This is a genomic window from Lachnospiraceae bacterium, from assembly GCA_025758065.1.
Taxonomy (GTDB): Bacteria; Bacillota; Clostridia; order Lachnospirales; family Lachnospiraceae; genus Enterocloster.
In genome coordinates this window covers 3,168,600-3,226,270 of record CP107199.1, presented here as the reverse complement: position 1 = coordinate 3,226,270, position 57,671 = coordinate 3,168,600, and the positions used below count along the sequence as shown (strand labels likewise).

General features: G+C 43.4%; 54 protein-coding genes (2 of these 54 cut by a window edge). 1 reads left to right on the top strand and 53 read right to left on the bottom strand.

Going from position 1 to position 57,671, the window contains the following annotated elements; genetic code table 11:
• A protein-coding gene (locus OGM16_15000) for an LCP family protein (protein UYJ46092.1) crosses the window boundary here: on the bottom strand, positions 1–1,471 show its 5' portion. The gene continues 356 nt to the left of window position 1, outside the view; only the first 1,471 of its 1,827 coding nucleotides appear in the window; its start codon is at positions 1,469–1,471; its stop codon lies beyond the left edge, outside the window.
• A gap of 737 nt (positions 1,472–2,208) precedes the next feature.
• On the opposite strand from OGM16_15000, the gene glmS reads away from it, so the two are divergent.
• Positions 2,209–4,038 carry a glutamine--fructose-6-phosphate transaminase (isomerizing) gene (glmS, locus tag OGM16_14995; protein ID UYJ46091.1) on the top strand — a complete coding sequence of 610 codons (1,830 nt, stop codon included), beginning with the start codon at positions 2,209–2,211 and terminating at the stop codon, positions 4,036–4,038.
• A 135-nt stretch (positions 4,039–4,173) separates the two neighbouring features.
• On the opposite strand, the gene OGM16_14990 is transcribed toward glmS, so the two are convergent.
• From OGM16_14990 to OGM16_14735, 52 genes are all read right to left on the bottom strand, one after another.
• Positions 4,174–4,812: a cytidylate kinase-like family protein gene (locus OGM16_14990; GenBank protein UYJ46090.1), complete on the bottom strand. Its 639-nt coding sequence runs from the start codon at positions 4,810–4,812 to the stop codon at positions 4,174–4,176.
• Between the two features lie 199 nt (positions 4,813–5,011).
• Positions 5,012–5,926, bottom strand: a complete 915-nt coding sequence (locus OGM16_14985) for an RluA family pseudouridine synthase (GenBank protein UYJ46089.1) — start codon at positions 5,924–5,926, stop codon at positions 5,012–5,014.
• Positions 5,923–6,444, bottom strand: a complete 522-nt coding sequence (gene lspA, locus OGM16_14980; protein ID UYJ46088.1) for a signal peptidase II — start codon at positions 6,442–6,444, stop codon at positions 5,923–5,925. The genes OGM16_14985 and lspA overlap by 4 nt, the downstream gene beginning before the upstream one ends.
• Positions 6,441–7,550: a 3-dehydroquinate synthase gene (gene aroB, locus OGM16_14975; GenBank protein ID UYJ46087.1), complete on the bottom strand. Its 1,110-nt coding sequence runs from the start codon at positions 7,548–7,550 to the stop codon at positions 6,441–6,443. The genes lspA and aroB overlap by 4 nt, the downstream gene beginning before the upstream one ends.
• Before the next feature lie 70 nt (positions 7,551–7,620).
• A complete protein-coding gene (locus OGM16_14970) occupies positions 7,621–8,136 on the bottom strand; it encodes a cell division protein SepF (GenBank protein UYJ46086.1) in 516 nt (171 codons plus the stop codon).
• 33 nt (positions 8,137–8,169) lie between these two features.
• Complete coding sequence (locus OGM16_14965; GenBank protein ID UYJ46085.1) at positions 8,170–8,868, bottom strand: YggS family pyridoxal phosphate-dependent enzyme; 699 nt, start codon at positions 8,866–8,868, stop codon at positions 8,170–8,172.
• Positions 8,869–9,156: 288 nt separating this feature from the next.
• Complete coding sequence (locus tag OGM16_14960; protein ID UYJ46084.1) at positions 9,157–10,557, bottom strand: hypothetical protein; 1,401 nt, start codon at positions 10,555–10,557, stop codon at positions 9,157–9,159.
• 155 nt (positions 10,558–10,712) lie between these two features.
• A complete protein-coding gene (locus OGM16_14955; GenBank protein UYJ46083.1) occupies positions 10,713–11,132 on the bottom strand; it encodes a twitching motility protein PilT in 420 nt (139 codons plus the stop codon).
• An 89-nt stretch (positions 11,133–11,221) separates the two neighbouring features.
• A complete protein-coding gene (locus OGM16_14950) occupies positions 11,222–12,199 on the bottom strand; it encodes a serine hydrolase (GenBank protein UYJ46082.1) in 978 nt (325 codons plus the stop codon).
• Positions 12,199–12,594, bottom strand: a complete 396-nt coding sequence (gene mgsA, locus OGM16_14945) for a methylglyoxal synthase (GenBank protein ID UYJ46081.1) — start codon at positions 12,592–12,594, stop codon at positions 12,199–12,201. Before mgsA ends, OGM16_14950 begins: the two co-directional genes overlap by 1 nt.
• Positions 12,595–12,613: 19 nt before the next feature.
• Complete coding sequence (locus tag OGM16_14940) at positions 12,614–13,735, bottom strand: rod shape-determining protein RodA (GenBank protein ID UYJ46080.1); 1,122 nt, start codon at positions 13,733–13,735, stop codon at positions 12,614–12,616.
• 1 nt (position 13,736) lies between these two features.
• The gene (locus OGM16_14935; protein UYJ46079.1) at positions 13,737–14,000 is read right to left on the bottom strand and encodes a cell division topological specificity factor MinE; all 264 of its coding nucleotides are present in this window, start codon (positions 13,998–14,000) and stop codon (positions 13,737–13,739) included.
• Positions 14,001–14,013: 13 nt separating this feature from the next.
• Entirely contained in the window at positions 14,014–14,805 is a 792-nt protein-coding gene (gene minD / locus OGM16_14930; GenBank protein UYJ46078.1) for a septum site-determining protein MinD, read from the bottom strand.
• Between the two features lie 107 nt (positions 14,806–14,912).
• Positions 14,913–15,578: a septum site-determining protein MinC gene (locus tag OGM16_14925; protein ID UYJ46077.1), complete on the bottom strand. Its 666-nt coding sequence runs from the start codon at positions 15,576–15,578 to the stop codon at positions 14,913–14,915.
• Positions 15,579–15,607: 29 nt separating this feature from the next.
• Positions 15,608–18,541: a penicillin-binding transpeptidase domain-containing protein gene (locus tag OGM16_14920; GenBank protein UYJ46076.1), complete on the bottom strand. Its 2,934-nt coding sequence runs from the start codon at positions 18,539–18,541 to the stop codon at positions 15,608–15,610.
• Positions 18,534–19,067, bottom strand: a complete 534-nt coding sequence (mreD, locus tag OGM16_14915) for a rod shape-determining protein MreD (GenBank protein ID UYJ46075.1) — start codon at positions 19,065–19,067, stop codon at positions 18,534–18,536. The genes OGM16_14920 and mreD overlap by 8 nt, the downstream gene beginning before the upstream one ends.
• Positions 19,064–19,912 carry a rod shape-determining protein MreC gene (mreC, locus tag OGM16_14910; GenBank protein UYJ46074.1) on the bottom strand — a complete coding sequence of 283 codons (849 nt, stop codon included), beginning with the start codon at positions 19,910–19,912 and terminating at the stop codon, positions 19,064–19,066. Before mreC ends, mreD begins: the two co-directional genes overlap by 4 nt.
• Before the next feature lie 60 nt (positions 19,913–19,972).
• Positions 19,973–20,701, bottom strand: coding sequence for a DNA repair protein RadC (gene radC / locus OGM16_14905; GenBank protein UYJ46073.1), 729 nt, complete (start codon positions 20,699–20,701; stop codon positions 19,973–19,975).
• Between the two features lie 241 nt (positions 20,702–20,942).
• Positions 20,943–21,194 carry a DUF4321 domain-containing protein gene (locus OGM16_14900; GenBank protein UYJ46072.1) on the bottom strand — a complete coding sequence of 84 codons (252 nt, stop codon included), beginning with the start codon at positions 21,192–21,194 and terminating at the stop codon, positions 20,943–20,945.
• A gap of 45 nt (positions 21,195–21,239) precedes the next feature.
• Entirely contained in the window at positions 21,240–22,535 is a 1,296-nt protein-coding gene (locus tag OGM16_14895; GenBank protein UYJ46071.1) for a methionine gamma-lyase family protein, read from the bottom strand.
• A 43-nt stretch (positions 22,536–22,578) separates the two neighbouring features.
• On the bottom strand, positions 22,579–23,547 hold the full coding sequence (gene miaA, locus OGM16_14890) for a tRNA (adenosine(37)-N6)-dimethylallyltransferase MiaA (GenBank protein UYJ46070.1): 969 nt from the start codon (positions 23,545–23,547) through the stop codon (positions 22,579–22,581).
• 10 nt (positions 23,548–23,557) lie between these two features.
• Entirely contained in the window at positions 23,558–25,618 is a 2,061-nt protein-coding gene (mutL, locus tag OGM16_14885; GenBank protein ID UYJ46069.1) for a DNA mismatch repair endonuclease MutL, read from the bottom strand.
• Positions 25,619–25,634: 16 nt separating this feature from the next.
• Positions 25,635–26,147, bottom strand: a complete 513-nt coding sequence (rimM, locus tag OGM16_14880; GenBank protein ID UYJ46068.1) for a ribosome maturation factor RimM — start codon at positions 26,145–26,147, stop codon at positions 25,635–25,637.
• 256 nt (positions 26,148–26,403) lie between these two features.
• Complete coding sequence (locus OGM16_14875; GenBank protein ID UYJ46067.1) at positions 26,404–26,631, bottom strand: KH domain-containing protein; 228 nt, start codon at positions 26,629–26,631, stop codon at positions 26,404–26,406.
• 24 nt (positions 26,632–26,655) lie between these two features.
• Positions 26,656–26,898: a 30S ribosomal protein S16 gene (gene rpsP, locus OGM16_14870; protein ID UYJ46066.1), complete on the bottom strand. Its 243-nt coding sequence runs from the start codon at positions 26,896–26,898 to the stop codon at positions 26,656–26,658.
• Positions 26,899–26,998: 100 nt separating this feature from the next.
• A complete protein-coding gene (gene ffh / locus OGM16_14865) occupies positions 26,999–28,381 on the bottom strand; it encodes a signal recognition particle protein (protein UYJ46065.1) in 1,383 nt (460 codons plus the stop codon).
• Positions 28,382–28,391: 10 nt separating this feature from the next.
• On the bottom strand, positions 28,392–28,736 hold the full coding sequence (locus tag OGM16_14860; protein UYJ46064.1) for a DNA-binding protein: 345 nt from the start codon (positions 28,734–28,736) through the stop codon (positions 28,392–28,394).
• A gap of 51 nt (positions 28,737–28,787) precedes the next feature.
• Positions 28,788–30,290 carry an SseB family protein gene (locus tag OGM16_14855; GenBank protein ID UYJ46063.1) on the bottom strand — a complete coding sequence of 501 codons (1,503 nt, stop codon included), beginning with the start codon at positions 30,288–30,290 and terminating at the stop codon, positions 28,788–28,790.
• Between the two features lie 66 nt (positions 30,291–30,356).
• The gene (locus tag OGM16_14850; protein UYJ46062.1) at positions 30,357–31,970 is read right to left on the bottom strand and encodes a nitrite/sulfite reductase; all 1,614 of its coding nucleotides are present in this window, start codon (positions 31,968–31,970) and stop codon (positions 30,357–30,359) included.
• A 51-nt stretch (positions 31,971–32,021) separates the two neighbouring features.
• On the bottom strand, positions 32,022–35,396 hold the full coding sequence (locus OGM16_14845) for a chromosome segregation protein SMC (GenBank protein ID UYJ46061.1): 3,375 nt from the start codon (positions 35,394–35,396) through the stop codon (positions 32,022–32,024).
• Complete coding sequence (locus OGM16_14840; protein ID UYJ46060.1) at positions 35,377–36,048, bottom strand: DUF4194 domain-containing protein; 672 nt, start codon at positions 36,046–36,048, stop codon at positions 35,377–35,379. The genes OGM16_14845 and OGM16_14840 overlap by 20 nt, the downstream gene beginning before the upstream one ends.
• Positions 36,041–37,384 carry a DUF5716 family protein gene (locus OGM16_14835; protein ID UYJ48478.1) on the bottom strand — a complete coding sequence of 448 codons (1,344 nt, stop codon included), beginning with the start codon at positions 37,382–37,384 and terminating at the stop codon, positions 36,041–36,043. Before OGM16_14835 ends, OGM16_14840 begins: the two co-directional genes overlap by 8 nt.
• Before the next feature lie 21 nt (positions 37,385–37,405).
• A complete protein-coding gene (locus OGM16_14830) occupies positions 37,406–38,113 on the bottom strand; it encodes an NUDIX hydrolase (protein ID UYJ46059.1) in 708 nt (235 codons plus the stop codon).
• Positions 38,114–38,148: 35 nt separating this feature from the next.
• A complete protein-coding gene (cobA, locus tag OGM16_14825; protein ID UYJ46058.1) occupies positions 38,149–39,663 on the bottom strand; it encodes a uroporphyrinogen-III C-methyltransferase in 1,515 nt (504 codons plus the stop codon).
• Positions 39,660–40,610 carry a hydroxymethylbilane synthase gene (hemC, locus tag OGM16_14820; GenBank protein ID UYJ46057.1) on the bottom strand — a complete coding sequence of 317 codons (951 nt, stop codon included), beginning with the start codon at positions 40,608–40,610 and terminating at the stop codon, positions 39,660–39,662. Before hemC ends, cobA begins: the two co-directional genes overlap by 4 nt.
• Positions 40,611–40,662: 52 nt before the next feature.
• The gene (locus OGM16_14815) at positions 40,663–41,310 is read right to left on the bottom strand and encodes a bifunctional precorrin-2 dehydrogenase/sirohydrochlorin ferrochelatase (GenBank protein ID UYJ46056.1); all 648 of its coding nucleotides are present in this window, start codon (positions 41,308–41,310) and stop codon (positions 40,663–40,665) included.
• Positions 41,310–42,941, bottom strand: coding sequence for a D-alanyl-D-alanine carboxypeptidase (locus tag OGM16_14810; GenBank protein ID UYJ48477.1), 1,632 nt, complete (start codon positions 42,939–42,941; stop codon positions 41,310–41,312). The genes OGM16_14815 and OGM16_14810 overlap by 1 nt, the downstream gene beginning before the upstream one ends.
• A 20-nt stretch (positions 42,942–42,961) precedes the next feature.
• Positions 42,962–43,825 carry a DUF368 domain-containing protein gene (locus OGM16_14805; GenBank protein UYJ48476.1) on the bottom strand — a complete coding sequence of 288 codons (864 nt, stop codon included), beginning with the start codon at positions 43,823–43,825 and terminating at the stop codon, positions 42,962–42,964.
• A 154-nt stretch (positions 43,826–43,979) separates the two neighbouring features.
• Entirely contained in the window at positions 43,980–44,315 is a 336-nt protein-coding gene (locus OGM16_14800; protein ID UYJ46055.1) for a P-II family nitrogen regulator, read from the bottom strand.
• 7 nt (positions 44,316–44,322) lie between these two features.
• Positions 44,323–44,982, bottom strand: a complete 660-nt coding sequence (locus OGM16_14795; GenBank protein UYJ46054.1) for a hypothetical protein — start codon at positions 44,980–44,982, stop codon at positions 44,323–44,325.
• 310 nt (positions 44,983–45,292) lie between these two features.
• Complete coding sequence (locus OGM16_14790; protein UYJ46053.1) at positions 45,293–45,586, bottom strand: hypothetical protein; 294 nt, start codon at positions 45,584–45,586, stop codon at positions 45,293–45,295.
• Positions 45,587–45,619: 33 nt separating this feature from the next.
• Positions 45,620–46,180: a DUF4297 domain-containing protein gene (locus OGM16_14785; GenBank protein ID UYJ46052.1), complete on the bottom strand. Its 561-nt coding sequence runs from the start codon at positions 46,178–46,180 to the stop codon at positions 45,620–45,622.
• Between the two features lie 37 nt (positions 46,181–46,217).
• Complete coding sequence (locus OGM16_14780; protein ID UYJ46051.1) at positions 46,218–47,480, bottom strand: chloride channel protein; 1,263 nt, start codon at positions 47,478–47,480, stop codon at positions 46,218–46,220.
• A 95-nt stretch (positions 47,481–47,575) separates the two neighbouring features.
• Positions 47,576–48,808 carry a threonine ammonia-lyase gene (gene ilvA, locus OGM16_14775; GenBank protein ID UYJ46050.1) on the bottom strand — a complete coding sequence of 411 codons (1,233 nt, stop codon included), beginning with the start codon at positions 48,806–48,808 and terminating at the stop codon, positions 47,576–47,578.
• Positions 48,809–48,867: 59 nt separating this feature from the next.
• Positions 48,868–49,800: a signal recognition particle-docking protein FtsY gene (gene ftsY, locus OGM16_14770; GenBank protein UYJ46049.1), complete on the bottom strand. Its 933-nt coding sequence runs from the start codon at positions 49,798–49,800 to the stop codon at positions 48,868–48,870.
• A gap of 41 nt (positions 49,801–49,841) precedes the next feature.
• A complete protein-coding gene (gene smc, locus OGM16_14765) occupies positions 49,842–53,405 on the bottom strand; it encodes a chromosome segregation protein SMC (protein UYJ46048.1) in 3,564 nt (1,187 codons plus the stop codon).
• A complete protein-coding gene (gene rnc / locus OGM16_14760; GenBank protein ID UYJ46047.1) occupies positions 53,396–54,094 on the bottom strand; it encodes a ribonuclease III in 699 nt (232 codons plus the stop codon). The genes smc and rnc overlap by 10 nt, the downstream gene beginning before the upstream one ends.
• Positions 54,095–54,205: 111 nt before the next feature.
• Complete coding sequence (gene acpP / locus OGM16_14755; protein ID UYJ46046.1) at positions 54,206–54,436, bottom strand: acyl carrier protein; 231 nt, start codon at positions 54,434–54,436, stop codon at positions 54,206–54,208.
• A gap of 25 nt (positions 54,437–54,461) precedes the next feature.
• On the bottom strand, positions 54,462–55,487 hold the full coding sequence (gene plsX / locus OGM16_14750; protein ID UYJ46045.1) for a phosphate acyltransferase PlsX: 1,026 nt from the start codon (positions 55,485–55,487) through the stop codon (positions 54,462–54,464).
• A 183-nt stretch (positions 55,488–55,670) separates the two neighbouring features.
• Complete coding sequence (gene rpmF / locus OGM16_14745) at positions 55,671–55,853, bottom strand: 50S ribosomal protein L32 (GenBank protein UYJ46044.1); 183 nt, start codon at positions 55,851–55,853, stop codon at positions 55,671–55,673.
• A 3-nt stretch (positions 55,854–55,856) separates the two neighbouring features.
• Complete coding sequence (locus OGM16_14740) at positions 55,857–56,384, bottom strand: DUF177 domain-containing protein (GenBank protein ID UYJ46043.1); 528 nt, start codon at positions 56,382–56,384, stop codon at positions 55,857–55,859.
• Between the two features lie 163 nt (positions 56,385–56,547).
• Positions 56,548–57,671, bottom strand: partial view of an acetate kinase gene (locus OGM16_14735; GenBank protein UYJ46042.1) — the 3' portion only. 73 nt of this gene lie beyond the right edge of the window; only the last 1,124 of its 1,197 coding nucleotides appear in the window; its start codon lies off the right edge, out of view; the stop codon is at positions 56,548–56,550.

Here is a 57,671-nt window from a genome sequence, read left to right as displayed (position 1 = left end):
TTCCCGATGACTGTCCCTTGCTGTCTGATTTTCCTGAGCCAGAGGAGGTCGGAGCTGCCTTGCCGCCTTTATAAAAGCCAGATTCCTCTGCAATATGATCACTGATCTTCTTTACAGTGGAAGAAGGACTATATAAAGCGTCTTCTCCATAAAGAAACTGATGCAGCGTAACTACATTGCTTTCCAGTGTAACAGGGATAACGCAGTCCATTTTCCCCATTTTTTTTGTTTTTTGTGTAAATGGGAATCCTGCAGTTTCACCGATATGGTACTTGCTTACATTCTTTGCCAGTGGCAAAACATCATCAATTCCCACGCTGGTAGAGATCTGCGGAAGGATCGCCTTTACCAGATTGGTACGGGTAGCCAGGTCTGCCTGCTTGGCCTTTTCAAGAGCCAGGGAAATAACTTTTCGCTGACGTTCTGTACGCTGGAAATCAGTATCCATCAGACGCAGTCTGCAGTAAGCAACTGCCTGTACACCGTCTAAATGATTTAGCCCTGCACTTGCTAACTGGGTAGAACCAATACCTGTAGAATTAACGGTTTCTGTAATAAATGCATTGATATACTTAAATTCCGGCTGGGTGATATCAATATCCACACCGCCTAAAACATTGATAGCCTGTGCTACTGCTTTCCAGTTAAATGTTGCATAATCATCAATCTTAAGATCCAGATTTTCTTCCAGGGCTGATACGGCCTGTTTGTGTCCTCCTTTAAAATAAGCCTCATTGATCTTATGGTAGCTTCCTTTGGAATCAATCTTTAAATAGGTATCGCGGTAAACACTTACCAGCTTTATATCGCCGTTTTTCTGATTGATGCTGCAGAGTACCTGGACGTCAGCCAATGCATTTTTTGTATTTCCGTCACGACTGTCTACGCCAAATACTGCTATATTCCAGTAGCCAGTGGATCTGTGAAGGAAAGTCCATCCACCGTATACACAGATCACAGCAAGCAGGCATAAAAGAATTGCAGGCCATTTTGCTTTTTTACGTTTTCTGGAAGTTTTTTTGTAAGTGCCGGAACCATTGGAGGTGTTGGAATTGTAAGCACCGGAATGATTCTCCCGCCGGCTTGCTGCAGTCTGGGCAGTCTGGCGCTTCGCTATAGTGTCTCTTGAACTTTTGTTTTTAAACGCAGTCTGTTGTCCTGCAGTATATGAACCGGCAGAGGTCATCCTGGGGCGTCTGTGGTTTTCATTTTGAAAAGGAACTTTTAGACCATCAGATCCAGAGTTTTCTGTATAGTCCTCATCATAGTCGTAATCTTCTTCCTCATAATAGTCTTCATCATATGTAGGATTTACAGTTCTTGTCTGTCTGTCGGTTGTCCCATATTCTGTTCTGGATGATGCAGATTTTGAAGCTCTGGATACAGGACGTCTGCTTCGGTCCGTTCCCTGTCTGCGGGCCCGCAGACGCTGCAGTTCGTCTTCTTCGTTATTATTTTCGTGTAAACGCATGTTCTTACCTCATTTTTATATTTATGTACTCTCGGAGTCTTTCATGCACTTGCCTTTGCGGCCGATTTTCCGCCAGTCGCACCCGGATTTTAGAGGCGGACGCAACGCCAACGCCTCTAAAATCTGGGCACAACTGACAAAAAATCTTCTCGCAAAATCAAGTACAAAAAGATTCCGAGAGTACATTATTTTTAAGGATTGCGAAGGTGAATATCACGCAGCAATTCCTATCGTAGGTGTCAAAAAAATTAAACACCTGTATTATTTTACAAGCCAACCATGATTATAGCATACCATTTTGACAAAATACAGTGTGAAAGTCTTACAGAAACATTAAATAGAAGCCATAAAATGGCAGCAAAATTAAGAGTTGACGCATATTATAGATATGGGATATAATAATCTGGATTTGTTTTAGGAGGAAACAGATAAAAAATAGCAAAGCTATAGCGCCATGCACCTGGGCCGGGTCGTGAACAGTAATGACTTACTGCTGGAACAGGTTAACGAGGTGGAGAGAGAATCGAACATATTCGGCGGGTGCTCTCCCATGCAGTCCGGGCGTGTTTTATACCGGAAAATATGCGGGCAACTGCAAAACAAAGCTGGTATAACCGGACAAAACGAAATTAATTAATATGGAAACAGCTGATCAATATACAAGGGGATGCCATCCCTTTTCTTTGTGTACCCGCTTGCCGGGTGTATTGACCGGTCTGGGAAAGGATTTATATTTTATGTGCGGAATTATTGGATATACAGGACCTCTGGAGGCAGGAAACATACTTTTAAACGGACTGGCAGGTCTGGAATACAGAGGCTATGACAGTGCAGGTATTGCTTATTTTGGAAATGATTCAAAGATCCATCTGATCAAGACTGTAGGAAAGGTAGCAGCATTAAAAGAACTTGTAAAACAGGAAAGCGACTGCTCTTCCCACTGCGGCATCGGCCATACCCGCTGGGCAACCCATGGCGGTGTTACAACAGAAAACGCCCATCCCCATCGTCAGGGACTGGTAACTCTGATCCATAATGGTATTATTGAAAATTATCATCAGCTTACAGAAGAATATGATCTGGAAGGCCATCTGCTCTCACAGACTGACAGTGAGGTGGCTGCAGGTGTCTTAAATGCCCTTTATGAGCGCATGGATCATGATCCTCTTCTGTCTATCCGTCATTTTGTAAAGGAACTTAAAGGTTCCTATGGCTTTTGTATCATGTTTGAGGACCGCCCGGGTGAGATTTATGCAGTACGCAACGTAAGTCCTCTTGTAGCGGCTTATACACACTCAGGAGCCATGATCGCATCTGATCTTACTGCCCTGATCGCCTATACAAAAGAATATTTTGTAGTGCCTGAGGGAAATATCGTACGTCTTACCCCATACAAGGTACGCGTTTACGATATGGAATTAAACCGCGTGGAACCGGATATGATGGAGGTAAACTGGAATGTGGATGCTGCTATGAAAAATGGATTTCCTCACTTTATGTTAAAAGAGATCCATGAGCAGCCAGATGCATTAAAAAATACAATCCTTCCCCGTTTAAGCAAAGGCCAGCCGGATCTGGCCGATGACGGCATTCCGGATTCTATTTTAAAAGACTGCCGTCGTATCCATGTGATCGCCTGCGGAACTGCTATGCATGCGGGAATGGTCGCAAGAGCATTGATCGAGCCAGGTATCCGTATTCCGGTCACTGTTTCTATTGCTTCTGAATTCCGGTATGAAACACCTCTCATTGATGAAAAGACACTGGTGATCGTGATCTCCCAGTCCGGTGAGACCATTGATACTCTGGCGGCTATGCGCCTGGCACAGTCTTACTATGCACCGGTACTGGCAATCGTTAATGTTAAAGGCTCAACTATTGCAAGGGAAAGTAACTATGTTCTTTACACCCACGCAGGCCCTGAGATCGCCGTAGCCAGCACCAAGGCCTACTCAGTACAATTAGCTGCCCTGTACCTGATCTACTGTCGTATGGCCCTTGTAAGAGGCGTATACAGCCCTGTACAGGCAGAGAACTTTATGAAAGAGCTGTTAGACGCTATTCCTGCCATGGAGACGATGATCAGCCGCAAGGATGAGGTTAAAAATATTGTAAACCATATCATTTCTAAGAGTGATGCCTTTTTTATAGGAAGAGGCCTGGACTATGCTTTTTCTTTAGAGGGAGCTTTAAAGTTAAAGGAGATATCTTATATTCATGCAGAAGCCTATGCAGCCGGTGAATTAAAGCATGGAACCATTGCCCTTATCTCAGAGCAGGTGCCGGTGATCGCTATTGCCACTCAGGAGCATATTTTTGCGAAGACTATCTCCAATGTGCGTGAAGTAAAAGCCAGAGGCGCTTTTGTGATCCTTCTTGTAAAGGAGTCTGCAGTGATCGAAGATGATATTGCTGATGTACAGATCCGTATTCCGGATATTGCAGACAGCTTTACTGTATTCCCAATTGCAGCTATCTTACAGCTGATCGCATATTATGCATCTGTTGGAAAGAACCTGGATGTAGACCAGCCAAGAAACCTGGCAAAATCTGTTACTGTAGAGTAAATAAATAAGAAATAGTTCATTTCCCGGCAGAACCGGGATGAACATCTGCTAAAAAGCCCAAAACTCCCCGCTGCCTGGATATCCGGACGCAGCGGGGAGTTTTCATGATTTCAGATCACGATACATTTGCAATCTTTATTTCTTCTTATTCCATTCCTGTTTTTTCTTTGCCAGTTCCATGATGAGGTCTACAGCACCTTCTGGTCCTACAGCACTGCTGTTGATACACATGTCATAGCTTTTTGGATCGCCCCATTTCTTGTTGGAGTAATAATTATAGTAGCTGGCTCTTCTCTTGTCGGTTTTGACCATAAGGTCTTTTGCCTTTGCTTCGTCTACATCATAAAGTTCACTGATACGTTTGATCTTGTCTTCTTCATCACCGGTGATAAATACGCTGACAACATTTGGATAATCTTCCAGTGCATAGTCTGCACAGCGTCCGATGAAAACGCATGACCCCTCATCTGCCAGTTTCTTGATGGTATCGAACTGGGCAAGGAAGATCTTGTGGTTAATAGGCATATCGGAATAGCCTGTTGACGTGTAGCCCATGGAATAGGAATCCATTACCAGAGAGTAAAGAAAACTACTGGTAGGACGCTCATCATGTTTCTCAAATAATTCTTCACAAAGTCCGCTGTGTTTTGCAGCCTGAGCAAGAAGTTCTTTGTCATAACATTTTACACCCAGTTTTTCTGCAAGCATTTCCCCAATTTTTTTACCGCCGCTTCCACTCTGTCTTCCGATGGTAATAATAAGATTTCCTGACATAAAACCTACCCCTTTCCGTTCTGCATCTGATGCCGTCTGGTCCGTTTTTTCAAGGATTGCGAAAGTGCAAAGCACGTAGCAACCTGGTATCATGGGTATCAAAAACTTTTGGCACCTATATCGTACTTGTATTATAACTCAAAAATTCTAAAAAGTATATAGAAATATAAAAATGTCCGACATTTGTCGGACAAATAAGTTATTCTGGCAATGTATTCAAAAGCTTTGCGAAATATTCAGGAAGAGGTGCTGTGAATTCCATGTACTCTCCTGTTCTTGGGTGGATAAAACCTAAAACACCTGCGTGAAGAGTCTGTCCTTGCAGGCCGGGAATGGGACATTTTCCAGGTCCATAAACCAGATCACCCAGTAAAGGATGTTCGATACTGGCCATATGCACACGGATCTGGTGGGTTCGTCCTGTTTCAAGCCTGCATTCCACATGGGTATACTGGCGGAAACGCTTTAAGACTTTATAATGGGTTACAGCGCTTTTTCCGTTATTATAATTGATGCTCATTTTTTTGCGGTCTGTAGGATGACGGCCGATAGGACCTTCAACGGTGCCGGCATCATCCTTTAATACGCCATGAACAATGGCCTGATACCGCCTGGTAATGGAATGCTCTTTTAACTGGGCTGCAATGGAATTATGGGCCATGTCATTTTTGCAGGCAATAATAACACCTGTTGTATCCATATCAATACGATGGACGATGCCTGGACGCATTACACCATTGATCCCGGAAAGCTGGTCTTTGCAGTGATGCATCAGACCATTTACTAATGTGTGGGAATAATGACCGGCAGCGGGATGTACTACCATTCCCTTTGGCTTGTTTACCAGGATCACATCCTGGTCTTCATAAAGGATGTCCAAATCCATATCTTCTGGTTCGATCTCCGGCTCTACTGCCTCTGGAATATCTAAGGAGATCACATCCCCTTCATCTACCTGATAGCTGGCTTTTACCGGCTTACCGTCTACTAATACCAGTCCGCTTTTTAACAGCTTCTGGATATAGGAACGGCTTAACTGTTCATTGACTGAGGAAAGGTATTTATCGATCCGCAGGCCACTGTCTGCTATTTCAGGGAAAAGTTCCTGTTTCACTGCTTTCCGCCTTTCTTTTTCATATTGAAAACAGACATGTCTTCGTCATTGTAATAAAACATGATAAGAAGTACCAGACCGAAGGCTGCACAGGTCACATAACAGTCAGCTACATTAAAAATAGGAAAATTGATCAATTTAAAATATAGAAAATCTACTACGTAGCTCTGAGAGATACGATCGATCATATTCCCTACTGCACCAGATGCGATACCTAACAGACATACAGCTAAAGGACGGTATTTCCTTCCGTTAGGCATATGCCAGAGCATATAGAGGACAGCGCCTAAAACAACCACTGCGATAAAGAAAAAGAACAGCTGTTTTTCCTGAAGCATTCCAAAAGCTGCCCCTCGGTTTTCAGAATAATAAAGCTCAAATACTCCAGGGATCAGTTCAAATGGGGAATTCTCTTTTAAATGAGCAACAGCCAGCCCTTTTGTCCACTGATCCAGTCCTACCAGGATCACAAAGCCAAGGATAAATCGCATAAAAAGAGAACGTTTTTCTTTTGTCATCTTTCTTCTCCTTTAGCACCGCCTGCAATATGGCTGAATCCTTCTTTCATCTCTTCCTCTGTTACGGTACGGTCTACATAAGCATCACCAATGGTTTTTAAGAGAATGAATTTAACCACGCCGGAATCCATTTTTTTGTCACTTTTTGTGGTAGAATAAACATCTTCCCACTTCAGGCCATCTACAGTTACAGGAAGCCCAAAGGCATCAAAAACTGCTTTGATATCATCTGCCTGTTCCTTAGTCAGTGTTCCTTTCACAGCACAGATATAGCCTGCTGCAATACAGCCAAGTCCTACACAGTGCCCGTGAAAAGCAGTAAAGTTTTTAAGCTTTTCAATAGCATGTCCAAGGGTATGTCCGAAGTTTAGAAGAGCTCTCTCACCCTGCTCGGTAGGATCGTTTTCTACTACCTGCTTTTTGATCTCATTGCTGCGAAATACCATATTTTCACAGACATCCAGATCTCTTTTTAAAATGGCCTTTTTGTTATCCTGTAACCACTGATAATAAGAAGCATTCTTGATCAGGCCATGCTTGATCACTTCGCCCATGCCGGATGAAAACTGTTCCTGCGGAAGGCTTAAAAGGGTATTTAAGTTGGTATATACCAGTCTTGGCATATGGAATGCGCCCACCATGTTTTTGTATGCATCAAAGTCAACACCGGTCTTTCCGCCGATGCTGGAATCTACCTGGGAAAGCAGAGTAGTTGGAATCTGGATAAAATCAATACCTCTTAAGTAGGTGGCAGCTGTAAAACCACACATATCACCAATGACACCGCCGCCTAAAGCCGCCAGCATATCTTTCCGGTCAAAGTGTTCCAAAATAAGATGTTCGTAGATTTTTTTTACTGTATCCAGATTTTTGTGTTCTTCCCCTGCAGGAAGGATAAAATAAGAAATTTTTTTGCAGCATCTGCTTAAAAGTTCTTTTACTTCCTCCAGATATAAAGGTGCTACATTGGTATCTGTTACGATGCATATTTTATGTTCTTCCAGATGAAATTTACTTACCTCTTCCTGGAGTTTATCAAAGGAAGATTCCATTACAATGTCATAGATTAGTTTCTGGTCTTTATAAACATTCAAGCGTTTTGACATACGATTCTCCTTAGTCCTGTTTAGATAGAAAATCGGCAGACTCTGTAGGGGTCTGCCGCAAGCTTCTGTATTATAAATGGATATTCAGGCTGGACATGTCCATTCCTGAGGTTGCACCTGCTGACAGGATGTCCTGAAAATCACCGGACAGTTCTACAGAATCAGGTGTGGCAATAAAGATGTAGTTGGAAATCTTCTGGAGATTACCATTCATGGAATAGGTAGCTCCGGAAGTGAAATCGATGATACGTTGAGCAGTTTCCATATGGATTCCCTCCATATTTAAAACAACTGCCTTTCCAGCAAGAAGGTAATCACAGATATCCCTGGAATCATCCATGGAAGTTGGTTTGATCATGGTCACTTCCATACTTCGTCTCATTGGAACTACTTTCGGGTTTGAACGACCTAAAAATCTTGGCTTGTCCTGAGCATCTGGCTCATCTTCCGGTTCTGTATTATTTCTCTTTGAAAAAAGTCCTTTTCTGGGAGCTTCATCTTCAAAGTCATCATCCAGGTAGTAATCGTCCTCATCATCTTCAGAACTTAACCGCATGGTATCCATTAACTTACCTAACAGACTCATTTTACTCTCTCCAATCCTCTTTTCATGCTGCGATTACTGGGCAGCACCATATAGTCGGGCACCAAAAATACCGGTTCCGACTCTTACCATGGTAGCACCTTCTTCAATGGCAACCTGATAATCTCCGGTCATACCCATTGATAGCACATCCATAGTAACATTATCAATGTTTTTCTTACCTATGTCAACAGCAAATTCATATAATTTTTTAAAAACAGGGCGATTTTCTTCTGGATTCTCTACAAAAGGCGCAATTGTCATAAGTCCCTTAATCCGTACGTGGGGGAATTTTGCAATTTCACGGATAGCAGCCTCTGTATCTTCTAAGAAAAAGCCGTATTTGCTCTCCTCTTTTGCTACATTAACTTCCAGTAAAATGTCTGCGGTCATATCTTTTTTAGCTGCGTCTGCTTCGATCTGTTCTGCTAAACGAAGGGAATCCACAGAATGGATGAGAACAGCTTTTCCCATTACCTGATGTACTTTATTGCGCTGGAGATGACCGATCATATGCCAACGGATATCCTCTGGCAGGACTGGCTTTTTCTGAATGATCTCCTGAACTTTATTTTCACCGAAATCCCTTGCCCCGGCTTCATATGCCTCTTCCAGCATAGGTACTGGTTTGGTCTTGCTTACCGCAATAAGAGTAACCTCTTTTGGATCACGTCCTGCCCGCTTGCAGGCATTTTCTATATTTTTTCTTACTTCACTGATCTGCTCTTTTATCATGACTTATTTCTCCTTGTGTTTATCGTATACTTCCGGAATCTTTTTATGCTTGGATTTGTGAGAAGATTTTACTATGAAAGTCCCGGACGGCAGCCGCGAATGAGCCATGCTTGCATGAGCGAATTCACGGGTATCGGACGGGCAAGCCGGTATAAGCAAGGAGCGCGATAGCGCGGATTGCGAATGCTGGCGACGATTGCGGGAGCACCAAAGGTGCGGAGCAATCGGCTTTCATGAATGGTGATGCCTGCGTCAGCAGGCATGTCCGTTTAGTTTTTTAACTGATTTTTACTGGTATAGAAGCTGTCCTTCTCCTACAGAGGAAGCATCCAGTACAATATGGTCGTAAACTGAAAGACCGTAAGTAACATTATTTTTTACTGTATAATACTCACTGCTGGAATCAAGTATTTCTACCTGGGTAAAAACCGTATATCCCTTGTTGATATTGAATACACCCTTTAATGAGGATGTACGGCCAATCTGGTACCGGTCAGAGGAATCAGGACGGACAATGTAATCTCCCGATTTAAAGTCACCGTTTTCATCTACTGCAATATAGTAGAATTCATCATCTTCAAAATCCTCATTTAAAGGAACAAAGAGGACAGAGGTTCCGTCCGCGCTGTAGACTTCTTTATTAAATCCTATGTCCGTAGAATCGCCTCCCTGTGCAGCATAAGATTTTGGAACCATGTAAAAATTCTTTTCTGTTACAGCTGTAACAGGTATCTTTAAGCCTTTAGCCTGAGGTTGTTGGATCTCAAATTCAATAAAACGGTCCATGATAAACTGGGCCATATACCGGTTCATATCCAGTTTTCCATAAACAGCACCGTCTTTGCCAGTAAAGGTAGAATAAGCAGCTGTGGTGGTCAGGTCGTAGTCCCTGAAATCAATGGTAAGAGAGGTTTTGTCTGAATAAAGGGCTGCATCTTCGCTTGATAGTGGAAAAACGATAGACCAGTTTTCTGATGATGCGATCTTATAGGCAGGTGTCCCGCTTTCAATCAGATCTCCTGATTTGTGGATGTTTTTTACATAATTGGCTTTATTAAAGCTGTCTGCTTCCACATCAGAAGTCTGCAGGGATTCATAGGAATCTATACCGTAGGAAACGACACCAGATATATCAGCCCGTACTTGCTCAAATACAAGGCTAGAGTCCTGTGATATCTTATCTAACTGATTCAAAGCACTGAAGCTGGAATATTCCATAACAGCAGCTTCCAGGGAATATCTGGTATCATAAATAGAACCAAAATCTTCATCAGACCGGGACAGTACATATGAAGACAGCTGCTTTTTAATATCTGCTAGGTTTTCTTCAGGGAGAGCTGCATCTTCTACCCCATTCTCTTTTAAAAGGGAGTTCAGGCGACCGGTTTCATCCAGGGAATAGATCCGTGTTCCAACAGAAGCACGTTTCCCTTCTCTCAGATAATAATTGATATAGCCATTGTGCTGGGCATTGCGAACCTGTTCTTCCCTAAGGATCAGACCGGTATACTGTTTGTTATTTACAATACCGCCTTCCATTACTTCATAAAACTGCACATGGTCTTTTCGGAAATAAGCAAAAATATTAAAAAGCATATATAAGAAAATGATCCCGAAGATGATCATTCCCACGTTGATGTTGTGAGGCTTTCTGTAAGGTATTATTTTCCTGTTCTTCTTTTTCGACATGGAACCAGGACTCTCCTTTTTGTCTTACTCAAAATGTCTTACTCAAAATGTCTTACTCAAAAAAACTGCCCTCCGCACAAGGCATACTGTTTGACTCTTGTGCGGCAGGCAGCCTTTTTGCTTCTGTCTGCTATTCTATCACAGAATATGTATCATTACAATGAAATAATTACATCACCCTTGGCACACTCTGGGAGTTCTTCTGCATCCATAGAAATGCTTAAAACAAAGGTTACGTGATATTTATCACTGATCTCTTTCAAAGTTTTATAGGTGTCAGTAATATCTGCACCTTCTAATGATGACAGTTTTAAGAAACTGTCCAGATACATGGTTTCAAGGTCATGATCCTGAGAAATGATCCCGCAGATAAATCCTAAGAATCCTTCACTGGATGCCAGTGGAAATTCATTTACGTTGATAAGACGGATACGATTGTTCAGCTCATACATATGCTGCGCACTCTTATCAAGATATACAACTGTTCCGTTAGCCCCTTTAATAGCTGCATTAGCCATATCTAACAGATGTTTTGTTTTGCCTTTACCCTTTTTTCCTGCAATAATCTGAACCATAGCGATCTCCTCCTTGAGTTATATATGTTGTATAAAAAATCAATTGAGATTATCTTGATTATAGTATAAATTCATATAAAACGCAATCACTATTTGACAATTTTAGAAATTATATTTGTCATATTGTCATATAAGTGGAGACGACTGTCGGATTTTAACACAACAGATATAAATTCTCTGTCAGATGTATCTTTTTCAGCCATGATCAGACAGTATCCTGCGGCTTTGGTGGTACCAGTTTTTCCGGAAAATACAGTAAGGCCTTCTGGGGTCTCATGTTCTCCTGTTAAATACCAGTTTCCGCCCCTCCAGGTCTTTGATATGCTTTCGCCTGCTTTATTTGTATAATTAGCTGTATAAGCGGTAGAACCGGTGACTGTACGGAATTCCGGATATTTTAATGCTTCATTGAAGATAAGATATAAGTCATATGCGGTTGTATAGTGATCCTCATCATGAAGTCCATGCGGATTCATAAAATGAGTATCTGTTGCTCCAAGACGTTTGGCTTCTTCGTTCATCTTATCAGCAAAAGCGTCAATACTGCCGCTCATATGGATGGCAATGGCTGCACCTGCATCATTTCCGGAAGGAAGCATCAGACCATATAAAAGCTGCTCTAATGTCAAAGTGTCTCCAGGCTGGATCCCGCATAAGGTGGCTCCGGTTTCTGTGATCACGGCATCCTCTGTTACCGTTACCTGGTCTTCCAGGTTGCCATATTTAATAGCGATCAGTGCAGTCATTACTTTAGTGATACTGGCTGGATATAATTTTTCAAAAGCGTCTTTGCTGTAAAGGACTTCTCTGTCTGTAAGGTCAAAAAGAGCTCCGGCCTGTGAAGTTACATCTTCCGGGTTAAAAGAACCTTCATCGGAAATAACACACAGATCCGAAGCAAATCCTTTGGCTGCTTCTTCTTCGGCTGCAAAGGAGGCTTCAATGGAAGGAATACGCTCCTTCAGGGAATAAGCGTCTTTCAGACCGACAGAACAGCCGGAAAGACAAAGAGATAGAGACAGGACAAGCCCAGCGACAGCAAAAGCCGCAAAACGGCGTCTTATCATTATCTTACTACCTCTCTCCACTCCATATCGCCTCTGTCAAGAGCCTTGATCAGAAGTTCTGCAGTTGCCAGGTTGGTAGCTAATGGGATGTTGTAGGTGTCGCAGAGGCGGACTACATCGTTTACATCCGGTTCATGAGTTTTTGGTGTCAGCGGATCACGCAGGAAAATAACAAGATCCATCTGATTATGCTCGATCTGGGCAGCCATCTGCTGGGTTCCGCCTAAATGACCAGCCAGATATTTGTGGATATTTAAGTTGGCAACCTCTTCGATCAGTCTTCCTGTGGTTCCGGTTGCATACAATGTGTGTTTGCTTAAGATGCCTCTGTAGGCGATACAGAAATTCTGCATCAGTTTTTTCTTTGCGTCATGTGCGATCAGACCTATTGTCATATCTATAACCCTCCTTGGATCAATAATGTCGTGGTACTCTCTGAAGTCCTGCATTCAGCACTAATCCCATACCAATAAAAATACTGATAAGGGAACTGCTTCCGTAGCTGATAAACGGCAGAGGAAGCCCGGTATTGGGAAAAATACCGGTTGCAACTGCAATATTGGCAAATCCCTGAAATGCGATCAATGTAGCCATACCTGTACAGATCAGCCGTCCGGCCAGATCTTTTGCACGGGCTGCCATCATCAGGCATTCGTAGACGATCAGAAGGAACAGGATGATGACTATAACACAGCCAATAAAGCCCAACTCTTCACCGATCACGGCGAAGATAAAGTCAGTCTGTTCTTCTGAAAGGAAGTTGCCGTTTTTAACAGATGCAATGGTTGTATTAAACAGTCCCTTGCCTTTTAACTGGCCGGAACCAATGGCAATGATGGAGTTATTCTGCTGGTATCTGGCTTCTCCGTATTTGTCCGGATAAAACCAGGCCAAAATCCTTCCGGCCTGGTATTCCTTGATAAACGGGATCAGGCCATGCAGGAGCAGGTAAACACAGGCTCCTACCATAGGAATGGTTACAGATAAAACTCCGACGATCCATCGGTAACTGATGCCTGCCGAAAATACGATCCCCAGTACAATAACTAAGGTGACCAGACATGTAGACAGGTTTGGCTGCTCAAAAATGAGCATAGCCGGAACTGCGAAAAGCGCTGCTGCAACAGCAACGGTGCTTACATTATTTATTTTTTCCTGATTTTTCATAAAATACCAGGAAAAAGTAATGATCAGACCAATTTTTACAAATTCAGAGGGCTGGAGCTGTCCTAAAACAGGTACTTCGATCCAGCGCTTTGCATTATTAACAGAACGTCCCCATATAAGAACGGCTACCAGACTGGCTACACATAAAAGGTAGATAATGGCAGTCAGATTTAATATTTTGTGGTAGTCGATCAGTGAAAGAACGATAGCGATCGCAAGACCTACTAAAACGCCTAACATCTGCTTGGTGACAAAATCAGGATCTTTGTTGGTAGCACTTCGGACTACCAAAACGCCGATCACATTTAAGGCGATCATATAGGTCATCAGACGAAAATTGTAGTTTCTAAAATCGTAGTCAAAAAACATATCAGTAAAGCCCCTTGCTGGATATGGACCGTATAGGTATATCCGCCCGCAGTACAGGCAGCCTGCAGATCGTTCCATCTGAAAAGCTGCCTGCATCCATAGTAATACGCACTGCGTCTTTTTCTATCTTCATGTATCTGGAAATGACACGTATCATATCATTCTTTATTGCTGTTATCATCTCCGGTGAACATCCTGCTTTATCTGAAAGAAGCAGAAGGGTAAGCCGGAGCTTTGCAGTATCTTTGGAACACCGTAGCCTCACCTTTCATCACCCCTTATGCCCTTCTTAGTATCCTGGACAGCTTTGCCAGGATGCCTGTGGTCTCTCCGGGAGATTCCATAGGTACATTCTGTCCCAAAAGACGGCGGCATACATTTAAGTAAGCCTGTCCAGCAGCAGAACCCATACCTACCAAAGGTTCCCCCTGATTGGTGGAGATAACGATATTTTCGTCATCTGGTATGGCACCGATCATATTTACAGCCAGGATATCCTGTACGTCTGTCAGGGACATCATATCTCCACGGCGTACCATATCAGCACGTATCCTGTTTACGATCAGATCAACACTTCCAATCTGGGCATGTTCTAACAGACCGATGATGCGGTCTGCATCCCGGATGGCAGAAACTTCCGGTGTGGTGACTACCAGTGCACGGTCTGCACCGGCAATAGCATTGTAAAACCCTTGTTCGATGCCTGCGGGACAATCTAACAATATATAATCAAAATCGTCCTTTAAGTCATCGGTGAGTTTGATCATCTGCTCCGGCGTCACAGCGGATTTATCCCGTGTCTGTGCTGCGGGCAGAAGGTAAAGGTTTGGATATCTTTTGTCTCTTATCAGGGCCTGCTTCATACGGCAGTTTCCTTCTGCAACATCTACCAGATTATAGACAATGCGGTTTTCCAGTCCCATGACAACGTCCAGGTTTCTCAGGCCGATATCAGTATCGATGAGTACGACCTTTTTTCCAAGGACTGCCAGTCCTGTTCCTACATTTGCAGAAGTAGTGGTCTTTCCTACCCCGCCTTTTCCAGAAGTGATCACAATGACTTCACTCATAGGAGAACCTCCAGAAAAATTAAGATTTGATACTTTACCAATTTATTGTACATTAAATTACGCAAATTTACCAGTATTTTTTTAGATTCAGAGAAAAATATTGTTACCTATATATCCAGTAGACTGCTAAGAAAAGGTTTTTTCAGAGGAAATACTTTTAATTCACCCTCTTCTACAGATGCCATCATCGTTCCTTTTCCAAGACGGCGGTTTTTCTCATTAAAACGGCTGGTATGATCTGCGATGCGTAGCTGCAGCGGAGACATGGAAAATGCAAGGATCACAGCCTGGTCATTTCCTGCTGCCCCGGCTGTGACGCTTCCCTTTAATTCTCCTAAAATGATCACATTTCCCTTTGCAGTGACCCGGGCTCCATGTTCTACATCACCGATGATCACAATGCTGGCTTCGGATTCTAAAGTGTCACCTCTTTTTAAGGTTCCACGGTAAAACTGGCCGGTTTGTGCGCTTAATTCCATTAATTTTTCATTTAGTGCTTTTTCGCAGCGGTCATTTCGTTCCCCGTCTGTATCTAACAGACAGAGGATCTGAAGCTGGGAATTTTCTGTGATAGTATTTACGATCTGAAATTCTTCTTCTGGTGTAAGAGACCGCCCTTCTAAGGTAAGTGTCATCTGGGCACTGCCCCAGAAACGGGCGCTGTCCCCAAACTTTTTTGCCACGCTGGCGAGAAGTTCAGCAAAGGGCATGTCCGGATTTAGGATCACCGTCATACCTGCTTTGCTGCTTTTGATCACGATTCCATCCTGCATACTCGATCCACCTCTTTTTACATGAAACATTAATCTCCAACAGTCACATTGGATACGCTGGAAGCTCCGGAACCTAAAACCTGTTCCAGCGTGGTATAACCATAGTAATACTCATAAACTTTTTTGCCAAGTGTAGCTGCATTGGTTCCAGCATATCCATAAGGGATATTTACTGTCACTGCGACTTCCGGATTGCTGTATGGAGCAAAGGAAACGAAGAACGCATGGTTTGCGCGGCTTCGGTCTTCCTGGGCAGTACCGGTTTTTCCGGCAACTTCTACCGGGCTTCCGGCAAAAACGGATTTTGCAGAACCATCAGTAACAACGCGGCGGATACCAGCCTGGACTGCATTCCAGGTACTGTCTGCTGCATCTACATGGGAGCTGACTGCCGGTGTATAATCTGTGATCAGATTTCCATCGGAGTCAGTCAGTTTATCAAGTAAGCTTAATTCAAATACCGTTCCACGGTTGGCAACGGCTGAAATGTAACGGGACAGCTGTACATTGTTATAGGAGTTAGTTCCCTGGCCCATAGCAGAACGTTCCGGGTCCTCTGTGGTAAGATGAGGCTCTGTTTCTGGAAGCTCTACACCGGAAGTGTGGTCCAAGCCAAACATACTGGCATATTTGCGGATCGTAGAAAGACCCTTTTCAGGAGAATAGGTGCCGTCAGCAGTCATACTAAGACGATGTCCAAGTTCTGCAAATACTACGTTACAGGAATTCTGGATACCGGCTATGATATCTTCTGTTCCATGTCTTCCCGGGAATATCCAGCAGTTGATAGGCGGATTGGCCTGATCATAAACACCGGTACAGTCAATGGTATCTGTTAAAGAGATAGCACCTTCTTCCAGTGCCGCAATGGCTGTAATGGGTTTAAAAGTAGAACCAGGAGCCTTGATCGCCTGGGTGGCATTATTGTAAAGCGGATTGGACATATCACTTTGCAGTTTTGCAAAGTAAGCTGCATCTACGCTTCCAGACATACGGTTGTTATCATAACTTGGATAGGAAACCAGGGCGCGGATCTCACCAGTGCGTACATCGGTCACAACACAGCCGGCAGTACAGGGATCCAGTGCTAACTGGGCCGGTGTCAGTTCCAGGTTGGATATTTTGCTTTTAATAAAATTGTAGGTATAAGCACTGTCTCCCATAGCTAGCCCTGCTCTTGCCTGTGGATCGTCCTTTAGTACACCCTGGGAGAAAAGAGCCAGGCACAACCAGTTTCCCGGGATCACATTATCATTGATCAGGTAACGGAACATACGTTTGGTAAAGCTCTTATCATCCTGAAGCCTGGTAATGATATAATCTACCAGCTGAATGTAAATATCGTCGGCATTGGAATATTTACTGGTGGAGTCTAATTTTGTAGTATCTACCCAGCTGGCTGCAATACCGCTGTAAATATAATTCCGCAGACTTATAGTACCGGCCTTCCAGGATTGATACGGGGCAGAATTCTGGTCGATCTTATCCAGCAGGACGATGCCGCAGCTGTCGGAAGATAAAAAGCTGTAGATATAGTTCATGTAGCTTGCCATATCCTTTGGCAGATCATTCATATTAGAAGCGTGATCACTTAAAAGCTCATTCCGTATATTGGTAAGGATCTGGTCTCTGGAAGCTGTGTATGCCCGGTAGATCTGTTTTTCAATATCAGAAGCATTTTCTGCTGCCATGGCATCTAAGGAAAGGACATTATTGTTGATCAGCTGATAGTAAGCATTTTTTACAGGGATTGGTTTTTTAGAACCATCTTTTATAGTTGCCGGGTCAATATCTTCATTTACAAGGAATTTGGTGATAATGCCGGCTAACTGCTGTTCTACCAGATTGTAAGTGGCAATCTGCAGATCACGGTCAATGGTCAGGTAAATATCATTTCCAGCCTGGGCATCCTGTTGTTCAATGATCTCCCTTGGACGTCCCATATTGTCTACATACATGCGGGTATAGCCTTTTTCACCCTGAAGCTCCAGCTCCATGGATTTTTCGATGCCAATACGCCCTACAATATCATTTAAGTCATATTTTTCTACTTCATCTGCTGATTCAGAGCTGGCAGTGTTCTGGGAAGCCCGCCAGTTTTCATTTAAATTGTGGATCTGGTCTTCCTGTACTTTACCGGTGTAGCCAATGATAGGGGCAAAATAAAGGCTGTCATTGTATACACGGATAGAGGACTGTTCAATGGAAACACCTTTTAGGTCAGCAGCATTCTCATTGATCTCAGTCATTGTCTCCTGGCTGATATTGGTAGCCACTGTAGTACTTTCATATTTCTGGAACCGGGTCAGCTCCATGGTATAGATGATATTGATCATGTCAAGGGCTGTCTGGTCGGATAGTTCCACAGGATTTCCGTCAGCATCTTTCATATCTGTCAGCTTATACCCCTGACGTGTAGCTCCTTTTTTTAACTCAAAGGCTTCTCTTGCAGTTATATCTGAAGGATATTTTCCAGTATCATCATCTAACTGCTGGGAAGAAATGCCATAAAAGTTCAATAAAAAACGCTTTTTTGCAGCATTGGAGGTACTGGTAAAATACATCTGCCCGTTCTCATCCAGTGCTATCTCAAATTTGCCGTCGATCTTCTCTCCCCTGCGCTCCAAAATGCTTACAAGACGGTAAATCATGGCATTCCGGTCAACTGCTTTTGGATAATCGCCCAGATCCTGAATGGCAACTGCGTAGGCCAGTTGGTTATAAGCCAGCAGATTTCCATTGTGGTCATAAATATTGCCCCTTGTGCCGGGAGTAGTCACCAGCTTTTCCGTACGCTGCATATAGCTTTCCTGATAGGAGCTTCCATCCAGGATCTGCATGCGGAACAGTTTGCAGATTAGACCGGTAAACATGAGGGTAAATATAACTGCCAGGGCAAAAAGGCGCGATGTAATAAGTTTTTTAAGAAATTCCCTGGTTACTTCCAGCAATTCATCAAACAATGGTGGTATCTCTCCTTTTTCCAATATCTTCCAGCCGTCTGCTGGCTGAAAGGAACAGACGGTATACTAACAGGGTGGTCACAGCTGTAAATATGATCTCCGGCAGCATGATCTTGATAAAATAATAAGGCAGATTTAGACGCCCTCGGATCAGGAATCGAAATATATAAATATACAGACTGTACCAAAGACCGTTTACAACGCTTAAGATCAGAGGCAGTGTAATATAGTCTTCGTAATAATATCTGGTAAAAATACCGTTGAAATAGCCGATATAGACGTAGATCAGTGTATAAAAACCGAAAGGCCCGCTGTAGAAAAGATCCAGCAGCAGACCTGACAAAATACCATAAAACATGCCTGCATTCCGTCCGTGGATAAAACCAAAGGAAAAAGTGAGGATCAAAAGCAGGTTAGGCGTTGCTGCCAGAAATGGCAGCAGGGGGAATACACAGTTCTGTACAGTAAAGGCCAGAAGGATCAATAAGATATTTAATAAGATCTGTTTGACTTTTCCGTTGTTCACTGTCCAGCCTCCTCATTATTACTGTTTTTCAGATCTGTGAGTATCAGTACTTCCTGAAGATTGTCAAAATCAGCTGCCGGGATCAGATAACCTGACTGGGTCAGGTGATCCGGATCAATGGACACATCTACTGCATAACCGATGAGAATGCCGGGCAGATATTTAGTACTGATATTGGAAGTAATGATCTGGTCTCCGTTTCTAAGGACGGCATCCCTTGAAAAATCAGTCAGCTTCAGTCTTCCCTGCTCATAAAGGGTAAGATCACCTGCAACGATACAGTTATAGGAAGAATCAAGGGACATAGCGCCTACACGGCTGGAGTCATCAATAATAGAACGGACTGTGGCATAATTGGCGCCTACGTCAGTAACAAGGCCTACCAGACCGCCGTCTGCTACTACGTTCATATCCACAGCTATCCCGTCTGCAGAGCCTTTATTAATGCGGAATACCTGGAACCATTTTTCAGAATCCCTGGCAATGACTCTGGCACCGATTTTATTATACTGCATATATTGCTGGTCTAACTGATAAAGCTGACGAAGACGGTTTAACTCAAACTGTTCTGCCTGAAGCCTGTTGTTTTCTTCTGTGAGAAGTGCCACCTGGTCTTTTAAAGATTCGTTTTCTGCTAAAGCTTTCTTTAATTTTCCGTAATCGGTGATCTCATTGTAGAGCCCGGTACCTACCTTGTTGACGCCAGACTGGATGGGGATTAGAAAATAACCTACACCGGTGCGCAGAGGCTCCATAATGCCGTCTTTTAAAGATGTGATACCAATGAGCAGGATACAGAAGGCTGTAAGACCTGCCAGTATATATTTGCTGCGTTTTGATTCCATGGATATCTGATTTCCTTTACCTGTAAAACATGTAGTAACGTGTATTGCCATAAGATCATGTTACATGATCTGCTGTTGTCTGAAACTTAGATAACGTTTATCTCCAATAATAATATGGTCCAGAAGGGAGATCCCTATTACATCTCCTGCTTCTTTTACCCGGCGTGTTAAAAGCAGATCCGATTCACTGGGAGATGGATCACCGCTGGGGTGGTTGTGGACCAGGATCATACTCACTGCAAGACTGCGAAGACCCTCAATGAGGATCTCTCTTGGAGTGATCACAGAAGCATTAACTGTGCCTTTAGATACCAAAAAATCACGTAAAAGGTTCTGTTTGGTATTTAAGAACATAACGTGGATCTCTTCCTGTTCTAAATGCCGCAGATCTTCCATATAATATTCGGCGATCTGCTCTGGCTGGGTGAAAGAAAGAACGGTTTCTTTGGTCTTATAATTCCAGATGCGCCGGGAAAGTTCCCCGATACACATAAGCTGGGCACCTTTTACCATTCCAATGCCTTTGATACGGCAGTAATCTTTCAGGGAATGATGTAAAAGTCCTAAAAGACGGGTGCCATGACCTTCTAAAGCAAGTATGCTTCTGGCCAGTTCCAAAGATGTGGCATCTTTGGAACCAGTACGGATGATCACTGCTAAAAGCTCTTCATCTGTAAGGAACCTGGCTCCCTGTGTCAGGCATTTTTCATAAGGCCTGTCCTCTTTGGGCAGCTGTTTCATGGTCAGTTTCTGTACATTTTTTTCTGTTGTTTGGATCTTTTTTTTCATTGCATCCTCCTGACTTAAGCACCTCTCCAAGTACATCTGTCAGAAGCAAAGGAAAATATTAGTACATTGAAAACGATGTACTAGTATAATCTACAATAATTATCCGCTCCTTTCACTTGTCTAAATTTCCATCTGCCGCATCGGCTTCAATCGACGATGCTACCGGCATCGCCTCATTCAGCTTCCTTGCACATGAAAATTTATCCTGCGTGTAATGGATCGGTAATTATCGTGGATTATACTAGATCATACGGTAAATGATAAGGGCAATGGCAATACCGATGATGCTGGCCATGGTGATCTTGATGGTAAGTCCCAAAGTGATGACAAGTATGCCAAAGTTGATGACTAAAGGTGAATCAAGACCAAAAGACTGGCCAAAATTCAGCCAGCTAAGCCATGAAATGCCATTGGCCAGCTGACCCATAAAGCCTCCTAATACAATGCCTGCAAGCAACATGATCAGAAGAATCCAGAAATTCTTACGTCCCATAACACTCTCCTTAAGTTATCATATTATCATAAGTCTTTTTTTATGTCATCTTAAAATTTTCAAAACCCCGTCATCGATAAGCTGTTGTAAAGACTTAAGGATTCCAAGTTTTGCGTGATACCAGGTAAGACCGCCCTGAAAGTAAACGGCGTACGGTGGTTTGATCGGGCCGTCTGCGCTTAATTCAATGGAAGATCCCTGGACAAAAGCGCCGGCTGCCATGATGACCTGGCTGTCATATCCCGGCATATCCCATGGCTCAGGAGTAACAAAGCTGTCTACAGGAGCAGCTGCCTGGATGCCTTTGCAGAAAGAAATAACACCCTGGGCAGTACCGAAAGTAATGGCCTGAATGATGTCGTGGCGGGATTCACTTCCGTTTGGGACAACACCACAGCCTAATCTTTCATATACATTAGCTGCAAAAATGGCTCCTTTTAATGCACCTGCAACAACCGTTGGGGATAAGAAAAATCCCTGGTATAACTGCTGGTTTAAGCCAAGGCTTGCGCCGACTTCTTTTCCAAGTCCTGGAGCGCTTAAACGGTAAGAGGCTCTGTCTACACATTCTTTCTTACCTGCAATATAACCGCCGATAGGTGCAAGACCACCGCCTGGGTTTTTGATCAGAGAACCAACGATCATATCTGCCCCTACATCAGTAGGTTCAATGGTTTCTACAAATTCACCATAGCAGTTATCTACCATGCAGATAACCTCTGGTTTGATCTTCTTTACAAAAGCGATCAGCTCACCGATCTGTTTTACAGAAAAGGTAGGACGTGGATCATAGCCTTTGGAACGCTGGATGGTCACCAATTTGGTTTTTTCGTTAATAGCCTTTGCAATGTTCTCATAGTCAAAGGTGCCGTCAGGGAGAAGGTCTACCTGACGGTAGCTGACACCATATTCCTTTAAAGAGCCTACAGAATCACGGATTCCGATGACCTCTTCCAATGTGTCATATGGTTTTCCCACAGGAGATAAAAGTTCATCTCCAGGGCGTAAATTTCCGGACAAGGCAATATGCAGTGCATGAGTTCCGGAGATAAGCTGGGGACGTACCAGGGCGCTTTCAGTATGGAAAACACTGGCATATACATCTTCCAATGTATCACGCCCCAGATCATTGTATCCATAACCGGTAGTTGCGGCAAAATGGATATCGCTGACCTTATTGTCCTGCATGCCCTTTAAAACCTTTAGCTGGTTGTATTCAGCAACCTGGTCGATCCCTTCAAAACGTTCTTTCAGGCTTTCTTCTATATCTGCGGCATAGTCAAGAACCTCTTTGCTGATACCCAGCTGTTCATACATGCCGTCTAAGATCTGCTGTTCCATTGTTTTATAACTCCTCTTAAATAAATAATTGATTTTCGGTTTGCTATTTTAGCACGATTCGTTTTTCTTCGCAATCCTTTAATATATCCTTAAGGATCAGATCCGTATTTCCCTGGTACCTGTCAAGGTCTAACCAGCGTACATCCCGCTCCCTGCGAAACCAGGTCAGCTGCCTTTTGGCAAAATGTCTTGTATCTCGTTTAAGGATATAAACAGCCTCATCAAGGGTACAACTGCCGTCCAGATAGTCTAATATTTCCTTGTAGCCAAGTCCCTGCATGGAAGTCTGGCCTCTGTGACAGCCCATAGCTTTTAATTCCTCTATTTCTTTTACCAGACCGTTTGCTATCATAATATCTACACGTTTGTCAATGCGTTCGTAAAGAGTCTTACGGTCTCTGGTGAGAACATAATATAAGAAATTATAAGGAGATTCCTTCTGATGCATTTCTTCATTATGCTCTGAGATTTTTTCACCTGTCTGTTCGAAATATTCAATAGCGCGGATCACACGCTTTATATTATTGGCATGGATCTGCCTGGCAGCTTCCGGATCTATATGAGATAATTTCTCGTGAAGAACTCCTGGTGCCTTGTCCCCAAGTTCCTTTGCAAGCTGTTCTAATTCTTTACGGATAGGATTTTTCTCATTATTCTCTTTGAAGTCAATATCATACAACAGAGCCTGGATATAAAATCCGGTTCCCCCTGTGATAATAGGAATATTCCCACGAGAATAAATCTCATCCATTGCATGGCGGGCAAGTGTCTGAAAGGTGGCTACATTAAAATCATCCTGGGGATCCAGTACATCAATAAGATAATGAGGAATTCCCTCCATTTCTTCCTCTGTTATCTTTGCGGAACCTATGTCCATATGCCGGTATACCTGCATGGAATCTGCACTTACTATCTCTCCGCCTACTGCTTTTGCAAGCTGGATGGAAAGAGCTGTTTTGCCTACAGCTGTAGGCCCTGTAAGGATAAGAAGGGGCTTTTTCTCTGTATTCATATGCTCTCCTTTATACAATGCGCTTAAATTTCTTTTCCAGTTCATAGCGGCTCATGGAGATAATGGTGGGACGTCCATGAGGGCAGGCGTAAGGATTGTCTAACTTCAATAACTGGTCGATCAGTTCATTTGCTTCCATAGCCGATAATTGATTACCGCCTTTCACAGCCGCCTTACATGACATGGATGCGATCTTTTCATAAATACTGTTTGGGCTGTGTGCAGCCATCTCATCAGACAACCCATCGATCATTTCTAAAAGCAGATCCTTTTTTGCAACGGAAAACAGATTGGCTGGTACTGCCCGGACAGCAAACTCCCGGCCGCCAAAAGGTTCGATCTCAAAGCCGATGTGGGTAAAGTATTCCATATATTTATTTAACAGAAGCTCTTCATTTGGATTTAAAGTTAAAATGATAGGCGGTTCCACCATCTGAGAATTGTAATCGCGGTCTTTTAAGCTTTTTACCGTCTTTTCATAAAGAACCTTTTCATGGGCTGCATGCTGGTCAATAATATATAAGTGGTCATTATATTCAATCAGCCAGTAAGTGTCAAAGAGCTGTCCGATCAACTTATGTTTCAGGCGGGAAGATGGATCCAGCAGCTTTTCCCCAAAGAGATCTAATTGTTTGGGAGCCGTAGCTGCAGGCATATCAGGAATGGGTTTATCCATAATATTCTTTGATGCAAAATCCAGCTGTGTATTTCTGTTAACAGAAGTCTGCGCGCTATTACCTGAACTTGTATTGCTTTGAGATATTTTCTCATTAATTGTATTGTTGTCCTGCTTTCTAAAAGCTTTCAGGTTCTCTTCTTCCGCTTTTTTTCTTTCCTTCAGCCATTCCGGCATCATATCCGAAATATCCGGTTCTTTTACAAAAGAAGGTTTCGGCGGCGCGATCTGGCGATAACTTCCTTCAGCAGAAACAGCCGCGGATTTTTCCGCTGCAGGAAACTTCTGCTGTTCCAGTACATCTTTTCGTTTTGTCTCAAAAGGCTCCGGTCTTGGAGCTTTTTTCACCTCAAAACGCCTTGTATCCTGCTCACCTTTTTCGTTTAAGTTTACATCCGGGATCAGTTCTTTGTGTGCCAGGGCATTTGATACTGCGTTTACTGTCTGCTCATATATAAATTCACCATCACTGAAGCGCAGCTCCATTTTGGTTGGATGGACATTTACATCCAGTGTCTGCGGATCGATCTGGAAATGCAGCATGGTAAAGGGATACTTATGCTGCATCATGAAAGGCTTGTAAGCCTCTTCTATGGCTTTAGAAAGGATATTGCTGCGTACAAACCGGCCATTGACAAAATAGTTCTCATAATTGCGGTTAGAACGTGCTATCACCGGTTTTCCAATATAGCCGGTAATGGTGATCCCAGGTCCTTGTGCATGGACTTCTAACAGATTGGCAGTGATCTCCCGGCCAAATACTGTGTAGATCAGATCCTTCAGATTATTATTACCGGAAGTATAGAGCTTGTTCTGGTTATTCTGGATAAAACGGATGGAAATATCCGGGTGGGATAATGCGATCTTTTCCACTACAGAAGCCACATGAGTCCCTTCTGTAACAGGGGTTTTTAAAAACTTCTTTCTGGCCGGAGTATTAAAAAACAAGTTTCTTGCGATGATCGTGGTCCCTTCAGGAGCACCAATCTCCTCTAAGCTTTTTTCTCTCCCGCCTTCGATCTGGTAACGGATACCAGTAAGAGTCTGGGCTGTTTTTGAGATCAGCTCTACCTGTGAAACTGCAGCAATACTGGCTAAAGCTTCTCCGCGAAAGCCAAGGGAACCGATGGTCATCAAGTCATCTACTGTATGTATTTTGCTGGTGGCATGTCTTAAAAAGGCTGTGGCAACCTGATCTTTGGGGATACCGCAACCATTATCAGTGATGCGGATCAGACTGCAGCCACCATCACGTATTTCTACGGTAACAGCTGTGGCCTGGGCATCAATGGCATTTTCCAGAAGCTCTTTTACAACAGAAGCAGGCCGTTCGATCACTTCTCCGGCTGCGATCTTATTAATGGTGGTCTCGTCTAAAACAGTGATGGTGGGCATAGCATCAAGTCCTTTCTTACAGATCCATTAAACCATCCAGGATATGAACTGTCATTTCACCATTTTCCATATCCACATTCAGGATACAGTCTTTAATAGCAGGCAGGAGGAGCTCCTTTCCATTTGGAAGAGCTACTACATATACATCATTTGCCCCTGTTTCCAGTACATCTTTGATAGTGCCTACTTCATTTCCTTCATCATCATTTACCTGCAGACCAATCAGATCTGTGATAAAGTATTCATCTGGTTTTAAGGCAACGGCCTGTTCTCTGGTAATAAGAAGGTCTTTCTGGCGCCAGGTTTCTACATCATTGATATTATCATAGCCTTTAAACTTTAAGATGACCATATTTTTGAAGAATTTTACCTGTTCGATCTCTAAAGCAGTCTGTCCTTTTCCAGTGTCCAGAATAACCGTTTTCAACTTTTTAAAACGCTTGGCATCGTCCGTGGTAGGAAAAACCTTTACTTCGCCTCTTACACCATGAGTAGATGTCACTACACCTACACGCAGCATGTTTTCCATAAATATAAGATCCTTTCTGTATATAAATATATAACATGTACTCTCGGAGTCTTTCATGCACTTGCCTTTGCGGCCGATTTTTCGCCAGTCGCACCCGAATTTTATCAACGTACGCACCGCGTACGCCTCAAAAATTTGGGCACAACTGACAAAAAATCTTCTCGCAAAATCAAGTACAAAAAGATTCCGAGAGTACATTAACTAAAAAGGGCTGCCGCAAAATAGCTGTATCTATTCTGCGGCAGTCCCTCCTTTTTTACTGAATCTCTACGATTACTTTCTTGTCTTCCTTTGAGGCAGCGGCCTTGACTACGGAACGGATTGCTTTTGCGATCCTGCCTTGTTTGCCAATGACCTTGCCCATATCGGCAGGAGCTACCGTAAGTTCGATCAGTGTGTCGTCACCTTTCAGGGATTCATTGACTACAACCGCATCCGGGTTATCGACTAATGCTTTCGCAATCACTTCGACTAATTCCTTCATCTCTCCACCTCATTTGATTAAAGATTACTGAATACCAGCGATCTTTAACAGCTTTCCTACAGTTTCGGTTGGCTGAGCGCCATTTGCTAACCACTTCTTGGTAGCTTCTTCATCAAACTTGATCACGCTAGGATCCTTGGTGGAATCATAATATCCAACTTCCTCGATGAACTTTCCGTCTCTTGGGGATCTGGAATCAGAAACTACGATTCTATAAAAAGGAGCCTTCTTCTGTCCCATTCTTCTTAATCTCATCTTTACTGCCATTGTTACATACCTCCGTAAAATTAATCTTTTCTATTTGTTTTCGTTTTTATATGTTAGACATACAGGAACACCTGTCTGACTATCTAAGTTTGCCAGAAGCTTAAAATGGAAGCTTCATCTTGCCGCCCATAAGACCGCCTAAACCGCCAAGACCTTTCATGCCTTTGCGCTTGCCGCCGCCCATGAGTCCCGGCATCTGTTTCATCATTTTTTTCATCTGGTCAAACTGCTTTACCAGACGGTTTACTTCGCCAATATCTACGCCAGCGCCTTTTGCAATACGCTGTTTGCGGGATGGATTTATCAGTCCCGGATTAGCCCGTTCCTCTTTTGTCATGGAAAGGATAATAGATTCTACACGGTGCATAGACCGTTCGCCTTCATCCATATCTACACCAGCTAACTGGCTCCCCACACCAGGCATCATGGAAAGGATACTTCCCATACCGCCCATTTTCCTGATCTGCTGCATCTGGTTTAAGAAATCATTGTAATCAAACTCTGCCTTGCGCAGCTTCTGGGATAACTCTTTGGCCTGTTCCTCATCTACCTGGGCTGCTGCTTTCTCAATGAGAGACTGGATATCACCCATTCCAAGGATTCTGGAGGCCATACGGTCTGGATAAAACTGCTCCAGGTCAGAGAGCTTTTCTCCCATACCGATGTATAAAATAGGTTTTCCGGTGACAGAGCGGATAGAAAGGGCTGCACCGCCTCGGGTATCGCCATCCAGCTTTGTAAGGATCACACCATCAATACCGATCTTATCATTAAAGGTTCCGGAAACATTGACTGCATCCTGACCAGTCATGGCATCAACTACCAGTATGGTCTGATATACATTGACTGCTTCCTTGATCTGCTCCAGCTCTTCCATCATGTTTTCATCTACATGAAGACGGCCGGCTGTATCCAGGATCACTACATTAAAATTGTTCTTGGAAGCATGTTCCACAGCGGCTTTGGCAATATCCACCGGGCTGATCTTATCGCCCATGGAGAATACAGGCACATCAACTTTCTCGCCGTTGATCTGCAGCTGTTTAATAGCAGCCGGACGATATACATCGCAGGCAACTAACAGCGGTTTTCTTCCTTTTGCTTTTAACTTGGCAGCAATCTTGGCTGTTGTTGTGGTTTTACCGGCACCCTGAAGACCTGCCATCATAATGACTGTGATCTCATTGCCCGGTTTTAAGGCTATTTCTGTGGTTTCAGAGCCCATCAGCTTTACCAGTTCTTCTGTTACGATCTTAATAACAGTCTGTCCTGGTGTCAGGCTTCCGAATACCTCTTCCCCTACAGCTCTTTCCTGAATGGAGCTGATGAACTGCTTAACTACTTTAAAGCTTACATCTGCTTCCAGAAGTGCCATTTTAACTTCCTTTAAGGCAGCTTTTACATCTGCTTCAGAAAGCCGGCCTTTGCCACGTAGGTTTTTGAAAATATTCTGCAATTTGTCGGATAAGCTTTCAAAAGCCATTCATAACCTCCTAAAGTGTGGCTGTAATCTCTCCGGAAAGTTTCCGGATCTGGTCGATCAGAGCCATATCTCTGGTTTTTGCACAGGTATCAGCAAGATCATCTAATTCCCGGATCATCTCCCGGATTTTCATAAACTTGGCTACCAGCTGCAATTTTGTTTCATATTCTTCCAGTATCTTGTCGCACCGTTTCTTAAGATCGTGAACACTCTGACGGCTGATCCCCTGCTCCTTTGCGATCTCGCTGGGCGAAAGATCATTTAACACCATATCTTCGTAAATACGACGCTGGTGTTCCGTCAGCAGTTCTCCATAGAAATCAAACAACAGACCCTGTTCAACGATTTTTTCCATTTCAACCACCTGTGCTATCATACACGATGTGGAAAGCAATGTCAAGTATTTTTACTTGACGTTTTTAAGATTTTTATAAATTTCAATGACCGCCTTCATATCCTCTCTGTCAAGAGTCAGATTTTCAGTGAGAGGATTGATAACGATGTTGTCACCGCCGGTTGCCCGGATGGCATCTGCCATGGTAAAGACAACACAGCCCCAGTCGTTGCGCTTATAAGCTTTCTCAAATTCCATCCAGTCTGTAAACAGTGGAAGGAAGGACTGCTTCTGCTTATTGGTGATCCGCGGAAGGATCAGGCCCTGTCCCTGTTCTGCACTTAAACTGTTCTGCCCTACATTTAAGTCACCATTGTATTTAACAGGAACCAGTAATTTACTCTTAACCAGTTCATTTAATACAGCATTTTTCTTTGCTGCCAATTTTTCTTCTCTTTCAGGATAAGTTACAGGCCATCTTACTTCACCCATAAGATCTGCCATTTCAAAGCGCAGAGCCGGGTTGAATACAGGAACCGGAAGTTCTGCTCCCTTTTCTTCCGCAATATCTTCTAAGAAGTCAGAGCGTTTCATTAACAACTGGTAGGATCCGTTATTAACAAGAATGTTATCCATTCCCAGATAGTACAGCCATGCAAACAGGCTGATCCGTCCTGGAAGTCCGGTACTCTTCTTTGGAATTTCTTTTAATACTAAAGATTTATGGTACTGGTTCTCATAAAAATGCAGGGCATGTTTTGCCAGGATCTCTTCAGAGTAAACATCAATGGTCCCCTCAATAATATAAGGAAGACCGGTAGCTTTATCTAAAAGCACATACAGGGAAGATGCCATTTTTAACTTTTCAACAATAGCATCGTAGATCAGCTGTCCTTTTTCGTTGTAATCTGGCATTTCTGCCTGTTCATTCATCTGCTGTAAGCGGCACATCATGAAAATGCATTCTTTTACAGACATAGGCACCAGTAAAGCTTCGGAAAGACTTCCTTCTCCTGCAACCAGGATAGAAAGTTCATCTTCCCTCTTCTTTGGCAGAAGGGCTGCCAGGTTTTCATCCCGTTCTCCTGCTTTTTTAACTGCTTCCAGATCAGCTTCATTTGCTTCTGGCACACCGGTAAAATCATCCATGGTAAGACCGGAGAACTTTGCAAAATCAATGATCTTTGGAGCAGGAACAGCTGTAAACGCCGGTTCTTCAGTTTCGCTTACTGTTTCTAACAGTTCATCAGTAACAGGAACTAAAACTGCGCCTTTGGGAACATCTTCTTTTACAGCGCCCCTTAATTTAAAGCCATAATGTGGTCCATAAGTTCCCTTCATATCAGCAGAAGCTATCTTCATTAACTTGGTTCCCTGCTCGATCCCTTCGATGGTGCAGTGGAAAGCCGGCTTTCCTTCTTCGTCTAAACAGATAGCAGCCGTTCCCGGAGTTACTTTTCCACTTGTCATCTTGCCGGTAACAACTACGCTTTTTCCTTCTTTTAATGCATAAACTTCATCTACAGCAAATGAAAATCCATCTGCCTGAGCTTTTTTATTTGAAAATAATCCCATTGTTTCCTCCTAAAATCGGGCATGATATGAAGATTATACACCAGCCCGGTTAAAATGAAAAGCGTTTTATACAAGGAAAGATACTGCAATGGATTCAATACCTTCCGGATTCTTTGCAAACCAGGTTTTAAAATCTGTGCCACTGTTACTTACTGTATGTCCCAATGTACATAAAAAGTCAGGGATCTGTTCTTCTAACATAGTTCCAATTTCTTTTCCCATACGTTCCTGGCCCTGGACATCACTGCCGTTGATATAAAGATTAAATGCTGGTTTAAGCACGTTATCTACAGTTTTGGCACCGCCTCTGAAACCGATCACGCCAATCTGATGGGTACCGCAGGAAGATGGGCAGCCGGAAATATGGATCTTTGGCAGAATTCCGTCAGCAAACTGTTCTTTTCGTTCCATTTCCACTAGTTTCTGTAAAAGTCCCTGGGAATCACGGATGCCCTGCTGGCATACATGGGCTCCAATGCAGGCTACAGATTCTTCAAAAACAGTTTTAGCCCCACCCTTTGTTGCGTGCAGAACAGGTCCTAAATCTTCTTCGCGGCAGTTAATTACATAGAATGATTCATCTGGACAAAGGCGAAGCTGTGCACCTGGAATATCACAGATTACTTTGTACAGGTTTACAAATAAAACAGGATCCGGTGTTCCACCGACCGGATGACAGAGCACGCTATAGAGCCCCGGCTGTTTCTGGGCATATACGCGATTTCTTCCAGGTGCAGTAAATACAGCAGTCGGGCCGTTATTTTCCTGCTCAGTATCGTGGCTGCAGGTGCTTAAGCCTGCAGCAGTGCCACATTCCATTTCATCCTCAGAAAGCTGTAGGGTCAGATCTTTCCCTTGCGCTTTTACTTCTTTTAATTTCTCTAAAAATGCTGCTTTATATTGTTCAGCACCGCCTAAGGTCTGCTGCATATACCGGCTTCTTGCCTTTGCACGGTTTTCATAATTACCATAAGTTAAAAACATCTGATGCATAGCTTCAATGTAGTAAAGAATCTGGTTCTTTTCAACTTTTTCAGCTACTTTTACGCCGAAAGCAGGGTTATTTCCCAGACCACCTGCACTGTAAACATCAAAAGTCCCGTCTTCTCTTGCTGCAAAGCCCAAATCACGGAAGGTTGCGTGGGTCAGGTTTGCAGGTGTATTGGAAAAACCAACTTTTAACTTTCTTGGAAGCTTCGGTCCTTTAATATAAGTCATCAGGTAGTCTGCAGCAGCCAGTGCCCATGGAAGTACATTAAAATATTCTCCGTTTTCAATTCCGGATAAGGGAGAAACTGTTACATTCCTTGGAAAGTCTCCACCACCACCTCTGGTAACGATGCCGCATTTCAAGGCTTCTACTGCAAGAATCTTTACAGTCTCTTCATCCAGGTCGTGAAGCTGTAAAGTCTGGCAGGTGGTTAGATGGACTCTTTTAATGTGGTATGTCTCAATAGCGTCAGCAATGAATTTAAGCTTCTTCAGATCCATAACACCGCCGGACATACGCAGACGGAGCATACTGGCATTTCCGCCTCTTTGGGCATAGCTTCCGAAGCCGCCAGAAATGCCCTTATAGGTTTTTGCATCCATTTCCCCCCTGTAAAACTTTTCTGTTGCTTCGTCAAATTCTTTGTAGTCTTCTTTCCAGTCTTCTGGCTGGATCTTCCACTGTGTCATAAGTGTCTTCTCCTTTTCTTAGCTTTATGCATCTGTAACATTTCTATACATCTAAGCCTCATTATCCACTTCTGCAGCCAGGTCCTTCATTCTGTCCTTTTCAAAGGCCTGAATAGAAATGGATTTTTTACTTGGATTTGCAAATACAAAGGTTTTGTCTACGTTTTCCACATAATTCTGGATCTTGTCATTGGTAGCGCTGATAATGGCCTGGAAGCCAAGTCCTCTTATAAGTTCAATGCAGCTTGCTACTTTTTCCGCATCCATTTTGGAAAATGCCTCATCCAGGATAACTAAACGGATGGATGGCCTCTGCCGTACTGCCGGTGAATGACCAATATGGTAAGCCTGTGCAAAGCTTGCAAGAAGGGCCACGTACAGAGGATTCTGGCCTTCACCACCGGAGTTTTTGCGGATCATACGGCTTAAACCAATACGGATCACCTCATCATCATTTTTGATCAGCTGCTGCATATCAAAGGAAAGATAGGTGCGGTAGTCTGCGTATTTTTCCATGTTTCTTCGGGCTTCTTCTAGCTGGGCTGCTGTAGCGTTTTCCGGCGGGATGAAAATAGAGATCAGCTCGTTTATAAGATCCCCATACCGGTTTTCATGTTCTATGGAAAACAGGTTCAGCTGATTATCCATGCCGCCGCTAAGACTGCCTGGATCAATCTCTAAGGATTCATCCATGAACATGTCATAAAATCTTCCGTCTGTCCCTTTACACTTGCTGATGACGAACTGATACTTGTCTTTACCAAAGTCCAGGCGGCTGATGATACGGTTTAGTTCATCCTTGCGCAGCATGGCATCTTTAATAGCACTTCGTACCTTATACATAAAGTCATCCTTAAAATGCTCTACCGCTGCTTTTGCCTGTTTTCCGGCCTGCTCTCTGTAAATTTCCAGGTCATCGCAGGCAAGACGGTCTAATATCTTATCATAAGCGGCATTGTCACTGCTGCTTACAGGCACATTTCTTCCTGGGTAAAGGCGGATGTATTCGCTGCGCAGTCCCATTAAATGCTCTTTGGCCTGAGTGCTTTTTTGCTCTAAGATCTGACATTTGGACTGGTAAGCCTCTTTTTCCTGGTCAAAACGTGGATGATCCTTGTCCGCCAGATAAGCATTTAATTCCCGCTCATGTTCCTCGTTTTCAGGAACATCTCTTCCTTGTCCTGCTGCTTCTGTTTCCAGCTTTATAATGGTCTGGGAAAAACGCTCCAGTTCATTTTTCTTATTTAGTGTTTGTTCCTGAATGGCATCCCGCTCCCGCTTTTTACCGTCTGTCAGCTCTAAAACAGCTTTTCTGTCAGCTTCTAACTGTTTTACATCCTTTTGGCGCAGCGTTTCCATGCGTTCTGAAAGTTTTTCCTTTTCTTTTAACTTTTCCTGTCTGGCATCCATATCAGAAAGCCACTGGAAATATTCATCAGTTTCCTCTTTTAAAGTCTCAAGGGATAAAATACGTTTGCAGTCGGCTAAGGTTTCCTCTAACGGAGCCCGTTTTTTTGCAGTTTCTTCCAGCTCCTTATCCAGAAGCTTTACTCTCTTTCGCATACTGTCCTTACCAATATAGGCAAGACGGGTGTAATTTTCCGGATTGATATACTGGAGCCGGAAAGTATGGTAAAGAAGACAGTCCGGGGTAATGCCAATGGCATTTTTCTGCAGTTCCTCTATGGAAGTACATTTTATCACCTTTCCAAGAAGCAGGCTGATATATGGTTTTAAATAAGCTTCACGGACAGAAACTTCCTCTGCCAGAGAGTCCTTTAGCGCCTCATTGCTGTATTCAGAAGCCCTTTCTGTATCCAGGACCGCTGTATTCCAGAACTTTTTCTTATCCAGTTCCCTGTAAATGCCTAAGGCTATTTTAGCATATTTTGGGGCCACTACCAGATTTAATTTATTTCCGCCCAGGTAGCCTTCCACTGCATTGCGCCACTGATCGTCCCGGATGTCCAACAGGTCTGCCAGGATATACACATCCACGCTTTTTCCAGTTTCTTCCAGTAAGCGGCGCTGTAAAAAGCCTCTGGCTTCCTCCAGATAACCAGGATAGGCTTTATTTCCTGCTTTTAACTGTTCTAATTCCAGTTTTTTAAGCTTCTCTGCCTTTTTCAGTTCATTGATCTGGCTGACTGTTTCCTGGCGCAGCTTTTCTGTATCCGCTTCCATAGAGGAAAGTGATGCTTTTAAACGTCTTAACGCAGCCTTATCAATGCTCCTGTTTTCAAATTCCTCAATATCCCATAAGGTCTGGTTGGAAACAATCTCTTCTTCTTCCCATTTCTTTAAAGCATTTAAGGTCTTCTGCCATTTGGCTTCGCTGTGGCCTAACTGCTCGCAGAGAGCATTTAAAGAAGAAAGCTGCTCCTTTAATTCTTCATATCCGGTAGATGCGATCCTCTTTAAAAGTTCGTCACTGTCCTTTGTAAGATCAGCAATCTGCCGTTCTACTAATCTTTTTGCCTCTCCCAGACGATCCAGATCTTCTTTGCCCTGATCTATCTTATCAGAAAACATACGGATCTTTGCCCGGGTATCTAAAAGGTCTAATTTCTTCACAAACCAGCTGTATTTTTCCTGCTTTTCTCTTAACAGATCATATTCGTTAAAAGCTTCTTTCATGGCCTTTAACTGGCGGATCTCTTCACAGGTGTCCTCGATCTTTTTCTGCATCCGTCCATACTGCATGACGCTTTCCTGCATGTCCTCAATATGGATATTCTGCTCGGTGCAGATATATTCCTTTACAAAGTCCTCTAAGCGGATGTTCATCCTGAATGGGATAGCCCGTTTAAACAGCAGAGGAAATTTCTCGCTGTCAAGACCGCCTAAATAGCTGTCATAAAGGATCCGGCGGAACCGTTCATTGTGGGAAGTGGAAAAATAATCTTCTTTGCTGTAGTTCTCTCTTAAATACTGCTCCACCTCGCTGATAGACATAGGTCTTGAAGCTGTGCGGTATTCATTTTCCCATAAAGATCCCTTGTGCCAGAAGAAACGTCTTGAAACTTCGTTAGAAGCGGTATTTACATCAAATACAATGCCGATGCACTGAAAATTTTCTGTACCTGTCAGCTGCATCTCCAGAACAATAGTAGAACTGAAGTTCTGGTTCCTCAAATAAGAAAATTCGTTGTTTTCACCAATATTTACCATACCACGCAGGTATTCGATCAGGCTTCGGTCTGAGTCATCAGCTGCGGCTTTGTTAAAGAATCCCCGGCCGTCTGTATTGGCATACAGTACCAGCTGCATAGCGTCGATCACAGTGGATTTTCCGCTTCCGGAATGGCCGGTAAAAAAGTTGATTTCCCTGTTTAAAGAAAGGACTTTCCTGGAAATATAGTGCCAGTTGTTTAAGGCGATCCTTGTAAATGCCAGAAAAGGAGTATTATTCATCACTTCCATCATCCATTCCTCCTTCACTGTCATCACCAAAATCTTCTAATAAGGCCCGCGCATCATCTCCTAACAGTACTACATTGATGCAGGGATAGATGATAAAAGGGCTTTTGCTGTTTAAGTCATCTAAAAGCTCTAAAGGCTCGATGATCTGGTATTTTCTAAGTAATGCCAGTGTCCTTCGGATATCCGTAGGCGCAGGCTGGCGTTTAAATAAGCGGTAATTTCCCAGCTTTTCCTGTATTTCCCCTAAAGTGGTATATACATTTACACTGGTAGAAACATTTTCCATCTGTTCGTCATAGATCAGCTTTAACGCTAACAGATAAAGGGTAGCCAGTTTTGAAAGCTTTTCTCCCAACAGGTCTTCTCCCTGGACATAGAAAATGCCCATGTGGCTGTTCTCCATCAGTTCAATGCCGGATACTGCCAGATAATGGCGGATAAATGGAAAATGCCTGGTAATGATACGGTAAGAGGAAGTATACTGCAGACGCTCTGTTTTCTTATCGTATTTCCGTTCCAGGACAAAGGTCTGACGAAGGAGCAGTCGGATCGAGTCTGTGATCTCCTTTTGCTGTTCTTCAGTCATGTTGTCATAATAGGGAATGCTCCAGTCTGTTTCTGGTCCATTATTCAGATCATCTATAATATCATTCATGGGTGTTCCTCCTTACAAACTGAAGCTTTGGATAGGTATAAGGGCCGTTTTTTACAGGATCTTCCTCTTCTTCCATTGCCAGATAACGGCTTTTGGTACGTGTGGAATAATCATAAGCCAGTATCAGTTTTTCAAAATCTTCATCGCTGCCTACAGTGGTCTCGTCTACTTCCATGGAGCCTTCTTTCATGTGGCCCTGGATAAAGTCCTCGATCTCCTTGCGGCTGTAGCGGTTCTTTACTTTATTATAATTTAATATCTCTTCTTCAGAAAGCTCTGGCAGTGCCTTTTCATCTGGCAGCTGCTTTGCAAAATCCGTTCTTGGACGGCGGCGTTTGTAAAGAGCTTCTTCTGATAACAGACTGGTCTGGGAAAGGTTCATCCGGTTTCCTACTGCCTGTATCATGGCCTCGTCTCCACGGTTTGCGCTGAGCTTATTTAAAAGCTGGATCACAAGGCCTTTCATGTCATCTTCCTGATTTAGAAGATATCCAAGCCTTGTAACCGTTGCCTTTACATAGCGGGAATGTTCCCTGTCAATATTGGTAATGCGGTGTTCAATATCGTCAAAGCCACGCTCTAACTGATCCAGCTTTTCAAAGATCACCTCTGAGGGCGTAGTCTCGCCTGCTCGGGCAAGCCAGTTTCCATCTTCCCTCATGGAGCGGATGCAGGCTTTTATGTCCGTCTTATAAAGATAAAAGTTGTCCGATGTCTTTAAAATATGATACTTTTTATTGACGATCTCCTGGACATAACCTTCTAAATGGTCTTTTAACAGCTGGGCATAGTCTTTCTGTGCCAGCAGGTTTCCAAAAAAGGTGTCCATGTTGTGAAGCAGATCCTGAAGAGATTTGTTTAATTTCCTCGTATTTACAATGGCAGTATCTAAAAGTCCAATACCAGCGCGGCTGTCGTTTTTTAAAGAGAATAAAATGGCATATACGTTTTGAATGTAAATATTGGTTTCATCTGCCTGCTCACTGGAAAGGCGGGAAAATGCCTCTATCATCACCGCTGCATAGTCCGGTATGACAATGTTCACGGTCATGGCAGAATAATCGTCTACTTTCCGCAGCCAGCCGGTCTTTAACAGCCAGTTTAAAACACGGGTAGCAGGCGGTTCTAACTGATCTTCTTCCTCTTCCAGCTCGTCCTGCCAGATCACGCACCGTTTTTGGGCAAAATAGCTGCTTAAAAGCTGGATGCACATTTCACGGCTTAAAAAGTAATTGCTGTATTCATATTCTTCATTTATCTTTAAAAGAGCTTCTATATAGGTGGAACGGTTCACAGAGCGGAATAAGCTCCAGAAGCGTTCCGGTATTTCCTGCATCAAATTTGTTCTCAATCTGTTTTACTTCCCTTCCAGCTGGCCCTTAAGGTAAAGGAGCGCGTTGGTGATAATGCAGCCGTGGTCTACGGCGATACCATTTGATTCTAATAAATGATAGGATTCTTCCTTGATCAGCGGATGACCAGAGTGTGTGATCTCTACTTTTGCAGAAACAGCAATGTCCTGTTCCTTATTGGTCAGTGACAGTTCCCAGATCTCAGAAGAAGAATGATCTTCTTTTTCTTCTGTACTTAAAAGCTTTAGATCAATATCCAGCCACTGGGCATCTTTTGCATCGTCTGCAGCCTGTACCTTTAAATCTCCTTCTACTAAAGCAAGATAAGAGGTGGTGATGATACGCCATCTTGGATCGCGCTGCCACTCACCCCAGGTACGCATCTGGCGTAAAGGCAGTCCTTTTACACAGGTCTCTTCTTCCAGTTCTCTGGCAGCCCCTTCGCTGATGTCTTCTTTCAGTTCTACGAAACCACCCGGTGTTGCCCAGAAACCGATGCTTGGATGATTGCTGCGCTTTACCATAAGGACTTTTAACGGCTGTCCCCAGTGAGTCAGTTTTTCTTCACACCTGACTACTACGATATCTGCTGTATTGCACAGGCTTTCATATTTGGCCGGATTATAATGCTCCAGAAATTCCTCTAATGACTGTCCTGCCCTGTTCTTTTCACCTGTTCCGTAAAATCCCTTTAAATCACTTAAAAATGCCATAATAAAAATGCCTCCTTCGTTTTTGATGTACTCTTTTACTGAGTTTTTTCCTGGGTAAGCCTCTTTATAATGCCCGGGATATCAAAAGATCCAGCTTCCATATCCGGCGTTATCCCTGCTTCTTTTAATGCGTCACTGGTCACCGGCCCGATGGCTAATACAGCTGTGGTTTCCGGGATTGTAAATTTCTTTAAAAAGCTTTTTACACCAGATGCACTGCCAAAGACCAGATGGGTGCATTGTGAAAGAAGCATATCATCTGCAAGAGGTTTCCCTTTTACATGATACAACGCCAGATCTTTATAAAAAATAGCTTGTTTTTCTAATTCTTTGCTCAATTTTATACTGCCGTTTCTAGAACGAGCCAGGAGGACGCGGTCAGAAGGAGTTAAAACTTTTATAAGCTCTTTTGCCAGGCTTTCACTGCAATATTTTTCCGGCATCAGATCCGCATAAAAACCATGGGCCTGTAAAGCCTGTCTGGTTGCTTTTCCGATCACTGCGAAACGCAGTTTTCCTAAAAGACGCAGATCCCCCTGTTCTTTGTTTAAAAATGTATCAAAAAAAAGTTCTACTCCGTTTACACTGGTAAAAACCAGCCAGGTAAAGCCGGGTTTTTCTTTTAAAAGGCAGGTAAGCGAGGTTTCCTTTAAGGTTTTCTCTGCAATGACCTCCATTTCCATAACAGGGATGGTTTTTGCTCCCTGGGCTTTTAAGGCAGTTTCCAACCGGTTAGTAAAGGAGGCAGTACCGGTTATTCCAATTGTAAGTCCTGTTAAGGGTTTCGTATCTGTTTTTATTGCCTGATCCTGTGTTTTATCTGGTAAAAGATCAAAAGCAGCTGTTTCCCCTACTACAATGATGGCTGGTGTTTTGATCTCTGCTTTTACCGTCTGTTCATAAATGGTTTTAAGTGTGCCCCTTATTACCCGCTGGCTGTTAAGGGAACCGTCTTCGATCACTGCTGTCGGTGTATTTGCTGGTTTTCCGCCTTTTATCAGGCCTGCTGAAATGGTATTCAGGTTGTTCAGTCCCATAAGAAATACCAGGGTTCCTTCACAGGCTCCGTAGGAAGCCAGTTCTTTTTCTGACTGGGCGCCTTTTAAGGTGTGACCGGTGATCACATGAAAGCTGCGGCTTACATTTCTGTGAGTTACAGGAATCCCCGCCAGTTCCGGCACTGCAACACAGGAAGTGATACCGGGAACTACCTCCCAGCTGATCCCATGTTCCCTTAATGCCAGGATTTCTTCTGAACCGCGGCCAAATACAAAGGAATCACCGCCTTTTAAACGGACTACTTTTAAGCCTTCTGAGGCCAGCTTAATAAGCAGCTCATTGATCTGCTCCTGTTTCATGAAATGATGACCGGCCTGCTTGCCTACATACAGAATACGGCAGTGGGATGGAACCCAGGAAAGAAAGGCAGTAGATGCCAGATGATCATAAACCACTGCATCGCAGTCTTCCAGGATCTGTTTGCCTTTTAATGTGATCAGCCGGGGATCTCCGGGACCTGCGCCAACGAGATAAACAAAGCCTTTTTTCATTCTCGTCCCAATCCTTTCCTGATTTCTTTTATCATACGCCAAAGCTCATTTTTCTCACAAGAGCCTGTGATGCAGATATGTTTTACTCCATCACCAGATGGGCCGGAAACAGCCCCTGCAGCCTGAAGAATGAGTTTATTTTCTTCTATCCGGGCGTATACGCCAATAGGTTCGTGGCAGCCTGCATTTAAGGAGGCCAGTACCCCACGCTCTGCATTCAGACAGATATGGGCATTAGGGACATCTATTTTTTCACAAAGTCTGGCAGCAGGACTTCCCTCTTTAACTTCTACAGCTAGGATCCCCTGGCCACCGGCGGGAATAAAATGCTCAGGATCTAAGGGATAAAAACACAGGTCATCACTTTCTGTTATCCCCAGTCTTGCAAGTCCCGCCTGTGCTAGGATAATACCGTCATAAAGACCATCTTTCAATTTCTTTAATCGGGTATGCACATTTCCACGCAAAGTTTCAAAAGTCAGTTCCGGAGCCGGGCCAGACCCGTTTACTTTCCATAAATACTCCCAATATTCCTTGAAGAAACATTGTCTTCTTGGACTGGAAGTTCCTACAACAAAAGAATTTCCCTTTAAATGATCCAGTTTTGTGTCTTTTCTGGTCAGTAATACATCTCCCGGATATTCCCGTGTGGATACCGCAGCAATGCAAAGACCATTATCCAGCTTTGCAGGCATGTCCTTGGCACTGTGGACTGCCAGGTCGATCTGTCCACTTAAAAGGGCTTCTTCTAATTCTGATACGAAAACACCCTTTCCGCCAAAGGACTGCAAGGGGCTTGTAAGGTTTTTATCTCCCAGTGTGTCGGAAGTAATGATCTTAGTTTTCAGATCCGGGTATGCCTCTTTTAAAAGACGTTCTATGATATAGGTCTGTTTCAGTGCGAGTTCACTTTTTCGGCTTCCGATCCGTAATGTATAGTCTGTCATATTGTTCCTCGTTAAAATTTATTTTGTTGCTTTCAAAAAAATCTGGTTTTTATCATTCCTGGTTTCTATATTTCAGGATAATCTGCCGGATCTGATCTTCCTTTAAAGTTTTCTCCTGATCCAGTGCCAGTTCTGCCAGTTCTGTAAAAACAGCGGCTCTCTTTGTGGAAAGATCCGGAAAAAGGGAAAAAATCTCTTTTCTCAGGTTTCCCAGCTGTTCTGCAATACCTTCTGTCTGCTCCGGCAGCACCTGTTTCATACGGTCTTTTAAAAGTCTGGTAAGAACGGGGCTTGCGCCTCCACTGGAAATAGCAACAGTTACCGGTCCTTTTTTTATCATAGACGGGAAGATGAAACTGCATCTGTCCTTTACATCTACTACATTGACAGGTATTTTGTTTTCACGGCAGTAAGCAGAGATCTGGTTGTTTAAAGCTTCGTCTGATAAAGCAGCGATTACAAAGTCGGCCTCCTTTATATCCTCTATGGAAAAAAGCCGTCTGTTAAGCTGCAGACGGCCCTGAGTGCGGAAAGTATCCTTGCATAAGGCTTCCAGCTCAGCGTTAAAATCCAGTGCAATAACTCTGATACACACACCAAAAGGAAGCAGGTCACATACCTTGCGGTATGCAACCTTTCCTCCTCCTGCAATGACACACAGTTTTCCTTCAATATCCATATAGAAGGGAAAATATCCCATTACTTGTCCTCCTTGGGATCGTTATCTTCTTCAAAAGAGTCATTCTGGATCTCATCCATTTCCTCAGACGTTTTATCTGGCTCGTCCTCTTCATCCAGATAAGGTTCAATGACATCATTTTCAGCTTCTTCTATTTCTTCCTCATCCGGTTCCGGCAGAGGACGTTCTTTTAAAGCATTTTTACGCTCATTTACAAGGCGTTCAAATTCTTCTTCACTGCATCCCATATCAGCCAGTCTCTTGCGGCGCTTCTCGCGAAGGATGCGCATGCGCTCTTCTTCTTTCTTTCTCTGGATCATGATCCAGGAAATGAGCAATACCACCAGAAGAACTGCTGCAACTATTCCAACTGTGATCCAGGCACCCTTTGTCAGTTTCAAAGGTTTTTTATCTTTCTTTGCATCTTTCACGTCAGATGGCGTACCGTTTTTATTATCATCTGTAGTATTTGTTTCGGCAGGATCAGTATTTTCTGTACTTTCGCTGCTTTCATCAGAAGCAGCGGCTGAAACTGCATTTGTGCTGTAGAGCCAGGCAACACCGATCTGGCGGTCATTGTATGTATAGATAAGACGTCCTACAGCTCCCTCAGGATGGCTTGCAGGTATCTCTGTCTGAAGATACTGGTCTGCATCGGAAAACTGGGCATCATTTGGCAGAGTGATCACTGCTTTCTCATCTAAATACAGGTCAGATGGCTTATAGGCCGTATCACCAATGGTCACAGGATCATCTCCTGTTACATAGGCAGTTTCATTTTCTGCTACAGAAACATTTTTAAAACGGGCAAAACCGAAATCCAGGATGGTTTTTGTATCTGAATAATGGGTTCTCTGGGTACTCTTTAAAGTAACAGCTACCTGGCGGCGGTCATCCTGTTTGGCATAAGTAACTAAGGTCTGTCCGGCAAGGGAGGTATAACCTGTCTTTCCCGCAACAGCACTTGGATAGTAATTTTCATCCTCAGAATTATCTGTTACTACCAGTTTATGCTCCATAGAATAGGTCCTGCCGTTTGGATTGTTGATGGTAGGCGGCAGTGTGGCACTAGTAGATGAACAGATCTCTAATAAAGCAGGATTATTAAAAACAGCTGACCCGATCTGGGCCATGTCGTAAGCAGAAGTAAGCTGCTCAGGATCATTTAAACCAGATGGATTTACGAAATGGCTTTCGCGGCATCCTAAAGAAGCCGCAGTTTCATTCATCATGCCGGCAAAAGCTTCTCTGCTGCCTGCCACATGCTCTGCCAGTGCATTGGCAGCCTGGTTAGAGGACTGAAGGAGCATAACATACAGGCAGTCTTTTACAGAAAGGACATCCCCCTCTTCTAACTGCAGCTTATTTCCACTTCCATCCTCTACATTATAAACAGCATCATGGGAGAATGTTACCTGGTCATCCATGGAGGCATTTTCCACTACTACCAGAGCTGTAAGCAGCTTTGTAATGCTGGCGGGGTATTTCTGCACATGGATATTCTGGGCAAATAAAACGGCTCCGGAGTCCATATCCATAACAATCCCGGCTTCTGACTGGCAGCCTGTATCAAGAGGCCAGTCCGGCTTTGCAAAAGCACATAAGGATATAGTAAAGAGGCTGACAGCGCAGGTAAGCACCAGTAAGCCCATTCGTTTCAGCTGTTTTAACATCATTTTCTTCCTCCATCCTGTTTTTCAAGGTGTGTTTTCAAAAACTCCAAAGCCCCTAATATCACAGCACCCAGGATAAAGAACCCAATATGGAAGGTGGAAATGTTCATAGGAGGCTGCGGTACATCTAAAGTTGTAGGCCCCTGGATAATGGCATATAAAGAACCGATCATCAGTCCTAAAATCATATAAATAGTCTGGGAACGGTAATTAGCCAGACAGTTCTTAATGATCCTGATAATGGCAATGATGCCTGTAAGCACTCCCAGACCAAAGATCACAAGAACCGGAAAATAGGAAAAGTTTAAATGCATAAATTCATGGATCGCATTGATTACCGGTACGTAAAGGCCAAAGATCAAAAGCAGGGTAGAACCGGAAATTCCCGGAAGCACCATGGCGGTAATGGCAACCATGGCTGCAAAAAACAGGTAAAGCCCAAGGCCTACAGTCAGATGCTCAAAATTTACAGAGATCCCGTCTCTATTTGAAGTATTAAAATAAGAAATACAAAATACCAGAACTGTGCCGGCCAGAGTAAAAATAAGGCAGCCGGCTTTTCCATGTATACTGTCCCACTCTTCTTTTACTACCAGGGGAATGGCAAACAAAGTAAGACCCAGGAATACAGAACTGATCTCATAGATGTGTGCCTGAAACAGAGAAGAAAGGACCATAACAGAAGCACCAAAGCCGATGACCCATCCAATTCCCAGTTTAATAAGAAAAATAAGGGCTGCTTTGCGCTTTGTATTGTCCTTTCCGATCATATCGTTTAAAGAATTAATAAATTCATCATAAAAACCAAGTAAAAAAGCAATGGTTCCGCCTGAAACACCTGGAACACTGTCAGCCAGTGCCATGCAGAAACCCCGTACTGCATTTAATAGCATAAAAACTCCTCCTGAAACATGCTGGTTAAAAAGCTTTCTGCTTTCGCCTTAAGAAAAGCTTTCTGTGAACCATTATACATGAAACAGGAGGAAATTCAAGTGAAATGTACTTTATAAGGGGGTTTCAATCACACTGAAGAGCATCATATCCCTCTTCTCCGGTACGCACCTTTACCACATTTTCTACATCATAGACAAAGATCTTTCCGTCGCCGATGTGACCGGTATAAAGTACTTTTTTTGCAAGAGAGATCACATCTTCTACAGGTACTTTACTTACTACAACCTCTAATTTGATCTTTGGAAGAAGGGCAGCTTCTTCTACTTTAATACCTCTGTAATAATTGGTATGTCCTTTCTGGGTTCCACAGCCCATGACCTGTGTTATAGTCATACCGGTTACTCCAAGCTCTGTCAGGGCTTCTTTTAAAGCTACAAAACGGCTCTGGTTAAAGATCATGACCACTTTAGTAAGCTTGGCACCGGCTGTATTTGTGGAAGCAGCAGCTGCAGAACCAGAGGATAAATACGCCTAAAGCGCCAAGAGTTAAGCTATGTCCAAGGATTGCTTTTGGCTTTCCGTTTTTATCGTATTTTCCGATCCTCGGTCCCAGGATCTTTGCACCAATAAAAGCTGCAACACCACCACACATATGAACAGCGGTAGAACCTGCAAAATCATGGAAGCCTAACTGGGCCAGCCAGCCACCTCCCCAGATCCAGTGACCGGAGATAGGATAAACAACTGCACTGATCACTGCACTGTAAATACAGTAAGAAATGAATTTTGCACGCTCTGCCATAGCACCGGAAACAATGGTTGCTGCTGTGGCACAGAATACAGTCTGGAAGATCAGATATGCAGGAAGGATGGCACTGTAGTCACCTCTTACAAAAGGATCGAAGCCACCGATCAGGGCACCGCTGCCTGCAAACATGATACCAAAACCGGTGATCCAGTAAAGGGGGGTTCCAATGGCAAAGTCCATAAGGTTCTTCATAATGATGTTGCCTGCATTTTTCGCCCTTGTAAATCCAGTCTCAACCATGGCAAAACCAGCCTGCATGAAAAATACCAGAGCTGCGCCTACAAGGACCCATATTGTGTTAACTGCTGAAAATTCCATAATATTGCCTCCTCATACATACATGTTCTTCCGGAATCTTTCTGTGTCTGATCTTGTGGGACTCCGATAGAACATATTAATGCAAAAAGGTGCATTGCCCGCCGGTACCTGGCTTTGGCAATGCACCTCTTTGTGCAAAACTGTTCTTACGTAAAAACTAATTTTAATGCGCAAAAAGCACCGGGGATTAAGCACCGGCGCTTTCTATGTGGCTCATTATATGGGCAAAAAAATAGAATGTCAACAGAAAATTGAAATTTTGTTAATAAAGCAGAAATTTTCAAAAAACTTTTCCTGGACTTTGGCATTTTTACAGACGGCTGACCTTTTTCCATCGTGGAAGCTCTGACTCATACCGTTCATTGATCCAGTCTACTCCCTTTGCAATGCCATCTGCATCAAAAGAACATTCTAAAAATTCTTTTTCTTCCTCTGGTGTGCAGTCAAAACTATAAGGCTCCGGCCATACGCTGACCCGGAGAATGGGGGCGTCCGCTCCTTCTTTTTCAAATTTTTCCATGCGAAAACGCATGCCTTTGCAGCTGCCTGTGTATTTTTCTTTTTTTAAGAAATTCACAGGCATAAAATCCTTTAACTGAAGCATAAAATAATCTCCTACAGGTGTGATTTAGCCCCATTATTCGTGATAACTTAATTCCATTAAATTGGTCACGATATTTGTGCAGTCCTCATCGGAAATATCAGATGCAGTATACAAAGTATAACCTGTGCTGCCCCAGGACCAGGATGCCAGTCTTCCGCCGCTTTCTGTGGTTTTTACCTGGGCTTCACCTGCTGCATCCCCGGATTTCCAGCTTACAACCAGAATATCATCTTTGAAGCGCTCAAAAATACCGGCAAAATCTTCAGCAGTGTTGGAAGCACGATAACAATAAGAAACTCCATTTTCACTAAAAGAAATCTCAGCCACCTCGCCGTTTATAATAAAAAACTGCTTATTTTCCCCGTCTGCCGGAGCGACCATATGGACACCCATAGCTTCAAAATCCTGCTCATTCCCCACCTCTTCCATTGGATTCGGGATAGATGCTGTTTCGGCTTCTGTTGGGGCGACTGTGGTTTCCTGGGCTGAGGTCTCTTTCACTTTGGAAGAAGAACAACCGGAAAGCTGGGTAAGAACAAGACCTGCTGTAAGGCTTACAAAAATTATATAATTTCGTTTTTTCACGTTTATCATCTCCTGTTTTCTATTCAACCGGACTGCTAAGAATCAGTTATTTATTAGACCTGCGGTTGATAAATTCTGTTTTTGTTTTGGAATATACGAATTTCTGGCTGGCATACAGTCCATAATAGCCGGATAAAGCAAAAGAAACAGCAATGGCAATAGAATAATATTCCATTCCCTCATACCCAAACAGCTCCAGTGCGATCACTAAAGAAGTGATCGGGCAGTTGGTCACACCTGCAAACATGGCAGTCATAGCGCAGGCTGCACATAGAGAGGGGGCAAAACCGGTGATCTCACCAAAAGCACAGCCGAGCGTAGCGCCTACACACAAAGTAGGCACGATCTCACCGCCCTTAAAGCCGGCACCAAGGGCAATGGCAGTAAAAAGCATTTTTAAGATAAAAGCCTCATATCTGATCTCACCTTCCATGCTGCGCTCAATGAGAGGCATACTGCTGCCACAGTAATCTCTGGTACCTATAAGCAATGTCAGAAGGATAAAAATGGCACTGGCTGCAAGAATACGCACATAGGGATTGGGAAGGAGTTTTTTGTATGTATGCTCTGCACCGTGAAGCATTAGACAAAATACAATACTTACCACAGCACAGACGGCACTTAATAAAATGATCCATCCTACACTTGAAATATGTACAGGCGGAATAGACAACACAGTAAAATGTTCCCCTGGAAGGCCCATACACCTGGCAATCCCCACTCCTATAAAAGAAGAAAAGATACAGGGGACTAAAGCAGCATAATACAGAACGCCGATACTGATCACTTCCAGTGAGAAAATGGCAGCTGCCACTGGTGTTCCGAATAAGGCAGAAAATACAGCGCTCATGCCGCACATAATTGCGATCTTTTTATCCTTTTCATCCAAATGTATTACATTTCCGATCAGGCTTCCAAGGCTTCCACCAAGCTGAAGGGCTGCCCCCTCACGGCCGGAAGAACCGCCTGCAATGTGGGTCAGTATGGTAGAAATAAAGATCAATGGTCCTGTAGCCGGTGTAACATGCTCATTGGAAGAAATAGACTCAATGACCATATTAGTGCCCCGGTTTCCCTCTTCGTGAAAGGTATGGTAAAGCCATACAATGAGAATACCAGAAACAGGAAGAAAATAAAGCATCCATGGATGGGCCAGACGATAGTTTGTGGCAAAACTGACTCCCATGGAAAACAGGCTTCCAATCAGTCCTCCTATACCTCCGATCAAAAGTGCGATCAGACTCCATTTTGTAAAATAGCGCAGATTAGCAGTTAAAGAAGCCCTTGTTTCATCAGCAGAATGATTCATTTGTACAGATTCCCCTAATACTTCCTTTGTAAACGGACATAAGCGCATCTGACTTCTATTTCGTCCATCAGACACGCTTTTGCTCACAAAATTGCTTACATCTCGTTGTAAGCGCCTTTAAATTTTACAAGTTTTGGACGATATCCCGCATCTGTAAGAGCGGTAACGATCTGGTTCTTGTGGTCGGTACCAAATGCTTCCATGGTGATACGAAGCTCTACAGCAGCGTTTCTGTTGATGCTGATAAACTGGTTATGCTCCAGCTTGATGATATTGCCATGTTCTTTTGCAAGAAGTTCTGCTACCTTTGCCAGTTCGCCTGGTTTATCAGGAAGGAGAACAGATACAGTGAAGATCCTGTCTCTCTGGATCAGGCCATGCTGAACGATAGAAGACATAGTGATCACGTCCATATTTCCACCGCTTAGTATAGAAACTATTTTCTTTTTTTCCACATTTAAGTGCTTTAAGGCAGCTACAGTAAGAAGTCCTGAATTTTCTACGATCATCTTATGATTTTCTACCATATCCAGGAAAGCAACGATCAATTCGCTGTCTTCAATGGTAATGATGTCATCTACATTCTGCTGGATGTATGGGAAGAGTTTCTCACCAGGACGTTTTACTGCAGTACCATCTGCAATGGTATTTACCTGGGGAAGGGTCAATACATGTCCCTCTTTTAAAGATTCCTGCATGCAATTAGCACCTGCAGGTTCTACACCAATGACCTTGATCTTTGGATTTAACAGTTTTGCCAGAGTGGAAACGCCGGTACAGAGACCGCCGCCGCCGATGGGGACTAAAATATAATCTACTGTAGGAAGCTCTTTGATGATCTCCATGGCAATGGATCCCTGGCCTGTTGCAACTGCCAGGTCATCAAATGGATGTACAAAAGTATAACCATGCTCATCTGCCAGCTTATAAGCATATGCACATGCCTCATCAAATACATCACCTGCAAGAACAACCTCTGCCCCGTAGCCCTTGGTGCGGTTTACCTTGATCAGGGGAGTTGTTGTAGGCATGACTACGGTTGCCTTAACGCCAGCCAGTTTTGCTGCATATGCAACACCCTGTGCATGGTTTCCAGCAGAAGCGGTGATCAACCCTTTTGCCTTCTCTTCTTCTGTCAGCGTGCTGATCTTGTAGTAAGCACCTCTTACTTTATAAGCACCGGTATACTGCATGTTTTCCGGCTTGAAATATACTTTATTTCCGGTTTGTGCAGAAAAATATTCGCTATAGACCAGTTTTGTTTCCAGGGTGACCTCTTTAACGATTTCAGAGGCCTCTTCAAATTTTTCTAATGTGAGTTCTTCCATGCTAGTATTCTCCTAAAATTGATTATCATGTATAACTATAACACTTTATCCTGTTAAATTCAAGATTGTACATGAAACAGTGCGTTGACGAAATCATTTGCATCGAATTTCTGCAGATCATCAATCTTCTCGCCAATACCGATATATTTAACAGGGATTCCCAGTTCAGACTGGATGGCAACGGCAATACCTCCTTTTGCAGTACCGTCAAGCTTGGTAAGGATGATACCTGTGATATCAGCGACCTCCATAAACTGTTTTGCCTGTGCCAGTGCATTCTGTCCGGTGGTTCCGTCTAAAACAACTAAAGTCTCCCGATAAGCATCTGGATATTCCTTATCGATAATGCGGTTGATCTTCTTCAACTCTTCCATCAGATTTTTCTTGTTATGAAGACGGCCTGCTGTATCGCAGATCAGCACATCCGCTTTTCTGGATTTTGCAGCAGCTACAGCATCGTAGATAACAGCTGCCGGGTCAGAGCCTTCCTGCTGGGCGATAATATCAACACCGGCTCTGGTGGACCATTCTGTCAGCTGTTCAATAGCGGCAGCACGGAAAGTGTCTGCTGCAGCTAAAATAACTTTTTTGCCCTGGTCTTTTAACTGTCCGGCCAGTTTTCCTACAGAAGTAGTCTTTCCAACGCCATTGACACCGATCACCAGGACAACTGATTTTCTGTTTTCAAATTCATAGGCATTTTCACCCAGATCCATCTGGGATTTAATACTGTTGATCAGGATCTCTTTGCACTGTTCAGGATCCTTAATATGCTGCTCTTTTACTTTATTTCGCAAATCTTCTACAATGGCCATGGTAGTCTGGATCCCCAGATCTCCCATGATCAGTGTTTCCTCGATCTCCTCATAAAAATCATCATCAATGGCGGAAAATCCGCTGAAAATAGAATCGATCCCGGATACAATATTGTTTCGGGTCTTTGTAAGTCCTTCTACCAGTCGGCCAAAAAATCCTTTCTTACCTTCTGCCATAGGTCAGCTCCTCCTTCATATTGATATGTTCTCCCGTTTTTCTAATTTGTCAGACTGTCTTCTATAAGATTAACAGAAACAAGGGTGGAAATACCCTTCTCCTGCATGGTGATACCATAAAGACGGTCAGCAGCCATCATGGTACCTCGTCGGTGGGTGATCACGATAAACTGCGTGCTTTTGGTCAGCTTATGCAGATATCCTGCAAAACGGTCTACGTTTGAGTCATCTAACGCCGCCTCTATTTCGTCTAAAAGGCAGAATGGGGACGGTTTTAAATTCTGGATAGCAAACAGCAGGGAAATAGCAGTCAGTGCCTTTTCACCGCCGGAAAGCTGCATCATATTCTGAAGCTTCTTGCCAGGTGGCTGCGCAATGATCTGGATACCTGCTTCCAGGATATCTTCTCCTTCCAAAAGCTCTAAGGTACCGCGGCCACCGCCGAAAAGCTCCTTAAATACCTTGTCAAACTCAGCACGGATCTCGCGGAATTTCTCGTCAAACTGACGACGCATACCTGTATCCAGCTCTTCTATGATCTTTTCCAATTCTGCCTGTGCCATTACCAGGTCTTCATGCTGGGTACGCATAAACTCGTAGCGCTCTGACACTTCCTTGTAATCCTCAATGGCATTTACATTGATATTTCCAAGGGCCTTTATCTTCCCCTTTAATTCTTCAATCTGTCTGCGGATCTCAGGGAGAGAGGAAAAATCCTCTTTTTTAAGCTCTTTTGCCTGGCTTAAGGTCATTTCATATTCAGACCACATATAGGCAGCCAGATTTTCCAGATGCTCTTCCAGTTTTTCTGCCTGTGCCTGTACACGGAATAAGTCCTTATCAAGATCAGAAAGCCGGGCAGAGATATCTTCTCTTGTCTGGAACAGATTTTTTTGCTGCTTTGAAACAGCATCTTTTTCTTCAGAGATTTTGAGGATCCTCTCTTCTAACCGGCTGTTGTCTTCGCTGCTTGTATGGATCTGTTCCTGTATCTCTTTGATCCTTGCCTCTTTTTCTTCAATAGCACGTCTGGAGTCTTTTTTTCCCTCTTCCAGGGAAGAATCCTCTTCTTTTAACTTTTGTATCTCACCATTTACACGCTTTTCATTTTCACTGGTAAATGCCAGCTGCTGGTCTAAAGCAGCACATTCTAACTGCAGACTGGATAAATGAGAAGAATAGGTTTCCCTGTTTGTTTTTTCCTGCTCTAAAACATTTGTTTTTTCACTGATCAGGGCTTCTGACTCTTTGTTACGCTTTTCTAGTTTATCGGCTTCTTCTGTTAAGGACGAACGGCTCTGGTTGATCTCACGGATCTGTTCCTCTAACTGGGCATGTTCATTTACCAGATCTGTAGACGAATCAGCAATCTCATTTTTTTTGTTTTCAAGTGCTGAAATGTTTATGTGGATGGTATTTTCCTGTAATGCTAGCTGCTGTATTTCTTTTCTAAGTCGGTCTGCCTCTTCTTTTTTTTCGGAAGCTTCTGCTTCCTGAAGGCTTAATTCCTGTTGGATACTGTCTGCCTGTTTTAAATATCTGTTGCAGGAGTTTTCCAGTTCCTCGATCTCTCTGCGTCTTCCCAGAAGATTGCTGGTATTTTTAAAAGCGCCACCGGTCATGGATCCACCTGCATTTAAAAGTTCGCCTTCCAGTGTGACAATGCGCAGGCTATAATGATATTTTCTGGCAATACTAATAGCATGGTCAATGGTATCAGCTACTACTACGCGACCTAAAAGATAGCGGATCAGGCCTTCGTACTCCCCGGATGCCTGCACAAGACTGCTTGCAAGTCCTAAAACACCAGGTTCTTTTAATGCTTCCGGTTTTGGAAACGGTGACTGGTTCTTTCCTGCACTGGTAAGGGGAAGGAAGGTGGCACGACCGTATTTATTCTTTTTTAAGTATTCGATCAGCCTTTTCGCTGTTTCTTCAGAATCAGTGACAATATTTTGGATACTGCCGCCTAAAGCTGTCTCAATGGCAGTTTCATACTTTTTTTCTGTGCTGATGATATCAGCAACAACGCCCCGTATGCCGTGAATGCGGTCCTTTACTTCCATCACACGGCGGATACTGTTTCCATAGCCGTCATAGCGCTCTGCAAGATTTTTCAGGGATTCCAGTTTAGTATGTGCCATATGGTATTCCTGCTGGGTGTTGTTTAAGTTTTTATTTAACCGCTGGACTTCTTTCTGGGCAGTGTTCATAGCTTCTTCTGCCTCTTCGGCTGCAAACTGTGCAGTTTCTAACTGCTCCTGTATCCTGTTTAAAGAAGCTTTTTCCTGATTTATCTTTTCATCCTGGACAGATTCATCACTTTTAAAGCGGAGAAGCTTCTGTGAAACCTCACTGCGCCGCAAATTTACCTGCTCCAGCATAGTTTCATAGCGCTGCTGTCTGGCAGTAAGACCTGCTTTTTCATTTAATGCCTGGATAATGCCACTTTTTGCCTGTTCGATGACATTTTCTAAATCCTGGATCGTGTGATCTGCTTTTAACAGCTGTTCTTTAGCAGCTTCTAGCCGGTTTCCAGTATCATTTGCCTTTTCCTGTGCATTCTGCCGGTCTTTCTTGTAAGATGCCAGCTGCTCTTCATAATGAGCCAGATCTTTAGCAATAGCATCTTTACGGCTTTTATAATGCTCTTCGTTAGCCTCTTCTGTATGGATCTGTTCCCGGAGAACGTTGATCTGTCCTTCGTTGGTGCTTTTTGCCATAGCGGCCTCATTTAAGGCATTTCGGTTGGCAGTCAGTGTTTCATCCAGTTTAGACAGCTTTTCCTCTAATGCATCATATTCTTTTCGCAGATCATCAGCTTTTTTCTGGGTTTCTTCCACGTCTCCTGAAAGAAAGAGTCTGCGGTTTTCTACTGCTTTTAACTGCCCCTGAGTATTTTCTGTATCTAAAAGGAACTGGTTTGCTTCACATAGCTTTAATTCTTCTTTTAACTGAAGATACTCTCTTGCAGATTTTGACTGGCGTTCCAAGGGCCCCACCTGTTTTTCCAGCTCTGATAATATGTCATTTACCCGCACCAGATTGGCCTGCTCATCTTCTAACTTTTTCTGGGCAATGGATTTACGTCTCTTATATTTTACAATGCCTGCAGCCTCGTCAAAAAGTTCACGGCGATCTTCCGGTTTGCCGCTTAATATCTTGTCGATCTGTCCCTGTCCGATAATGGAATAGCCTTCTTTGCCGATACCTGTATCATAAAACAGCTCATTGATATCCTTCAGCCGGCAGGCACTGCCATTGATCATATACTCACTTTCACCGGAACGGTATAAACGCCTGGAAACTGTTACTTCATCGTAATCAATAGCCAGCTGATGATCTGCATTGTCCAGAGTTATGGCCACATAGGCAAACCCCTGGGGTTTTCTAAGCTCTGTACCGGAAAAGATTACATCCTGCATGCTGGCACCACGCAGCTGCTTAATACGCTGTTCACCTAATACCCAGCGGACAGCATCTGCAACATTGCTCTTTCCGCTTCCGTTTGGACCTACAATGCCGGTGATACCATTATGAAATTCAAAAAGCAGTTTATTGGCAAAGGATTTAAATCCCTGGATCTCAATGCTTTTTAAATACATGCTTCACCCGCCTTAAGTTTTAAAATACCATTGTAGGCAGCTAACTGCTCTGCTGCTTTCTTTGTACGGCCTTTTCCGCGGCCGACTTCTTTAGGACCTACAAGAGCACGTACCTCAAAGGACTTATTGTGATCAGGACCTTCTTCTTTCAGTATTTCATAGGTCAGTTCCCCGTCCTGACGCCCCTGTACGATCTCCTGTAAGATAGTCTTGCTATCATAAAAGAGCTGCTTATGTTCAATATCATTTAAGATGAACCTGTGAATGTACTCTTTTGCACTAGCAAAACCACCGTCCAGGTAAATGGCTCCGATAACAGCTTCCATAGCGTCTGAAACAACAGAATTGCGGTTCCTTCCTCCGGTAGCATCTTCACCTTTGCCTAAAAACAGATAGCTTCCCAGCTGGATATCTTCAGCGCAATATGCCAGTGTAGGTTCACATACGATGCTGGCTCTGATCTTGGTCAGATCGCCTTCTGGTTTATCAGTATATTTATGATAGAGAAAATCGCTGGTAACGATTTCAAGGACTGCATCGCCTAAAAATTCTAAACGCTCGTTACAGTGATTGTGGTCCAGGCGGTGTTCGTTTGCATAGGAACTATGAGTCAGCGCCTGTGTCAGTAAATTTTTGTCCTGAAAGTGATAAGAAATTTTATCTTCCAGTTCTTTTAACCGTATATTCATAATATCGTATCCTCCTTGCGGATGTAATGTTCTCCCGGAAATTTTATGCCGAAAGGACATTGTATAGCAACACAAAAGGGCTGTTATATAACAGCCCTGGATTCCTGCCATTTAGTTCAGTGCATTCTTAATCTGTTCAACTGCGTCCCCAACGGTAACGATCTGTTCTGCAGCCTCATTTGGAATCTCAATGTCAAACTCTTCTTCAATTCCCATGATGATCTGGAAAATGTCCAGAGAGTCCGCACCCAGGTCATCTACAAACGTAGCTGCCATTGTCACATCCTCCGGCTCAATGTTCAACACTTCTGCGATAATTCCCTGTAATTTCTCAAATTCCATTTCTTAGCTCCTCTTTCTTAGATCTTTATTCTTTGATTTCTTCTGTTTTTCCGTTTCCAACTGTCAAGGACTCTTTTATCTTTTCATTGATCTGCTGTTCCTTGAAAGTTACACATTGGATGATGGAATTGCGTACCTCTGTACGCTTTGAACTTCCGTGGGTTTTTACTACTAAGCCCTTTAAGCCTAACAATGGTGCTCCGCCGTACTGGCTGGCATCAAATGCCTTTAATGTGGTTTTTAAAGCTGGTTTGACTAAAAGCGCACCGATCTTGCTTCTTAGTGTGGCCATCATTCCCTGTTTTACCATGTGGATCAGTGTAGCTCCCACGCCCTCGTAAAGCTTAAGTATCACATTGCCTGTAAATGCCTCGCAGACGATCACATCTGCTCCGCCATGTGGGATTTCCCTGGCTTCAATGCTGCCAATAAAGTTGATATCCGGACATTCTTTCAAAAGAGGGAATGTCTCTTTTACAAGAGCATTTCCTTTTTCTTCTTCTGCTCCGATATTTACGATAGCAACTCTCGGATTTTTGATGCCGACTACATGTTCCATATAGATGGAACCCATCTGCGCAAACTGTACCAGATGAGAAGGTCTGGCATCTACATTAGCACCACAGTCGATAAGCAGTGATACACCTTTTTCAGTAGGGATAAGAGGTGCTAAAGGTGGACGTTCCACACCTTTTATCCTTCCTACGATCACCTGTCCGCCTACTAAGATGGCACCTGAGCTTCCCGCGGATACAAAAGCATCTGCTTCTTTATTCTTTACAAGATTCATGCCTACCACAATGGAGGAGTCCTTCTTTTTGCGAATGGCATTTACCGGCGGTTCTTCTGTGGTGATCACTTCTGTGGCGTTCACCACCTGGATCTGTTCTTTATTGTAAGTATATTTTGAAAGTTCTGCATTTACTACAGTTTCCTGACCTACCAAAAGCACCTGGATCCCTGGTTTTGCCTGTACCGCCTCTATGGCTCCTGCAACCATTTCAACTGGTGCCAGATCTCCGCCCATAGCGTCTACAGCGATTTTGATCATAAAAGACTCTCCTTTCGGTTTCGCAATACAGTTATTAATATACTAGATGTCGTATCATAAATCAATACGTTTTTCTGTGAATTTCACCCCATCTGTGAAAGGGTGGGGTGAAATTCCTTTTGGCAATAATAAAAGAGGATCCTGAAACCAATCTCAGAATCCTCTAATCTTTGTTTTTACAGATTATTCAGCTGTATTAACGATTTCGCGCTTGTTGTAGCTTCCGCAAGCCTTGCATACTCTGTGAGGCATCATAAGGGCTCCGCACTTGCTGCACTTAACCAGGTTTGGTGCGCTCATCTTCCAGTTTGCTCTACGGCTGTCTCTTCTGGCTTTAGAAGATTTATTCTTTGGACAAATAGACATGGTTTACACCTCCTTCAACTGTTTAAAAATATCCTGGATAACTGACATTCTTGGGTCCAGTGACCTGTTGTCGCAGTCACAAGTCCCTCGGTTGAGATTTGTGCCACATCTATTGCAAATTCCCTTACAGTTATCACTGCAGAGAACTCTCATAGGCAGGTTCAGGGTTAACTCATTACCAACCAGCTGGTCGACATCCAGATTATAACCATTAATATAGAACTGCTCATCCAAAGCTTCTATGCGGTCTTCCTTCGTCTGATTCATATCCAGCTCCTGGTCGATCTCCAGTTCAAAAGGAACTATTACCGAATCTAAGCATCTGGCACATGGCATTTCAAGACTTAAAACAGCCTTTCCTGCCACAGTCAATACCCGCTCTCCCTGGTTAGTGACAACCAGAGTCACCGGCTCTTTTTCCACAATTTTATAAGAACAGTCAGATCCTTTAAAATGTGTCATTTCCAATGGAACAGTATAGGTTTTGGATTTCCCTTCAACAGGGAACAGCTCTGATAAATTAATCAGCATATCATAACTCCTTGATATGCACCTATGCTATTATACATAGGCGCACCGGGTTTGTCAACAAATTTTTCTGAAAAAATTGTAACATTTGTTGCAGTTCATTCATAACATCTTCTTATTTCCATATTCAGCTAAAGAGAAAGTATGGATAAACTATTACAAAGTATTATTTTACCAGTCTTAAAGTTTCTCTTGCGATCGCAAGCTCTTCGTTGGTTGGGATCAGCATAACTTTTACCTTGGAATCTGGAGCAGAGATGATTCTTCTCTCTCCTCTTACGTTGTTAGCTTCATCATCGATCTTAACGCCTAAGTAACCTAAGTATTCGCAAACATTCTTTCTGGTAACCTTATCATTCTCACCAACTCCAGCAGTGAATGCAATAGCATCTACGCCGTTCATAGCTGCTGTGTAAGCACCTACATATTTAGCAACACGGTATACAAATGCATCCAGAGCTACTGCTGCCAGATGATTTCCGCTTTCCTTTGCCTTCTCAATATCACGGAAGTCACTGGAGATGCCACCGCTCATACCTAATACGCCAGACTTTTTATTTAAGATGTTCAGAACTTCATTTACATCTTTTCCTTCCTTGTTGCAGATGAACTGAACAACAGCAGGATCAACGTCACCACTTCTGGTACCCATGATCAGGCCTTCAAGAGGAGTAAGTCCCATACTGGTATCTACGCACTTGCCGCCAATAGAAGCAGATACGCTGGCACCATTTCCTAAGTGGCAAACAATAACTTTTGCCTTCTCTGGATCTAAGTTGCCGAACTTGATAGCCTCGCCGGATACAAACATATGGCTGGTTCCGTGGAAGCCATAACGACGGATACTGTATTTCTCATAGTATTCATGAGGAATAGCGTACATATAAGCCTTCTCTGGCATGGACATACCGAATCCGGTATCCCATACTGCTACGTTTGGCTTACCAGGCATAGCTTCTTCACAAGCCTCAATACCCATTAAGTTAGCCGGGTTGTGCAGAGGTCCTAAGTCAAAGCACTCACGGATAACTCTCTTAACATCCTCGTTTACTACTACAGACTCACTGTAAACAATGCCAGCGTGCAGTACGCGGTGTCCGATAGCAGAAATTTCATCTGTATTTGTGATAACGCCGTGGTCTTTGTCCTGTAAAGCCTCCATAACCATGTTGATGGCTACAGTGTGGTTTGGCATTGGGCTTTCAACCACATATTTATCTTTGCCTGCCGGCTGATGGGTCAGCTTGGAGCCTTCAATACCGATTCTTTCGCAAAGACCCTTAGCAACAA

Excerpts from the sequence above, each read along its gene's own strand:
- rimM (UYJ46068.1), bottom strand. The coding sequence starts at position 26,147 with ATGGAAAACATGCTGCGTGTAGGTGTAGTGACATCTACTCATGGTGTA.
- OGM16_14830 (UYJ46059.1), bottom strand. The coding sequence starts at position 38,113 with ATGGCATTTTTAAGTGATTTAAAGGGATTTTACGGAACAGGTGAAAAG.
- OGM16_14960 (UYJ46084.1), bottom strand. The coding sequence starts at position 10,557 with ATGTCGAAAAAGAAGAACAGGAAAATAATACCTTACAGAAAGCCTCAC.
- lspA (UYJ46088.1), bottom strand. The coding sequence starts at position 6,444 with ATGACAAAAGAAAAACGTTCTCTTTTTATGCGATTTATCCTTGGCTTT.
- acpP (UYJ46046.1), bottom strand. The coding sequence starts at position 54,436 with ATGGAATTTGAGAAATTACAGGGAATTATCGCAGAAGTGTTGAACATT.
- rpsP (UYJ46066.1), bottom strand. The coding sequence starts at position 26,898 with ATGGCAGTAAAGATGAGATTAAGAAGAATGGGACAGAAGAAGGCTCCT.
- OGM16_14990 (UYJ46090.1), bottom strand. The coding sequence starts at position 4,812 with ATGTCAGGAAATCTTATTATTACCATCGGAAGACAGAGTGGAAGCGGC.
- OGM16_14845 (UYJ46061.1), bottom strand. The coding sequence starts at position 35,396 with ATGATGGAAGTGATGAATAATACTCCTTTTCTGGCATTTACAAGGATC.
- OGM16_14860 (UYJ46064.1), bottom strand. The coding sequence starts at position 28,736 with ATGGAAAAAATCGTTGAACAGGGTCTGTTGTTTGATTTCTATGGAGAA.
- ftsY (UYJ46049.1), bottom strand. The coding sequence starts at position 49,800 with ATGGCAGAAGGTAAGAAAGGATTTTTTGGCCGACTGGTAGAAGGACTT.
- OGM16_14835 (UYJ48478.1), bottom strand. The coding sequence starts at position 37,384 with ATGCAGGAAATACCGGAACGCTTCTGGAGCTTATTCCGCTCTGTGAAC.
- rnc (UYJ46047.1), bottom strand. The coding sequence starts at position 54,094 with ATGAATATACGGTTAAAAGAACTGGAAGATAAAATTTCTTATCACTTT.
- OGM16_14815 (UYJ46056.1), bottom strand. The coding sequence starts at position 41,310 with ATGGGATATTTTCCCTTCTATATGGATATTGAAGGAAAACTGTGTGTC.
- OGM16_14875 (UYJ46067.1), bottom strand. The coding sequence starts at position 26,631 with ATGAAGGAATTAGTCGAAGTGATTGCGAAAGCATTAGTCGATAACCCG.
- OGM16_14940 (UYJ46080.1), bottom strand. The coding sequence starts at position 13,735 with ATGTTTTTTGACTACGATTTTAGAAACTACAATTTTCGTCTGATGACC.
- cobA (UYJ46058.1), bottom strand. The coding sequence starts at position 39,663 with ATGAAAAAAGGCTTTGTTTATCTCGTTGGCGCAGGTCCCGGAGATCCC.
- aroB (UYJ46087.1), bottom strand. The coding sequence starts at position 7,550 with ATGTCAAAACGCTTGAATGTTTATAAAGACCAGAAACTAATCTATGAC.
- OGM16_14850 (UYJ46062.1), bottom strand. The coding sequence starts at position 31,970 with ATGACACAGTGGAAGATCCAGCCAGAAGACTGGAAAGAAGACTACAAA.
- mgsA (UYJ46081.1), bottom strand. The coding sequence starts at position 12,594 with ATGACAATAGGTCTGATCGCACATGACGCAAAGAAAAAACTGATGCAG.
- glmS (UYJ46091.1), top strand. The coding sequence starts at position 2,209 with ATGTGCGGAATTATTGGATATACAGGACCTCTGGAGGCAGGAAACATA.
- radC (UYJ46073.1), bottom strand. The coding sequence starts at position 20,701 with ATGAAAAAAAAGATCCAAACAACAGAAAAAAATGTACAGAAACTGACC.
- mutL (UYJ46069.1), bottom strand. The coding sequence starts at position 25,618 with ATGCCCACCATCACTGTTTTAGACGAGACCACCATTAATAAGATCGCA.
- OGM16_14800 (UYJ46055.1), bottom strand. The coding sequence starts at position 44,315 with ATGATCTTTAACCAGAGCCGTTTTGTAGCTTTAAAAGAAGCCCTGACA.
- OGM16_14900 (UYJ46072.1), bottom strand. The coding sequence starts at position 21,194 with ATGGGACGTAAGAATTTCTGGATTCTTCTGATCATGTTGCTTGCAGGC.
- OGM16_14895 (UYJ46071.1), bottom strand. The coding sequence starts at position 22,535 with ATGGAACAGCAGATCTTAGACGGCATGTATGAACAGCTGGGTATCAGC.
- ffh (UYJ46065.1), bottom strand. The coding sequence starts at position 28,381 with ATGGCTTTTGAAAGCTTATCCGACAAATTGCAGAATATTTTCAAAAAC.
- OGM16_14965 (UYJ46085.1), bottom strand. The coding sequence starts at position 8,868 with ATGATAAAAGAGCAGATCAGTGAAGTAAGAAAAAATATAGAAAATGCC.
- miaA (UYJ46070.1), bottom strand. The coding sequence starts at position 23,547 with ATGAATACAGAGAAAAAGCCCCTTCTTATCCTTACAGGGCCTACAGCT.
- rpmF (UYJ46044.1), bottom strand. The coding sequence starts at position 55,853 with ATGTCTATTTGTCCAAAGAATAAATCTTCTAAAGCCAGAAGAGACAGC.
- OGM16_14740 (UYJ46043.1), bottom strand. The coding sequence starts at position 56,384 with ATGCTGATTAATTTATCAGAGCTGTTCCCTGTTGAAGGGAAATCCAAA.
- minD (UYJ46078.1), bottom strand. The coding sequence starts at position 14,805 with ATGAGTGAAGTCATTGTGATCACTTCTGGAAAAGGCGGGGTAGGAAAG.
- OGM16_14810 (UYJ48477.1), bottom strand. The coding sequence starts at position 42,941 with ATGGGCTTACTGGTGCTTACCTGCGCTGTCAGCCTCTTTACTATATCC.
- OGM16_14805 (UYJ48476.1), bottom strand. The coding sequence starts at position 43,825 with ATGGCACTGGCTGACAGTGTTCCAGGTGTTTCAGGCGGAACCATTGCT.
- OGM16_14955 (UYJ46083.1), bottom strand. The coding sequence starts at position 11,132 with ATGGTTCAGATTATTGCAGGAAAAAAGGGTAAAGGCAAAACAAAACAT.
- plsX (UYJ46045.1), bottom strand. The coding sequence starts at position 55,487 with ATGATCAAAATCGCTGTAGACGCTATGGGCGGAGATCTGGCACCAGTT.
- mreC (UYJ46074.1), bottom strand. The coding sequence starts at position 19,912 with ATGGAATCAAAACGCAGCAAATATATACTGGCAGGTCTTACAGCCTTC.
- OGM16_14855 (UYJ46063.1), bottom strand. The coding sequence starts at position 30,290 with ATGGGATTATTTTCAAATAAAAAAGCTCAGGCAGATGGATTTTCATTT.
- OGM16_14795 (UYJ46054.1), bottom strand. The coding sequence starts at position 44,982 with ATGGAATTTTCAGCAGTTAACACAATATGGGTCCTTGTAGGCGCAGCT.
- OGM16_14925 (UYJ46077.1), bottom strand. The coding sequence starts at position 15,578 with ATGCAGGATGGAATCGTGATCAAAAGCAGCAAAGCAGGTATGACGGTG.
- OGM16_14950 (UYJ46082.1), bottom strand. The coding sequence starts at position 12,199 with ATGATAAGACGCCGTTTTGCGGCTTTTGCTGTCGCTGGGCTTGTCCTG.
- smc (UYJ46048.1), bottom strand. The coding sequence starts at position 53,405 with ATGTATTTAAAAAGCATTGAGATCCAGGGATTTAAATCCTTTGCCAAT.
- hemC (UYJ46057.1), bottom strand. The coding sequence starts at position 40,610 with ATGACAGACTATACATTACGGATCGGAAGCCGAAAAAGTGAACTCGCA.
- OGM16_14840 (UYJ46060.1), bottom strand. The coding sequence starts at position 36,048 with ATGAATGATATTATAGATGATCTGAATAATGGACCAGAAACAGACTGG.
- ilvA (UYJ46050.1), bottom strand. The coding sequence starts at position 48,808 with ATGGAAGAACTCACATTAGAAAAATTTGAAGAGGCCTCTGAAATCGTT.
- OGM16_14970 (UYJ46086.1), bottom strand. The coding sequence starts at position 8,136 with ATGAGTCTGTTAGGTAAGTTAATGGATACCATGCGGTTAAGTTCTGAA.
- OGM16_14785 (UYJ46052.1), bottom strand. The coding sequence starts at position 46,180 with ATGATAAACGTGAAAAAACGAAATTATATAATTTTTGTAAGCCTTACA.
- OGM16_14780 (UYJ46051.1), bottom strand. The coding sequence starts at position 47,480 with ATGAATCATTCTGCTGATGAAACAAGGGCTTCTTTAACTGCTAATCTG.
- OGM16_14790 (UYJ46053.1), bottom strand. The coding sequence starts at position 45,586 with ATGCTTCAGTTAAAGGATTTTATGCCTGTGAATTTCTTAAAAAAAGAA.